We start from the raw sequence: 57,671 nt of genomic DNA on the forward strand, positions 1-57,671 counted from the left end.
GAGCGGGAAACGAGACTCGAACTCGCGACCCCGACCTTGGCAAGGTCGTGCTCTACCAACTGAGCTATTCCCGCATATTTATCTGGATTCAACGTCAATGCCGAAGCCAGTAAATCTGGATGGTGCATTTCAAATTTTGGAGCGGGAAACGAGACTCGAACTCGCGACCCCGACCTTGGCAAGGTCGTGCTCTACCAACTGAGCTATTCCCGCTTATCATCGATTTTTCAGCAATTTGCTTACGCTTTTCACCAAAATTTCGTGATGCCGTGTTGCACATTTCTGTGTCTTCACGGGAGGCGCATTATACGAGAAATCCTTCTTGCTGCAAGCCCCCGAAAGCAAATTTTCGCTTTTTTTGTTCAAGTGCCGATTTAATCGACAAAACGCGCATTTTTCCAGCAAAACCGCATCACTACAGGCCTACAGGGACGACGATAAAATTTTCGCCCCTGCGCCGTTACCGCATTACAGCTTAATAAAATGCTCGCGATAGTAAGCCAGTTCCGCCACCGATTCGCGAATGTCATCCAGCGCCTGATGGGTGTTCTGCTTTTTCAGCCCTTCCAGCACTTCCGGTTTCCAGCGGCGCGCCAGCTCTTTCAGCGTGCTGACATCCAGGTAACGATAGTGGAAATAGGCTTCAAGCTCCGGCATGTACTTAAACAGAAAGCGGCGATCCTGGCCGATACTGTTACCGCAAATCGGCGATTTTCCCGCTGGCACCCACTCTTTCAGAAACGCGATGGTCGCCAGTTCTGCCGCACGGTCATCCAGTTGGCTGGCCTTGACGCGATCCACCAGGCCGCTGCCGGTGTGTGTGCGTACGTTCCAGTCATCCATCAGCGCTAATTGCGCGTCGGATTGGTGAACGGCAATTACCGGGCCTTCCGCCAGAATGTTGAGGTTTGCATCGGTCACCAGCGTCGCTATTTCAATAATGCGATCGCGCTCGGGATCTAACCCCGTCATTTCAAGATCGATCCAAATGAGGTTGTTTTCATTTGCGCTCATGCTATTTTCCACCCTTCTCGCGTAACTATATTCATCTAAAATTGCGTGTATCATAGTCGTTTTGCCCATCCGGGGCGACCAGGAGCCAGCACGATTGAGTAAAAATAAACTCTCCAAAGGGCAGCAGCGCCGCGTCAATGCGAACCACCAGCGCCGACTGAAAACGTCTGCGGAGAAAGCTGACTACGATGACAACCTGTTCGGTGATCCGTCCGAAGGGGTGGTGATCAGCCGCTTTGGCATGCATGCCGATGTGGAATCCGCCGATGGCGAAGTGCATCGCTGCAACATACGCCGAACTATCCGCTCGCTGGTCACTGGCGACCGGGTGGTGTGGCGTCCGGGTAAAGCGGCGGCTGAAGGCGTCACCGTGAAAGGCATCGTAGAAGCGGTCCATGAACGCACCTCGGTGCTGACGCGCCCCGATTTCTACGACGGCGTCAAACCGATCGCGGCAAACATCGACCAGATCGTCGTGGTTTCCGCCATCCTGCCGGAGCTGTCGCTCAATATCATCGACCGCTATCTGGTGGCGTGCGAAGCCTTGCAGGTTGAGCCGTTGATTGTGCTGAACAAAATTGATCTGCTGGATGACGACAGTTTGCGCTTCGTTAACGAGCAGATGGATATCTATCGTGGGATTGGCTACAAGGTGCTGATGGTTTCAAGCCATACGCAAGACGGGCTGGCACCGCTTGTTGAAGCCTTGACCGACCGCATAAGCATCTTTGCGGGTCAATCCGGGGTGGGTAAATCGAGCCTGCTCAATGCGTTGCTCGATTTTCAGGAAGATCAAATCCTCACCAACGACGTTTCCGACGTCTCTGGTCTTGGCCAGCACACCACGACTGCGGCGCGGCTGTATCATTTCCCGCATGGCGGCGATGTGATTGATTCACCGGGTGTTCGCGAGTTTGGCCTCTGGCATCTCGAACCGGAACAAATCACCAACGGTTTTGTCGAATTCCATGACTATCTTGGTCATTGCAAATATCGCGACTGCAAGCACGATACCGATCCAGGTTGCGCCATCCGCGCAGCGGTAGAGAAAGGCGAAATCGCCGAAAGTCGGTTTGAAAACTACCACCGCATTCTTGAGAGCATGTCGCAAGTAAAAACGCGTAAAAGCTTTTCTGAATCTGATGACTGACAACTACGCTTAGCGTCGCTAAAATCGTCCCCTTTTTAAAGGCTTCGGCGCTTACGCGCCGGGTCAGGAACGACAAAAACAATAGCCTGGAGGCTACCTTGTTAAACTCATTTAAACTTTCGCTTCAATACATTCTGCCAAAACTGTGGCTCACTCGCCTGGCGGGCTGGGGCGCGAGCAAACGTGCAGGCTGGCTGACCAAACTGGTTATCGATCTGTTCGTGAAATATTACAAGGTCGATATGAAAGAAGCGCAAAAGCCGGACACCGCCAGCTACCGGACTTTTAACGACTTTTTCATCCGCCCACTGCGTGACGAAGTGCGCCCACTCAACACCGATCCGAACGTACTGGTGATGCCGGCGGACGGTGTCGTCAGCCAGCTTGGCGCAATCGATAATGATAAAATCCTGCAGGCCAAAGGGCATAATTACAGCCTGGAAGCGCTGCTGGCGGGCAACTACCTGATGGCGGATCTGTTCCGTAACGGTAGCTTTGTCACCACCTATCTCTCACCGCGCGATTATCACCGCGTGCATATGCCGTGCAACGGTATCCTGCGCGAGATGATTTACGTGCCGGGCGATCTTTTCTCTGTGAACCATTTGACGGCGCAGAACGTGCCGAACCTGTTTGCCCGTAACGAACGCGTGATCTGCCTGTTTGATACCGAGTTTGGCCCGATGGCGCAAATCCTTGTCGGCGCGACGATTGTCGGCAGCATCGAAACCGTATGGGCGGGCACCATCACTCCGCCGCGTGAAGGAATCATTAAACGCTGGACCTGGCCTGCCGGTGAAAGCGAAGGTGCGGTTGCGCTGCTGAAAGGCCAGGAGATGGGCCGCTTTAAACTCGGTTCCACGGTAATTAACCTGTTTGCACCGGGCAAAGTGAATTTAGTCGAGCAGTTACAGAGCCTGTCAGTGACCAAAATTGGCCAGCCGCTGGCGGTTTCCGCCGAGACCTTCGCACCTGTTGATGCACAACCGGCACCGCTTCCAGAAGCGGAAATCAAAGCCGAGCATGACGCCAGCCCGCTGGTAGACGACAAGCAAGACGAAAGCTAAGCCTTAATCATTCTGGAGACTGATGTGCGCCTGATTATCGTTTTTCTGATGGCCTGGTGCCTCAGCCTAGGGGCTCTCGCCGCAACGGCCCCCGATGCCCGACAAATCGCCCAGGAGCTGGAGCAAGCCAAAGCGGCGAAAAACACGCCGGATCAGGCAGAAACCGTCGAGGTGCTCCAGGCCGCGCTAAACGCGCTCGAAGAACGTAAAGGTTCGCTCGAGCGCGCCAAACAATATCAAGAAGTCATTGATAACTTCCCCAAACTCTCCAGAACGTTGCGTGCGCAGCTGGATAATCTGCGTGATGAACCGAAATCCGCTCCGGCGGGCATGAGCAGCGATGCGCTGAATCAGGAGATCCTGCAAGTCAGCAGCCAGTTGCTGGAGAAAACCCGTTTAGCTCAGCAGGAGCAGGAGCGCGCACGGGAAATTAGCGATTCGCTAAGCCAGCTACCGCAGCAGCAAACCGACGCGCGCCGCCAGGTCACCGAAGTTGAACGCCGCCTCGGCGCGCAAAACAGCAATACCCCGCTGGCACAAGCGCAAAACTTTGGCGCACAGGCAGAATCCGCGAAGCTGAAAGCGCTGGTTGACGAACTGGAACTGGCGCAGCTATCCGCAAATAACCGCCAGGAGCTGGCGCGCATGCGCTCCGAGCTGGCGCAAAAACAGAGTCAGCAATTAGACGCGTATTTACAAGCGTTGCGTAATCAACTCAATAGCCAGCGCCAGCGCGAAGCGGAACAGGCGCTGGAAAGCACCGAATTACTGGCCGAAAATAGCGCCAACTTACCGGCGGGAATTGTCGAGCAGTTCCGCATTAACCGCGAGCTATCGCAGGCACTGAACCAGCAGGCACAGCGTATGGACCTGGTGGCCTCGCAGCAACGCCAGGCTACCGGACAGACATTACAGGTGCGCCAGGCGCTGAATACCCTGCGTGAGCAATCGCAATGGCTTGGCGCCTCCAATATGCTGGGTGAAGCGTTGCGCGCGCAGGTCGCTCGTCTGCCGGAGATGCCAAAACCGCAGCAGCTTGATACCGAAATGGCGCAGTTACGTGTGCACCGCATGCGCTATGAAGATCTGCTGAATAAGCAGCCGCAACTGCGCCAAATCCGCCAGGCGGATGGACAGGCGCTGACGGCTGAGCAAAACCGCATTCTGGAAGCACAGCTGCGCACCCAGCGCGAGCTGCTGAATTCACTATTACAGGGCGGCGATACCCTCATCCTTGAACTCACCAAGCTCAAAGTTTCCAATAGCCAGCTGGAAGACGCGCTAAAAGAAGTGAATGAAGCCACTCACCGCTATCTGTTCTGGACGGCGGACGTCAGCCCTATCTCCTTCGCCTGGCCGATTGAGATTGTGCAGGATCTGCGTCGCTTGCTTTCGCTCGATACCATCAGCCAGTTGGGCAAAGCCAGCGCCATGATGCTCACCAGCAAAGAGACGCTATTCCCGCTGTTTGGTGCGTTGCTGCTGGTGGGTTTTAGCATTTACTCCCGCCGTCACTTTACGCGCTTTCTGGAGCGTTCCAGCGCGCGCGTGGGCAAAGTGACGCAGGATCACTTCTGGCTCACCATGCGCACGGTGTTCTGGTCAATTCTGGTCGCCTCGCCGTTGCCGGTATTATGGAAAACGCTCGGCTACGGCTTGCAGGAAGCCTGGCCCTACCCGCTGGCAGTGGCGATTGGCGACGGCGTAACCGCCACCGTGCCGCTGCTGTGGGTGGTGATGATCTGCGCCACGTTCGCCCGCCCAACCGGCTTGTTTGTCGCCCACTTCGGCTGGCCGCGTAATCGCGTCGCCCGGGGAATGCGTTATTACCTGATGAGCATCGGTTTTATTGTGCCGCTGATCATGGCGCTGATCATGTTTGATAACCTTAACGATCGTGAGTTCTCCGCGTCGCTGGGGCGGCTCTGTTTTATTCTGATTTGCGGGGCGCTGGCGATCGTGACGCTAAGCCTGAAGCGTGCCGGGATCCCGCTGTATGTTGATAAAACTGGCAACAGCGACAATATGCCTAACCATTTGCTGTGGAACCTGCTGCTCAGTGCGCCTCTGGCGGCGATTCTGGCCGCCTGCGTAGGTTATCTGGCTACGGCGCAGGCGCTGCTGGCGCGTCTGGAAACCTCAGTCGCCATCTGGTTCCTGTTGCTGGTGGTGTATCACATCATCCGCCGCTGGATGCTGATCCAGCGCCGCCGTCTGGCCTTTGAACGCGCTCGCCACCGCCGCGCGGAGATCCTTGCCCAGCGCGCCCGTGGCGAAGAAGATGCTCCCCATCACACCAGTACCGAAGGCGTTGCCGAGGTGGATGAACAAGAAGTTGATCTCGATGCCATCAGCGTACAGTCACTGCGCCTGGTGCGTTCGATCCTGATGCTGATCGCCCTGCTGTCGGTGATTGTGCTGTGGTCCGAAATCCATTCCGCCTTTGGCTTTCTGGAAAATATCCCGCTGTGGGATGTCACCTCTACAGTACAAGGCGTGGAGAGCCTGGAGCCCATCACCCTCGGCGCGGTGCTGATCGCCATTCTGGTGTTTATTATCACCACCCAACTGGTGCGTAACCTCCCCGCCTTGCTGGAGCTGGCGCTGTTACAACACCTGGATCTGGCACCCGGCACGGGTTACGCCATTACTACCATCACTAAGTATCTGCTAATGCTGTTTGGCGGGCTGGTAGGCTTCTCGATGATCGGCATTGAGTGGGCCAAGTTACAGTGGCTGGTTGCAGCACTCGGTGTCGGGCTGGGTTTTGGCTTACAGGAGATTTTCGCCAACTTTATCTCTGGCCTGATTATCCTGTTTGAAAAACCGATCCGCATTGGTGATACGGTGACGATCCGCGATCTAACTGGCAGCATCACTAAGATCAATACGCGCGCGACGACTATCAGCGACTGGGATCGCAAAGAGATCATCGTGCCAAACAAAGCGTTTATCACCGAGCAGTTTATTAACTGGTCGTTGTCGGATTCGGTTACGCGCGTTGTGCTGACAGTACCGGCGCCGGCCGATGCCAACAGCGAAGAAGTGACGCAAATTCTTTACACCGCGGCCGAACGTTGTTCGCTGGTGATTGATAACCCGGCGCCGGAAGTGTTCCTCGTCGACTTGCAGCAGGGTTTGCAACTGTTTGAGCTGCGAATTTATGCGGCGGAAATGGGGCATCGCATGCCGCTGCGCCACGAAATCCACCAGTTGATTCTGGCGGGCTTCCGCGAACACGGTATCGATTTGCCGTTCCCGCCGTTCCAGATGCGTCTGGAGAGTCTCGACGGCAAACGCAGCGCAAGAACGCTGACGTCCTCAGGCAAAAGCAGCCGCCCGGCGGGCAGTTTGTAAGCCAACAAAAAAGGCGCCTCAGGCGCCTTTTTTACTGTGTACTCAATGGGTCATCAGGCCCGGTCGACGGTAAACGCAATCACATCCGCCAGGCTTTCAGCCTGCAACGCCAGCATTACCAGACGGTCAACGCCCAGCGCGACGCCGGAGCAATCCGGCAGACCGGCTTTTAGTGCTTCCAGCAGGTTTACATCCACCGGTTGCTGCGGTAAACCGCGCGCGGCACGTTTGCGATTATCCTGCTCGAAACGCTGCTGCTGTTCGCGGGCATCGGTTAGCTCATGGAAACCGTTCGCCAGCTCGATGCCTTTAAAATAAACCTCAAAACGCTCTGCAACGCGGTGATCTTCCGTGCTGATCTGTGCCAGCGCCGCCTGGCTTGCCGGGAAGTGATACACAAAAGCCGGACGATCTTTGCCGATCTGCGGTTCCACGCCCATGGTGAACAGCAGTTGCAGCAGCGTGTCCCGATCTTCTTCTGTATCGGCGATATTACTCAGATCAAGTTTCGCCGCCGCTTCACGCAACTGGGTTTTATCAGCAGAAAGTGGGTCGATTTCCAGATAACGCTGGAAAGCCTGCTGGTAAGAGAGCGACTCTGCCGCCGGGCACTCCAGCACCTGTTGCAGCAAATCATCCACTTCATTCATCAGACGATACATGTCGTAGTGCGGGCGATACCACTCGAGCATGGTGAATTCAGGGTTGTGATGGCGCCCCATCTCTTCGTTACGAAAGCTTCTGCACAGCTGGAAAACCGGGCCACAACCCGCAGCCAGCAGGCGTTTCATGTGGTATTCCGGGCTGGTCATCAGATAGAGATTTAGCCCCTGAGAGTGGCCTGGGCCAACAAAACGGGTTTCGAACGGGAACAGGTGAATATCTGTCACCGTCGCCTGGCTCATACAGGGCGTTTCCACCTCAAGCACACCGCGATCGGCAAAGAAACGGCGAATTTCCGCCATAATTGCCGCGCGTTTCAACAGGTTGGGGATGGATGCGCTCGGCTGCCAGGTTGCCGTCTCGCTCATGGTACTTTCTCCGATTTCAGACAAGGGCACGAAGTCTACCCGCATCGATCCGCAGAGACAAATTTTGCGCAAAATAATTTCATTAATGTCGTCTATAACTAGATGGGTAAACATTTAATGGTGATATCAATCAAGATCGATGACATATCACCGCATAGAACAGCAAAAAAATCGAACGCATCAAATTTCCCCCGAATCTCTACGGTTATACTGCCCGTACCCAAAAAGGAGCAGTGGAACATATCCGCAACTACCTTGAGCGCTTCAGGCTTATCGTTGCGGAACAACAATAATCTGGAGGAATGTCGTGCATACCTTTCAAGCCGATATCGCTGTGATTGGCGCAGGCGGAGCGGGATTACGTACCGCGATCGCTGCGGCGCAAGCCCACCCCAACGCCAAAATCGCACTGATTTCAAAAGTCTATCCCATGCGCAGCCACACCGTTGCTGCGGAAGGCGGCTCTGCCGCCGTCGCCCAGGATCATGACAGCTTCGAGTACCATTTCCACGATACCGTTGCTGGCGGTGACTGGCTCTGCGAACAGGATGTCGTTGACTATTTTGTGCATCATTGCCCGACAGAGATGACCCAGCTTGAACAGTGGGGCTGTCCGTGGAGCCGCCGTCCTGACGGCACGGTCAATGTGCGCCGTTTCGGCGGGATGAAAATCGAACGCACCTGGTTCGCCGCCGATAAAACCGGCTTCCATATGCTGCATACCCTGTTCCAGACATCCCTTCAGTTCCCACAAATCCAACGCTTCGACGAGCATTTCGTACTGGATATCCTGGTCGATGACAACCATGCCCGTGGGCTGGTGGCCATGAATATGATGGAAGGTACGCTGGTGCAAATCCGCGCCAATGCGGTGGTGATGGCAACGGGCGGCGCGGGCCGCGTTTACCGTTACAACACCAACGGCGGCATTGTCACCGGCGACGGCATGGGCATGGCGCTGGCGCACGGCGTGCCGCTGCGCGATATGGAGTTTGTGCAGTATCACCCGACCGGCCTGCCCGGCTCCGGCATTCTGATGACCGAAGGTTGCCGTGGTGAAGGCGGGATCCTCGTCAACAAGAACGGCTACCGCTATTTGCAGGATTACGGTATGGGCCCGGAAACGCCGCTTGGCGAGCCGAAGAACAAATATATGGAGCTTGGCCCGCGCGACAAAGTGTCGCAGGCGTTCTGGCACGAGTGGCGCAAAGGCAACACCATCTCCACACCGCGTGGCGATGTGGTGCACCTCGATTTACGTCATCTCGGCGCGAAGAAAATCAACGAACGTTTGCCGTTTATCTGCGAGCTGGCGAAAGCCTATGTTGGCGTCGATCCCATTAAAGAGCCGATTCCGGTACGCCCAACCGCGCACTACACCATGGGCGGTATCGAAACCGATCAAAACTGCGAATCCCGCATCAAGGGTCTGTTTGCCGTGGGTGAGTGCTCTTCTGTCGGCCTGCACGGCGCAAATCGTCTGGGTTCGAACTCGCTGGCGGAACTGGTGGTGTTTGGCCGTCTTGCTGGTGAACGCGCTATGGAACGCGCCGCAACCGCAACCGAGGCCAATGACAGTGCGCTGAACGCACAAGCCGCCGACGTGGAAAAACGCCTGAAAGCGCTGGTGAATCAGGACGGCACCGAAAGCTGGGCGAAAATCCGCGATGAAATGGGTGAATCCATGGAAGAAGGTTGCGGCATCTACCGTACGCCGGAGCTGATGCAGAAAACCGTGGATAAACTGGCGGAGTTGCAGGAGCGCTTTAAACGTGTGCGCATCACCGACACTTCCAGCGTCTTTAATACCGATGTTCTTTACACCATTGAACTGGGCCACGGTCTGAACGTCGCCGAATGTATGGCGCACTCCGCACTGGCGCGTAAAGAGTCTCGCGGTGCGCATCAGCGTCTGGACGAAGGTTGTACCGAGCGCGATGACGTTAACTTCCTCAAGCACACGCTGGCGTTCCGCGGTGCCGATGGCGCAACCCGTCTGGAGTACAGCGACGTGAAGATCACCACGCTGCCGCCAGCAAAACGCGTCTACGGTGCTGAAGCTGAAGCGACCGAGAAGAAGGAGACGAACAATGGCTGAGATGAAGAATCTGAAAATCGAGATTGTCCGTTACAACCCGGAAGTGGACAACGCGCCGCACAGTGTTTTTTACGATGTGCCCTACGATGAAGCCACTTCGCTGCTCGATGCGCTGAACTATATCAAAGACAACCTCGCACCGGACCTGAGCTATCGCTGGTCGTGCCGTATGGCGATTTGCGGCTCTTGCGGCATGATGATCAACAAAGTGCCAAAACTCGCCTGTAAGACCTTTCTGCGTGATTACGAGAAAGGGCTGAAAGTCGAAGCGCTGGCTAACTTCCCAATCGAGCGCGATTTGGTGGTCGATATGACTCACTTTATCGAAAGCCTCGAAGCGATTAAGCCCTACATTATTGGTAACACGCGCACGCCGGATCAGGGGCCCGGCAAGCAAACTCCGGCGCAAATGGCCAAGTATCATCAGTTCTCCGGCTGTATCAACTGCGGTTTGTGTTATGCCGCTTGCCCGCAATTCGGTCTGAATCCGGAGTTTATCGGCCCGGCAGCGATCACGCTGGCACACCGCTATAACCTCGATAGCCGTGACAACGGTAAGAAAGAGCGCATGGGGCAACTCAACAGCCAGAACGGCGTGTGGAGCTGTACGTTTGTCGGTTACTGCTCGGAAGTCTGTCCAAAGCATGTCGATCCGGCTGCCGCCATCCAGCAGGGCAAGGTAGAAAGCTCGAAAGACTTTCTTATCGCCACCCTGAAACCACGCTAAGGAGTGCATTATGACGACTAAACGCAAAGCCTGGGTTCGTCCCATGCCATCAACCTGGTGGAAAACCCTGCCGTTTTATCGCTTCTATATGCTGCGTGAAGGAACGGCGGTCGCGGCGCTCTGGTTCAGCCTCGAACTGATCTTTGGTCTGTTTTCGCTGAAACATGGGCCGGAAAGCTGGGCAGGGTTTGTGCATTTTCTGCAAAACCCGATTGTGCTGATCCTCAACCTGATCGCGCTGGCGGCGGCGCTGCTGCACACCAAAACCTGGTTTGATCTGGCACCGAAAGCGCAGCTCATTATTGTTAAGGGCGAAAAAATGGGTCCAGAGCCGGTTATTAAAGGGCTTTGGGTGGTAACGGCAGTGGTCACCGTGGTGATCCTGTTTGTCGCACTGTTCTGGTAAGGAGGCCAACGTGATTAACCCAAATCCAAAACGTTCTGACGAACCGGTTTTCTGGGGATTATTTGGCGCTGGCGGTATGTGGGGCGCGATTGTCACACCGGTTATCGTGCTGTTGATTGGCGTGTTGCTGCCGCTGGGATTCTACCCCGGCGACGCACTCGGCTATGATCGCGTGCTGGCGTTTGCGCAAAGCTTTATTGGCCGCGTTTTTATCTTTTTGATGATTGTATTGCCGGTGTGGTGCGGTCTGCATCGTATCCACCACATGATGCATGATTTAAAAATCCATGTTCCCAGCGGTAAATGGGTGTTTTATGGCCTTGCCGCTATTCTCACCGTCGTTACCCTGATTGGTGTGTTATTTCTTTGATATCAGTCGCTCTCCTGCGTAAGCGGGAGAGCAAATTTCCCGCCAGCGTCTATACCCTAAAGAAAAGATCTGGAAGGAAAATCTCATGCGCCTGATGCTTCTCATCGTGACGGTTATCGCTGCGCTGTCCATTTCCGGCTGTAGTTCTCCCACTCCTCCTGACGGCGTGACCGTCGTACAAGACTTCAATACGCAACGCTATCTGGGTAAATGGTACGAGATCGCCCGCTTTGACCACGCATTTGAACGCGGGCTGGAAAGGGTCACCGCCACGTATAGCCTGCGCGACGATGGCGGTTTGACGGTGGTGAATCGCGGCTACAACACACAACGCGGTATGTGGCAGCAAGCCATCGGCACGGCGTATTTCACCGGCGACTCACGCACCGCCGAGCTGAAAGTCTCCTTCTTCGGCCCTTTCTACGGCGGCTATAACATTCTCGCGCTGGACAATGACTATCGCTACGCGCTGGTTTGCGGGCCGGACCGCGACTATCTCTGGATACTGTCACGCACGCCAACCCTTCCGGCGGACGTAAAACAGCAGATGCTCGATATTGCGGCCCGGCAGGGATTTGCCGTGGAAAAACTGCTCTGGATTAACCAGCCCCATTAATGGGCGCTGAGTTTCAACCCGATAATCCCGGCCACAATCAGACAGAGGCTGAGGATACGCGCCAGGCTTGCAGATTCGCCAAGCAGCACAATGCCGGCGACGGCGGCACCGACTGCGCCAATGCCGGTCCAGATGGCATATGCCGTTCCCACCGGCAATGTTTTCATTGCCCATGACAGCAGCACGACGCTTGCGACCATCGCCGTCACGGTAATCAGGCTTGGCATCAACCGGGTAAAACCGTGGGTGTATTTCAGGCCGATAGCCCAAACCACTTCAAGAAGACCTGCAATAAGAAGAATTAACCAGGACATTTTTGGCTCCAGTGCGGGGCCGTCCCCAATGTGAATGAGCACAAACGGGTCGTCCCGTTCGGCGTGTGAAGAGAGGCAAATTTTGCCGATTTAGGCTCGTTATTTCAATATTTTTGTTCTTGCTCAACTTTAGGCGTTTTAAAGCAAGAAATAGCCACTGTTCGCAGCGGAATTCCGGCATTTATTCACCATATCTACCCCCTATGATGAATCCGCTCTCCTGAATTCAGGACGTTGTGCGCCACTCTCTGACTGCGAAGAAAAATATGTTCAAGATTCTCGTGATTGACCGCTGTTACTTCACCCGCTCAGGGATGGAATCCTGGCTCAATCAACCCGATTTGTTCCCCGCTTCCTTCCTGGTAACCGCGTTGCATAACTTAATGCTCGCCAAAGAACATATTGTGCAGTGGCAGCCGGATCTGGTGATTGCCGATCTTCACGGATTCAAGAGCGAAATACATCATATTCAACAACTTGCGTCGTTTTTCTCCGTTTGCAGCGACCCTACGCAGGTGATGTTGTTAGAGTCAGGCGAAGATGCGCAACTGTCAGAATTTTGCGCGCAGTTTGCTATTCAGGCGACACTGTTGAAAACAGAACCGCTGGAAAAACTGGCAAAAATTATCGACGCAATGGTGCTGGCGCGCCCAATCCGGGCGATACCGAAAATCGCTACCCCGCTACTGACAAAGCAGGAAGAGAAAGTACTAACGCTGTGGATGGAAGGGAATAATAACCAGGCGATTGCCAGTAATCTCAGCATTAACGGTAAGACCGTTTACACCTACAAGCGCAATATCAGAATGAAACTGGGGATGGGAAACCGCTTTACACCGTTCTTATCACTGCCGGAAAACTCAAACTAACGGTACGGCAAGCGCCGTACCGACAGTGATTACTGTTGCGCTTTTGACGCCGCGCCAGAAATCGCGTTACCGCCATCGGAGATGTCTTCTCCCACACCACGCGTGGTGTTACAGGCCGTCAGGACTGAGGAAAGAACCAGAACAGAAAAGATCGCAGCAATTGTCTTCTTAACCATAATATCTTCCTTTTGTAGCCAATATTGTTTGTGTATAGCCACTTAAGCATAGACAAAATCCGGGAAGGTTACCGGAATGGAAGCATTTTTAGGAAGAGAGGAAGTTTTAGTTCGCTGCGCGAGAGATGACATGGCCCAGACTTTGAATGTCTTCGCCAACGCCTCGGGCGGTATTGCAACCGGAAAGCAGTGCGCAACTGATAAGAAGTAGAGAGAGGAATTTCGTCAGACGTTTCATATCATCCCTGCCTGCAAAGTTCGACGGCGTAGCACGGCGCTACGCCGACGTCGTGAGGATTATTTCACGCGAGATACGTATTCGCCAGAGCGAGTATCTACTTTAATCACTTCACCAATCTGCACGAACAGCGGAACTTTAACCACTGCGCCAGTGCTCAGGGTAGCCGGTTTGCCGCCAGTACCTGCGGTGTCACCTTTCAGGCCTGGATCGGTTTCAATAATTTCCAGTTCGACGAAGTTCGGCGGGGTAACAGCGATAGGCTGGCCGTTCCACAGCGTTACGATGCACTCAGCCTGATCCAGCAGCCATTTTTCGCTGTCGCCAATGGCTTTTGCGTCAGCAGAGAGCTGTTCGAAGGTTTCGTTGTTCATGAAGTGCCAGAACTCACCGTCGTTGTACAGGTAAGTCAGGTTCATATCGACAACGTCCGCGCCTTCTGCGGAATCAGTAGATTTGAAGGTTTTTTCTACACGCGTACCGGTCAGCAGACGACGCAGTTTAACGCGTGCGAAAGCCTGGCCTTTGCCTGGTTTAACGAATTCGCTGGCTTCAACCGCATAAGGTTCGCCGTCCATCATGATTTTAAGACCGGCACGAAAATCGTTGCTATAGTAAGTCGCCATAAGGCCCTCTGAAATTGTTAACTGGTAGCTAAGCCACAAAATGGCGCATATTGTAACCCTAAAAACCCCATCCAGAGAAGATTGGTTAATACAACTTGCCGATGTAATCACCGATCCGGATGAACTGTTACGTCTTCTAAAGATAGACACTGATGAAAATTTAATCGCTGGCGGTACAGCGAAGCGCCTGTTTCCGCTGCGCGTTCCCCGCGCATTCGCAGCGCGTATGCAGCCGGGAAACCCGCATGATCCTCTTCTGCGTCAGGTACTTACCTCACAGGAAGAGTTCATTGCCGCGCCAGGTTTCAGCACCGATCCGCTGGAAGAACAGAGCAGTGTTGTACCCGGTTTACTGCACAAATATCGCAATCGTGCGCTGCTGCTGGTTAAAGGCGGCTGCGCGGTAAATTGTCGTTATTGCTTCCGTCGCCACTTTCCTTATGCCGATAACCAGGGCAACAAACGCAACTGGCAAGGCGCGCTGGACTATATCGCGGTGCACCCGGAACTGGATGAGATCATTTTTTCCGGCGGCGATCCGCTGATGGCAAAAGATCATGAACTGGACTGGCTGCTTGCCCAACTGGAAGCAATTCCACATATCAAACGCCTGCGCATTCACAGCCGTCTGCCGATTGTGATTCCGGCGCGGATCACCGATACGCTAAGCGCACGTTTTGCCCGCTCATCGCTGCAAATTTTGCTGGTGAACCACATCAACCACGCGCAGGAAATTGGTGATGATTTTCGCCATGCAATGGCGCAACTGCGGCAGGCCAATGTCACGCTGCTGAACCAGAGCGTGCTGCTGCGCGGCGTGAATGACAATGCGCAAACGCTGGCGGATTTAAGTAATGCGTTGTTCGATGCGGGTGTAATGCCTTATTACCTGCATGTGCTGGATAAAGTACAGGGTGCGGCGCACTTTATGGTCAGTGATGAAGAGGCACGCACGATTATGCGCGAACTGCTGACACTGGTATCGGGTTATATGGTGCCGAAACTGGCCCGTGAGATTGGTGGTGAACCCAGTAAAACACCGCTGGATCTGCAGCTTCGTCAGAGCTAAAAAAAACGGCTACGTGATGAGAGCAAACGTAGCCGCGAAAGGGACGAGCCTACAGCGGCTCGTCGCTCAAACTAAAAGGTTTCCCATCCATCATCCCCACCGCCAGCCACTGCCGGGCGAGGCTGTCTGACTGGCAACACGGAAGACCTCACCACAGCCGGTTGCTGGCCCGGCAAACGGAAGACATCAACCAGTTGTTGCAGCTTGGTGGCTTGATCTTCGAGGCTACCGGCCGCCGCAGACGATTCCTGAACTAATGCGGCGTTCTGCTGGGTGGTGGCATCCATCTCGGACATCGCCTGGGCAATCTGCGAAATGCCGCGGTTTTGTTCATCTGAGGCCGCAGCGATTTCCTGCATCAAATCTTTCACCTGCAGCACCGAGTTCACAATGCCGCTCATGGTTTCACCGGCAAGATCAACCTGCCGCGAGCCCTCTTCAACAAACGTGACCGATTCACTGATAAGCGACTCAATCTCTTTCGCCGCCTGAGCACTACGCTGGGCTAGTGAGCGCACCTCACCGGCCACCACGGCGAAACCTCGCCCTTGATCCCCGGCTCTTGCCGCTTCAACGGCCGCATTGAGCGCCAGAATGTTGGTCTGAAAAGCGATGCCGTTAATGACCGACGTGATTTCCGAAATACGTTTGGAACTATCCATAATATCTTTCATGCGGCTGACCGCGGCCCCCACGACGCTCCCACCTTGAGAAGCGGTATCAGAGGCGGTAAGGGCAAGTTGGCTGGCCTGATGCGCGTTCTCTGCGTTCTGTTTTACCGTCGAACTTAGCTCTTCCATACTGGCGGCGGTTTCAACCACAGCGGCGGATTGCTGCTCAGTACGGGCAGAAAGTTCGTTGTTGCCCATCGCTATCTCATTGGCAGCGGTGTTCACAGAACCGGAAGCAGCACGCACCATGGCCAGCGATTCAGCCACTCGCTCAACAAGATTATTAAATGCGCTTACTGCCTGGCCGATTTCGTCCAGACGCCCTGTCGGTAACGCATGGCTGAGATCCAGTTTTTCGCTGATAGTGACCATCCCGTCTTTCATGCCGTTCAGACGACGTTTGATATTAAGAACAGTGAACAACCCAAACAAACCAAGAATGAGGGTTGCGGCGATCGTCGCCGTTAATGAAAGCATCATCGCTCGGGAAATTAAATTGTCGTTTGCTTCAACGGCCTTAGCAACTAATGATGTGTTGTAGGTCACTTGCTCAGAGAAATCATTAATTAACAGAGCAATATTATCGGCAACGAACCCACCTTTCATCATCGATTTAATAATGGCAGCACGGTCATTACTTTCAGATACTTTAAAATACTGGTCCATTACCGAACGGAACTTATCTAAATCACTTAATGTCTTATTGGATAAATCCTGATCATGTTGGTCAGAAGTGAGATCTTTAATGTAACCCTGGTGCATGGCGTAGAGGTCGTCATACAATTTTGTTGCATTCTGTTTTATTTCTGCCATCCCGGCGGGATCATCCGTCAAACCATGTAAAAAGAGTTGTCCACGAACCTTCAGGATTTGCAGCATCTCCTTATTCATTGCGTCGAGACTTGGTAACGTATTTTCCTGGAAGTAATTTTGTGAATCACCAATTTTAGAGAGAGATAATATAGCGATAACATTAGTGCCGATGAGGCTTAAGATCAGTAACGAGAAAGCAAGTAACAATCTCTTTGTAATATTCATTAGTAACTCCCGACACCATCATGCATAAAATATATTGTTAAATTATACAGTCCCTCGTTTTTTGTCCTAAGGGGGGTATCGGCAAGTCGTAATATTACTTTAGTCACGAATGCATTTTTTGGTGAAAAATATATCCAAAGCTGTGAATATAATCACATAAGATAAAGCTTAAGAAAACTTAATATTCAGGATGATAGCGTAGTTAATTAGCAGAGGAATTATATTCACGCTTATTCATACTTAAATAACCAGAAGCAACATATTGAGAATGAAAGAGAGATTATTTTAGAGAGTCGCGCACCCGCCATTACTGGCGGGGCATTATTAAAAATATCAGTTCGGGCATTTATACACTTGCGCATTCATTTCGCTGGCGGTCGGCACGAAGCTGGATAAGAAGCCTTGTGTTGGGCTTGAGACGCTGTACAACACGTTACCGCCCATCGCCGCCGCCTGATTACGCAACGCATTCGCCGCGCCGCGTAACGAGCCGCCTTCCTCACCATGCTGGCCAGAGAGCCAGTTGCTCTGTGAACCCGTGGCGGTGCCTAGGTACTGGCAGGTTGCCGCCGGTTTCTCCTCGACAAAGCGGACGTTCTGCCCGCCGCTTGTCAATTCATTGCTGCTGCTACACCCTGCCAGCAACAGCGAGGCGCCAATAATCCCTGCTAAATGTTTTACGTACATGTTATTCCCCATAATCAATGAGCTGGACGCATGTCGCCCGTGTGTAAACCTTATACTAAAAAGATGACCAAAAGAAAAATGCCGCCATCTCAGGCCGCACAAATTGGGGAAAATAGTGAAAAAGGGCTGGAGCGAGGTGTAAAAATCCAACGTCACTGAAAGCGGCAGCGATTACGCCACGAAAAAGCGTACCAATGGCCTTAAAAGGTGCCTGGCCAGCTCGTTAAAATCCAAAACAATACGGCTGAACCATGAGCTGATGATGAGCGCGTCCGCAGCACGTGGTGTTCACGTTAACAATAAAAAAGAGCGGGCCGAAGCCCGCTCTTTTTCGTTGAACTCGCGCCAGGTTGCCCTGAAAGCGTGTTCGGCAGCGATTACATCATGCCACCCATACCGCCCATGCCGCCCATACCACCAGCAGCACCTAAGTCCGGCGCATCGCCTTTCGGCAGGTCAGTCACCATGCACTCGGTGGTGATCATCAGGCCAGCTACAGATGCCGCGTACTGCAGAGCAGAACGAGTCACTTTCGTCGGATCCAGGATACCCATGTCGATCATATTGCCGTACTCTTCGGTAGCCGCGTTGTAACCGTAGTTGCCGTCGCCAGCTTTAACGGTATTCGCCACAACAGACGGCTCTTCACCGCAGTTCAGCACGATCTGACGCAGCGGAGCTTCCATCGCGCGCAGCGCAACTTTGATACCCACGTTCTGATCTTCGTTCTGACCTTTCAGGTCAGCGATTTTGCTGGCTACGCGAATCAGCGCCACGCCACCACCTGCTACCACGCCTTCTTCAACGGCAGCACGGGTTGCGTGCAGCGCATCTTCAACGCGGGCTTTTTTCTCTTTCATTTCAACTTCGGTCGCCGCACCAACTTTGATTACCGCAACACCGCCAGCCAGTTTCGCTACGCGCTCTTGCAGTTTTTCACGGTCGTAATCGGAAGTGGCTTCTTCGATCTGCTGGCGAATCTGAGTCACACGACCCTGAATTGCCGCTTCTTCACCCACGCCATCGATGATGGTGGTAGTGTCTTTGTTGATCACAACGCGTTTAGCCTGACCCAGATCTTCCAGGGTCGCTTTTTCCAGTTCCATACCGATTTCTTCAGAAATCACGGTACCACCGGTCAGGGTTGCGATGTCCTGCAGCATCGCTTTACGGCGATCGCCGAAGCCCGGCGCTTTAACCGCAGCCACTTTCACAATGCCGCGCATGGTGTTCACCACCAGCGTTGCCAGTGCTTCGCCTTCAACGTCTTCAGCGATGATCAGCAGCGGTTTGCCTGCTTTCGCAACGGCTTCCAGAACCGGCAGCATTTCGCGGATGTTGGAGATTTTTTTATCAGCCAGCAGGATGAACGGGCTTTCCAGTTCTACAGCACCAGTTTCCGGCTTGTTGATGAAGTAAGGAGAGAGGTAACCGCGGTCAAACTGCATACCTTCAACCACGTCCAGTTCGTCCTGCAGACCGGTACCGTCTTCAACGGTGATCACGCCTTCTTTACCGACTTTGTCCATCGCTTCTGCGATCAGTTTACCTACGGTTTCGTCGGAGTTAGCGGAGATAGTACCAACCTGTGCAATGGCTTTAGAGTCAGAGCACGGTACAGACAGGGCTTTCAGCTCATCAACCGCAGCAGCGACAGCTTTGTCGATACCACGTTTCAGATCCATCGGGTTCATGCCCGCAGCAACGGCTTTCAGGCCTTCGGTGATGATGGACTGTGCCAGTACGGTTGCAGTGGTGGTACCGTCGCCCGCAGCGTCGTTCGCTTTGGAAGCCACTTCTTTCACCATCTGCGCACCCATGTTTTCGAACTTATCTTCCAGTTCGATTTCACGTGCTACAGAAACGCCATCTTTGGTGATGGTCGGTGCACCGAAAGATTTATCCAGAACCACATTACGGCCTTTCGGACCGAGGGTAACTTTCACTGCATCTGCCAGAACATTCACGCCGCGCAGCATTTTTACACGAGCGTCATTACCGAATTTTACGTCTTTAGCTGCCATTTTCTTTATTCCTTAAATTCGTTCAGGTTCGTTCGCGCGCGCTGTTACGCTTCCACAATTGCCAGAATGTCGCTTTCGGACATGATCAGCACTTCTTCGTTGTCGATCTTCTCAGCTTTCACACCGTAACCATCGTTGAAAATCACGATATCACCCACTTTCACGTCCAGCGGTTGCACAGTACCGTTTTCCAGGATGCGGCCCTTACCGACAGCGATGATTTCGCCACGAGTTGATTTACCTGCCGCAGAACCGGTCAGCACGATACCGCCAGCAGATTTAGACTCAACTTCTTTACGTTTGACGATCACACGATCATGTAACGGACGAATACTCATTGATAGCTCTCCTTTGAGAAAGTCTTTATCAGTTATGGATGACGCCGGGCCACAAACGGTTATCCGGCTGGTGACCTGAGAGATGGGGTTGGCTGTTTCCCCCTTCAAGGGGGAACAGCAAAAAAAATTTGCGAAAGTTTATCCACACATAAGCCACCATTGCTGACAGGGGCTTGCGCAGCCATCAGCAAAACGGATTGTGCTAACATCGACGCTCCTGACGATAAGCAGACAAAAGACAATGAGCGGATTAAAACAAGAGCTGGGGTTGGCTCAGGGCATTGGGTTACTTTCCACCTCCTTATTGGGCACCGGCGTGTTCGCCGTTCCGGCGCTGGCCGCACTGGCGGCGGGCAACAGCAGCCTGTGGGCATGGCCATTACTGATCCTGCTCGTGTTCCCGGTAGCCATTGTTTTTGCCGCGCTGGGCCGCCACTTCCCCAGCGCGGGCGGTGTGGCGTATTTCGTCGGGATGGCCTTCGGCCCGCGTCTTGAACGCGTAACGGGCTGGTTGTTTCTCTCTGTTATCCCGGTCGGATTGCCCGCCGCGCTGCACATTGCCGCCGGTTTCTGGCAAGGCATGTTTGGCTGGCAAGGGCCGCAATTGTTGATGACGGAGCTGGGTACGCTGGCGCTGATTTGGCTGCTGGGTACACGAGGTGCAGGTTCCAGCGCGAACCTGCAATCGATTATCGCCGGGTTGATCGTGGCGTTAATTGTGGCGATCTGGTGGCGCGGCGGCATTAGCTTCAGCGATATTCCCTTTCCACCGATCTCGCAGGTGCCCGTTTCGGCGATGTCGGCCTCGCTGGCGGTGATGTTCTGGTGTTTCGTCGGGCTTGAAGCTTTCGCCCATCTGGCCTCTGAATTCAAAAACCCCGAGCGGGATTTCCCCCGCGCACTGATGATTGGCCTGCTGCTGGCAGGCTCGGTTTACTGGGCCTGTACCGTTGTGGTGCTGCATTTCGATGTCTGGCACGCACAGGGCGCAGCGGCGTCGTTGCCGGTGATCGTCGTCGAGTTGTTTGGTAAACAGGCGCTATGGATTGCCTGCATTATTGGTTATCTGGCCTGTTTCGCCAGCCTGAATATCTATATCCAGAGTTTTGCCCGGCTGGTGTGGTCGCAGGCGGCATACAAACCGGATAGCGCACTGGCAAAGCTCTCCAGACGCCAGTTGCCCTTGAATGCGCTGAACGCGGTGATTATCTGCTGCATGTTCTGCACCCTCGCGATTTATGCCTTCAGCGTGAATCTTGATACGCTGATCATCTACGCGAACGGCATTTTCATCATGATTTATCTGCTGTGCATGCTGGCGGGCTGCCGCTTGTTGAAAGGGCGGTTTAAAGCACTGGCGATACTCGGAAGTGCGCTATGTTTGCTGCTGTTGATGATCCCCGGCTGGAAGAGCCTTTACGCGGTGTTCATGCTGTTCGCATTGTGGTTGCTGCTGCCAAAGCGCCGCACAACCTCCATTCATTCCGCCCAACCATAAAAAGAAGCCCGGCATTGCCGGGCGTCAGAAATTAGCGATCGTCTTTGTTATCCAGACGATCGCGCGGATTGTCTTTGCGCTGATATTCGCCCTCAAATGTCTGCCCGTCAGCACCGCCCGCGCCAAACCCGCCGCCCGGCATCCGCGAAAAACGAAGATGCGGCATCAGTTTCAGCGTCAGGTGCTTTTGCACCGGCGGCAACAGTAACAGCAGACCCAGGAAGTCGGTAAAGAACCCCGGCAGCACCAGCAACAAGCCAGCGATAATCAGCGAAACGCTTTTGATCATCTCCGCCGCCGGGCTTTCGCCCGCCGCCATCTTCTGCTGCATCAGCAAAAAGTTCTTAAATCCCTGGTTGCGTACCAGCGACATGCCAATCACCGAGGTGAAGATCACCAGAATCAGTGTCATCAATACGCCAAAAACATGTGCGACCTGAATAAAGATTGAGATCTCGATGTAAACGTATAAAAAGACTGCAATAAACGGTATCCAGCGCACTGGCTTCTCCTGTTAATGGACAGCCGCGTCAGAGCGTCTGCCGAAATGGGTTTGCAAATCGCATCCCTACCAAATGGTGGCAAATGCGGAAAATTCAATTTCGCGGCGGTCGTAAATTTTTGCCTGTTACGAAGCGGTGACTTATTTCACATATTATTAATTATGATGCATTGACGGGGATAATAAGTGATCCCGATTACGGCATTTCCTTTCCTTCAGCATATAATTTCAGACATCCGGCCGATTAAGGGGATAATCGTCGGTCGAAAAAGACACATAACCACATTAATATTGTGTGTTTGGTGTATTCATTCGTAGCTTGAAAAAGAAGGTTCACATGTTAAACAACATTCGTATCGAAGAAGACTTGTTAGGTACCAGGGAAGTGCCAGCGGATGCCTACTACGGCGTGCATACTCTGAGAGCGATTGAAAACTTTTATATCAGCAACAGCAAAATTAGCGACATTCCTGAGTTTGTCCGTGGCATGGTGATGGTGAAAAAGGCGGCAGCGCTGGCGAACAAAGAGCTGCAAACCATCCCGAAAAGTATCGCCAACGCTATCGTTGCCGCATGTGATGAGGTCCTCAACAATGGCAAATGCATGGACCAGTTCCCGGTAGACGTCTATCAGGGCGGCGCGGGTACCTCCGTGAACATGAACACCAACGAAGTGTTGGCAAACATCGGTCTTGAGTTGATGGGCCATCAGAAAGGTGAATACCAGTTCCTCAACCCGAACGATCATGTTAACAAATGCCAGTCCACCAACGACGCCTACCCGACCGGGTTCCGCATCGCGGTGTACGCCTCCATCGTTAAACTGGTTGATGCCATCAAACAGCTCGGCGAAGGCTTCGAAAACAAAGCCGTGGAGTTCAAGGACATCCTGAAAATGGGCCGCACCCAGTTGCAGGACGCGGTGCCGATGACCCTCGGTCAGGAGTTCCACGCTTTCAACGTGCTGCTGAATGAAGAAACCAAAAACCTGCTGCGTACCGCCGAACTGCTGCTGGAAGTGAACCTTGGCGCAACGGCAATCGGTACGCGTCTCAACACCCCGGATGGCTACCAGCAACTGGCCGTGCAAAAACTGGCGGAAGTAAGCAACCTGCCGGTGGTTCCGGCGGAAGACCTGATTGAAGCGACCTCCGACTGCGGCGCCTACGTGATGGTGCACAGCTCGCTGAAACGCCTGGCGGTGAAACTCTCCAAAATCTGTAACGACTTGCGCCTGCTCTCCTCCGGGCCGCGCGCGGGGCTGAATGAGATCAACTTGCCGGAGTTGCAGGCGGGTTCCTCCATCATGCCAGCGAAAGTGAACCCGGTGGTGCCGGAAGTGGTGAACCAGGTGTGCTTTAAAGTGATAGGCAACGACACCACCGTCACCATGGCGTCCGAAGCGGGACAGTTGCAGTTGAACGTGATGGAGCCGGTGATTGGCCAGGCCATGTTTGAGTCGGTGCATATTCTGACCAACGCCTGCTACAACCTGCTGGAAAAATGCATCAACGGCATTACCGCCAACAAAGCAGTGTGCGAAGGCTACGTCTACAACTCCATCGGCATCGTCACCTACCTCAACCCGTTTATCGGTCACCACAACGGCGACATCGTTGGCAAGATTTGCGCCGAAACCGGTAAGAGCGTGCGTGAAGTCGTGCTGGAGCGCGGCCTGCTGACGGAAACAGAGCTGGATGACATCTTCTCTGCGCAAAACCTGATGCACCCGGCTTATAAAGCGAAGCGTTATACCGATGAAAGCGAACAGTAATTCCGACGGTTAGAAAGACAAAAGGCACGTCCTGAGCGACGTGCCTTTTTCTTTTGGATGGTTACTAAACTATAACAATTCGATATCACTTAGTTAAACAAGGAAGCCAACTATGTTTGCTGCAGAGCTTGTCCTCGTCCTGATTGCTATCTACCTTGGCGCCAGATTAGGCAGCATCGGCATTGGTTTTGCCGGTGGCCTTGGTGTACTGGTTCTCACCCTGTTCTTTCAAATCAAACCCGGGGCTATTCCCTTCGATGTCATAGAAATTATTATGGCGGTCATCGCCGCTATCGCTGCCATGCAGGTAGCGGGCGGGATGGATTATCTGGTGAGCCTGGCGGAAAAAATGCTGCGCCGCCATCCGAAGTACATCACCTTTCTCGCGCCGCTGGTCACCTGGTTTATGACCATTCTCGCCGGCACCGGGCACACCGCGTTTTCCACGCTGCCGGTGATCACCGAAGTGGCAAAAGAGCAAGGCATTCGCCCGTCGCGTCCGCTGTCGATTGCTGTCGTCGCCTCGCAAATTGCAATTACCGCATCGCCCATCTCCGCGGCGGTGGTCTTTTTTGCGGGCATCCTCGAACCGCTTGGCGTCAGCTATCTGACACTGCTGGCAATCTGTATTCCGGTGACGCTGATTGCCGTCATGTTGACGGCGGTGGTCTGTAACTTCCTCGGCTGTGAGCTGAAAGATGATCCGGTGTACCAGGAGCGCCTGGCAAAAGGCGAAGTGAAGCTGCGCGGCAGCCAGGTTTTTGCCATGAAGCCGCATGCCAAACGCTCGGTGCTGCTGTTCCTGATTGGTATTGTCGCGGTCATGCTCTACGCCACCGCCATCAGCCCGACCGTTGGATTAATCACCAACCCGGTGCTGCCGCGTAACGAAGCGATTGTGGTGTTTATGCTGACTATCGCCACACTGATTTGCCTGACCTGCAAAATCGACACCGGCGAAATCCTTAACGCCAGCACCTTCAAATCCGGTATGAGCGCCTGTATTTGTGTGCTCGGCGTGGCGTGGCTCGGCGATACCTTCGTGAAACACCATATTGAAGATATCCAGATGGTGGCGGGCGATCTGCTGCACAGCTACCCGTGGCTGCTGGCGGTGGTGCTGTTCTTCGCCGCAACGCTGCTCTATTCCCAGGCCGCGACCACCAAAGCGCTGATGCCTGCCGCACTGCTGCTCGGCGTCACCCCGCTGACGGCAATTGCGTCGTTTGCCGCCGTTTCCGCGCTGTTTGTGCTACCAACTTACCCAACCCTGTTAGCAGCGGTCGAAATGGATGACACCGGCTCAACGCGCATCGGCAAGTTTGTTTTTAACCATGCGTTCCTCGTTCCCGGCGTGATCGCCATCGCCCTGTGCGTCATGCTGGGCTTTGTCTTCGGCGGTATCTTGTTGTAAAGGTCTTAAAATCGGGTCGCCCGGCGGCCCGATCCTCTCACTTCGCGTGGTATAGTCGTTGCTTTCGCGCTTACGAGGTTGACGATGAACACGCCTGACGCCGTTGTTGTACTCTGCACCGCCCCGGATGAAGCCACCGCCCAGGATTTGGCGGCCAAAGTGCTGGCAGATAAGCTCGCTGCCTGTGTCACCCTTTTGCCGGGCGCGACCTCGCTCTATTACTGGGAAGGCAAACTCGAACAAGAGTATGAAGTGCAACTGCTGCTTAAAACCGACGTCGCACATCTCGAAGACCTCTTCGCCAGCATCAAATCGCACCATCCTTACAAGACCCCGGAATTACTGGCTTTACCCGTCACCCACGGAGATTACGATTACCTCTCATGGCTCAACGCATCTTTACGCTGATCCTGCTGCTGTGCAGCACCACCGCTTTTGCGGGCTTATTCGACGCGCCCGGTCGCTCCAGTTTTGTACCCGCCGACCAGGCGTTTACCTTTGATTTTCAGCAGCATCAGCACGATTTAACGCTCAACTGGCAGGTTAAAGAGGGTTACTACCTTTATCGCCAGCAAATTCACGTCACCCCGGCGCAAGCAACTATTGGCACGTTAACGCTGCCCAAAGGGGAGATGCATGAAGACGAGTTCTACGGCAAAACGGAAATCTACCGTAAACGCCTGAACCTGCCGCTCGATATCAACGCGGCGGCAAAAGGCGCGACGCTGACCGTCACTTACCAGGGCTGCGCCGATGCCGGGTTCTGTTATCCGCCGGAAACCAAAGTGGTGCCGCTGATGGAAGTCGCGGCGGCTACACCGGTAAATGCGCCACCGGCCGCACCGCAGGAAACCACTGCAAACCAGCTTCCCTTCTCTGCGCTGTGGGCGGTGTTGATCGGCATCGGCATCGCGTTTACGCCGTGTGTGCTGCCAATGTACCCGCTGATTTCCGGCATTGTGCTTGGCGGAAAACAGCGTCTTGCCACACCGCGCGCGCTGCTGCTGGCGTTTATCTACGTGCAAGGCATGGCGCTTACCTATACGGCGCTGGGGCTGGTGGTCGCGGCAGCAGGTTTATCATTCCAGGCAGCACTGCAACACCCGTACGTGCTGATTGGCCTGTCGGTAATGTTCACGCTGTTGGCGCTGTCAATGTTCGGCCTGTTTACCTTACAGCTTCCTTCTGCGCTGCAGACCCGTTTAACCCTGTGGAGTAACCGCCAGCAGGGCGGCTCCGTGGGCGGAGTGTTTGCCATGGGCGCGATAGCCGGGCTGATTTGTTCGCCCTGCACCACCGCACCGTTAAGCGCCATCCTGCTCTATATTGCGCAAAGCGGTAACCTGTGGCTCGGCGGCGGTACGCTCTACCTTTACGCGCTGGGCATGGGCTTGCCGCTGATCCTCGTGACTGTCTTCGGTAACCGGTTACTGCCCAAAAGCGGGCCGTGGATGGAGCAGATCAAAACCGCTTTTGGCTTTGTGATCCTCGCCCTGCCGGTCTTTCTGCTGGAGCGCGTGCTCGGTGAAACGTGGGGGCTGCGGCTGTGGTCGCTGCTCGGCGTGGCGTTTTTCGGCTGGGCATTTATCACCAGTCTGGGTGCGAAGCGTGCGTTTGTCCGCGTGCTGCAAATCGCGCTGCTCGGCGCGGCGCTGGTCTGTGCGCGTCCGTTACAGGATTGGGCGTTTGGTGTCCCCACCGCGCAGACGCACTCGCCGCTGGCGTTCACGCCTGTTTCGACCGTCGACGACCTGAACAAGGCACTGGCGCAGGCCAACGGCCGCCCGGTGATGCTGGATCTCTACGCCGACTGGTGCGTGGCGTGTAAAGAGTTTGAGAAGTACACCTTTAGCGACGCCCACGTACAAGCTGCGCTGAAAGATACCGTGTTATTGCAGGCCAACGTAACGGCCAACAACGCGCAGGACGCCGCGCTGCTGCGCCATCTCAATGTGCTGGGTCTGCCAACGATTCTGTTTTTCGACGCGCAAGGCCATGAGCAACCGGCAGCGCGGGTGACCGGGTTTATGGACGCCGCCGCGTTCGCCGCGCATTTGCGCAATCGCACCCCGTAAACAACACTTTGTGGGGGAATGATCTTCAGATAACGGAGGATATCACCGTGCAACGCGAAGACGTTTTGAGTCAAACTTTGCAATTACTTGAATTAAGAGGGATTGCGGACACCACTCTTGAAATGGTTGCCGAGCGCATCGACTATCCCATCGATGAGTTCCGCCGTTTCTGGCCAGACAAAGAGGCGCTGCTGTATGACGCGCTGCGTTATCTCAGCCAGCAGGTGGATGTCTGGCGCAGGCAACTGCTGTTAGACGAAACGCTCAGCAATGAGCAAAAACTGCTGGCGCGCTACGGCGCGCTCACTGAGTGCGTGAGCAATAACCGCTATCCAGGTTGTTTGTTTATTGCCGCCTGCACCTTCTTCCCGGATCCGGCGCACCCGATCCACCAGCTTGCCGATCAGCAAAAGCGCGACGCCCATGACTTCTCGCATCAGTTGCTGACGCAGTTAGAAGTGGACGATCCGGCGATGGTGGCGAAGCAGATGGAGCTGGTGCTGGAGGGTTGTCTGAGCAGGATGCTGGTTAACCGCAGCCAGGCCGATGTTGATACGGCCCAGCGGCTGGCGGAAGATATTCTGCGCTTTGCCCGCTGCCGCCAGGGCGGCGCGCTGACCTAAGCGCCCAGAAATCCCGCCCACGCGGAGAGTAACAGGCACAGTGCCATCACACGCTGAAACCAGAGCAGCGATGTGGTGGTGCGAAACAGCCGGTTGACCGCCTTGCCGAGCAACGTCCACGCGCTCAGGCATAGCAGTGAGATCAGCAAAAACCACAGCGACAGCAACGACACCTCGCGTAGCGGATGCGCGCCGTGCGGGGCAAACAGGCTGACCACCGCCAGCGCCATCATCCAGGTTTTCGGGTTAATCAATTGCAGCATCGCTGCCGCACGGCCGCTAAACGGTCTCTGCGCTTCGCCCTGCAAATCGGCCGCGGGCGCGGTAAATAATTGCCAGCTCAGCCAGCTTAACCACAACGCCCCCGCCCAGCTCATCGCCTCACGCACCAGTGGATAACTGCGCAGTACTTCACCCGCGCCCGCTCCGGAAATAAACACAATCAGGCTGGCCGCCACGCAGGCGCTCACCACCGCAGGCAACGTCGCTTTGATGCCAAAACGCTGGCTGCTGGTCAGGATCAAAATGTTGGTTGGGCCAGGCGTAATCGATGCCACAAAGGCGAAGAGTAAAAATGGCAGATAGCTATAAAACAGGTTCACAGGCAGGCTCCTTATTAATGAGCCTTAGACTGTCGCGTTATTTGCCGTCGTCGTCTGGAAGATTTGTGCACAGCCTGCGGTAGTGCGCAGGAGAGAGACGGTACGCGCGCTGGAACCAGCGCCCGAGATGGCTTTGATCGGCAAATCCCAGCGCGGCAGCAACCCCTGCTGGCGTCTCCCCTTTCGCCAGTTGCGAACGTGCGGTGGCCAGTCGCAGTTGGATCAGCCAGGCGTGCGGGCTTAAATGGAACTCGCGTTTAAAACAGCGTGTCAGCGTAAAGCGATCGGTTCCCGTTTCCCGCGCCAGATCCGAAAGGCCAACGTTGTCGCCAATGTGCGCATGCAGATAATCACGCGCACGGTGAGCAATGGCTGTACTTTGCAACTGCGACGGCAGCCGTTTGCGCCACTGGCAATGGTGCGTAAGCTGGCTGAGCAGCCCATCCATGGCGCTTTGCTGGACGATGCGCATCTCTTCGCTGTGCAGGGCGTAAAAGGTGTGTGCAATCGCGCGGATCAGTTGCGGTTCCCTGGCGATAGTGTGGGAAAAATGCAGTGAATAGCTGGATGGGACCGATTCATACAGGCCGCGTAACGTGTCGCTGAGCCAGCGATCATCAAGGTAAAAGGTCAGATAGGTAAACCCGCCTTCTACCGGGGCATCACCATCGTGGATCTCGCCCGGCTCCAGCAAAAAGGCATCGCCCGGCGTGCTACGGTGGCGCTCCCGCCGACAGTGAAACTGCTGCGTCCCGGAAAGCGTAATGCCCACCAGATAGCTGTCGTGCCAGTGCGGATCGTAAGCGTGCCCTTCAAAATGGGCGCGGATGGTTTCAATTCCCGTATCCGCGTGTTGCCGCAGTTCCAGCCAGTCTTTCGCCATATCGCCTCCAACGTGCCACCGGTAGTTAGCATTCATCTCCTTAAGGTAAAAGTCTGGAAGATTTGTGCAAGGGTCGTTTTGTGCCGTGCAAATGCGCAGATTGCCGCAAAGTTGAGCAACTGGATAGAATTGAAGGAAATAAAGTTGACGCCTTAATACGATTAAGGTTTAATGCGCCCCGTTGCCCGGATAGCTCAGTCGGTAGAGCAGGGGATTGAAAATCCCCGTGTCCTTGGTTCGATTCCGAGTCCGGGCACCACTTCTTCAGAGAACCCAGCCTATGGCTGGGTTTTTGCTTTTCACTGTTCCAGTCGATTTCTCATCGAGCCGGTTTGTGTAAGCATCCGCATAATAGTGCCATTCACATTTAGAGATCTTCCGGCATACTCAATCTGCCAACGAAGGAGATCGCCATGCGTAAAGCCCGTTTTACTGAGCACCAGATCATCACCGTGATTAAGACAGTCGAAACAGGACGTACTGTTAAGGATGTCTGCCGGGAGTCCGGTATTTCTGAGGCGACTTACTACAACTCGAAATCCAGATAAGGCGGCATGGAAGCATCTGATATTGAAAAGATAAAGGATCCTGAAGATGAGAACCACCGTCTCAAAGAGATGTTTGCCGATCTCAGGCTTGAGAACCGGGCACTGAAAGATGTTATCGAAAAAACTTTAAAGCGTGGGCTGGTAGCTCATCGGATAACGACATTCGGACTCAGTATTCGTCAGGCCTGCCGGAGTCTGAATCTGAGCAGAACGGTTTACCATTACCGCCCAGATACCACCCGTGATGAGCCCGTTATTTTCGCATTACAGGCTGCCGCCGAAAGGTATCCACGATATGGTTTCCCAAAGTTATTTCAGATTCTGCGGCGGCAGGGATACCCGTGGAATCATAAAAGGATCCACCGAATTTATTGTCTGCTGAAGCTGAATTTTCGCCGCAAAGGTAAACAGCGTCTGCCTGTGCGTAATCCGGTACCGTTGGCTACACCGGAAGCGTTAAACCAGAGCTGGTCAGTCATGCACGACTCTCTGATTTGCGGTCGCCGTTTTCGTACGTTCAATGTCGTTGATGATTTTAATCGTGAGGCGTTGTCGATTGAAATCGACCTGAATCTGCCAGCCCAGCGAGTAGTTCGTGTACTCGACAGGATCGCAGCCAGCCGGGGAGATCCCGTCACGCTTCGCATGGATAATGGTCCGGAATTTATCTCTCTAAAGCTTGCCGAATGGGCAGAAAAGCATACCGTAAAGCTGGAATTGATCAGGCCGGGCAAACCAACGCAGAATGCTTTTATAGAACACTTTAACCGAACATATCGAACGGAAATACTCGATTTTTATCTTTCAGAACACTGAATGAAGTACGGGAAGTAACGGAAAAATAGTTGTCGGAATATAACTGCGTACGTCCACATGAATCACTGACCAATCTGACACATGAGGAATACCGACTAAAAAATTATCTGGCCGGGATCTCAAAATATGCATGGAACTAATACGGGTCTATTTACAGTCGATGGCTTAAAATATGCCTATATATGAAATTTATATAAATTATCCGAATTGCAGTAATGCATCTATCTCAACACACATCTCCCATAAAATTAATACACTTATCAATATTTGCACAGCAATTGACTTTGCCCATCCTTCATCCTATAATTTTATGTCTTTAACATAAATAACATCTCCATATGGAATGTTCAAATTAAAAAATAAATTTGGAAACGGGTGAAAATGATTGATGCGCCTATTACAGCAAAAGGATCTGATGATAAGGGTCTGGTCTTTTTAACAATATACTTTTCATCTATAATATGGGCAGGATATTCCTTACTGGCATTTCCATTCTTATCCCCATTGAAACTGGTGACTTACATTATTATTTTCGGTGCCATCATTTGGATATACACATATGTGAATTCAAACAAATCACCTAAAATTAATATTAGTCGCCATAATATTTATTACTCTCTTGCATTAACATTCTTTTCTCTATTTACAACTGCTGGCTTCGAACCAGGCATGCAGGTATATGTCAGATTTTCGCCATGGATTGATGCAGACTTATTGAATACGTGGCATCAGGATACTGCATTTCATACTTCTTTAATTCGAAGCATTATTAATTGGGGCTATCCAAGTGTTGCTTTAGATGGGCACCCATTAACAACCTATCATTTGCTTAGTCATTATATAGATGCAGCTCTTATTTCAATATCCAGATTAGATGCTTATGATGGATATGGATTTATGGTGTATACAAAGGCCTTAATGCTGAATCTAACTTGCATATCTTTTGTTTCATCCCTCTCAAAAAATAAAAATTTCATATTATGGGGTTCCATAATATTTATCCCCTCATTTATAGGTACATGGCACGTCATCGGCTCCCATGCCCTATGGGCTACAAGTTTTCTGCTAATCATGATTTCGCTGAAAGCATATGCGATCTTATTAAAAGAAAAAACCACTTCTTTTGACTATCTATTTTTAAGTTTTGTCGCCATTTTGCTGTGCGCTGGTAAACTATCTACTGGCTTTGCGTTTATTTGCATCTATTACTCTGTCTTGTTTCTTAAGGACTCGAGAAATTTAAAATTCTATGTTTCCTGCATTAGCTTGCTGATTTTTTTATTATTTTATCAGAAATTTTTCAACTACTCTTATGGAGTAAATAGCAATATAAACTTCGGTAATATAAATTTTAAGAGTCTTTCAAACTTTATAGCAGAAGATAATAAATATAAAAATTCATTTATAGTATTTTCAGTTGTATTTTTAGGTATTTATTTATTAAATAAAAAAATAATTGCCGTACAAATGTTATTTGCAACTCTTGCAACTATATTCACGATTTATATCGTGATTAATATTTTCAGTGGTTTTGGCTATAGTGATAAATATTATTTCGTGCAAGGCTATTTCTCTGTAATGATAGTTATCGCATTTATTATGTGTAGCAGTTATTATAATGACTTCGCACTTTATTCACTTGAAAGAAGTATGGAGTTAAGGAAATTATTAGGAACAGTTACAGTACTCGCATCTTTATTCATAACCTCATTCTTTTTCTTACCTATATCATCTCTTCAAAAAGTAACGTTTGGTAATTTGAAGACAGTATTAACTACGGTGATAATTAGGCCATATATGACAGTATCAAATGTTTCAGGAAATAAATACGATTTATTCCATGAACCAAAAAAGCAACAGTATTATGAATTAAGAGAGCGAGGGAGCATTTATACTTTTTATTCTGAAATCAAGAAATATATGGATGATAATAAAATAGAGAAAAAAGATGCTGCTATTTTTATTCCTCGTGATATTGCAGAGAAAGAATTTATTGCAAAACTTAATGCCGCACAGAAAAAATTCTACGCTATGAATCTCTATGCCATGACCGGTATCCAACTGATAGATTCAGTACAGGAAAAAGCGCTGGGTTATGGTTTTAAGAATTATGATAATAATTCAGTCATGACGAACAAGATAGTTTATTCAGACGAGTGCAAACGTCTGAAACTGACCGTAATATTTGAACTCATACAAACCGAAAAGCTGCATGTTGTACCTCATAAATGTGGATAACGCCTTACAGCGTAAAAGGCAGATAAAGTAGAGGCGTATAACCAATTGTGACAAATGATACTCAAAAAAATGCCACTAGGCATCATGTACAGAATGCGCAAATTTATTCGGCATATACACGTTTAACGTCCTGAATTGGCGATCAAATTATTGATTTGAGTTTTTTGGGGGGTATCATATTCGCAAGAATGCAACTTCAGATTTTACATTGTGTTACAAAATTACAGTGCGCGGGTAGCTGAAGAGCCTGGGGCGGTAGCGTGGTTTCTTGACCACATATCTATTTGATTCCTGAAGATACTTTTTTCTATGCAAGCGCAGCGAAAGAGAAATTCATTTCTCTCACACCTTAAGTTAAATCACACCTAAAAAATAACGTCTATTCAGGTAAATCATCATGAATGATAAAACAAATATTAATGTGCCATTTTTCAGTACATCATGTGTCAACTCAAAATTTGATTTATCCAGTATTGCTCAGAAAGTTATAAACTCATATTGGTATATTCTTGGGAATGAAGTCAATGAATTTGAAAAGGAGTTCGCTAATTATTTAAATATTAAGCATTGCATCTCTGTCGCGAATGGAACAGATGCGTTAACTATTGCTCTAAAGTCAGTAGGTGTAAGCAGTGGTGATAAAGTTATAACTACAGCAAATGCAGGCTTTTATAGTAGTACCGCTATATATGCCGTAGACGCAGAACCAATTTATGTAGATATTGATACTGAGTCATTAACAATGAGTTTTTCCGATTTTGTCGCAGCCCTGGACTATCAACCTAAGGCCGTAATTGTTACTCATTTATATGGAAAATTATCACCAGCGATAAAAGAAATTGCGGCATTGGCTAAGGAAAAAGGAATAATGATTATTGAAGATTGTGCTCAAGCCCATGGAGCAAAAAGCAATAAGCGTCATGCCGGCACATTTGGCGATGTAGCTTGCTTTAGCTTTTATCCGACCAAAAATCTCGGCGCACTTGGTGATGGTGGAGCAATTGTAACCTCTAATGACGAATTTGCGGTTAACGCAAGGAATTTACGTCAGTATGGATGGACAGAAAAATATCATGTTACCGTTAAAGATGGTCAAAATAGCCGCCTGGATGAATTGCAAGCTGCTTTCTTAAGAGCAAAGCTACCTTTTCTTGACGAATCCAACGAAGAAAGACGACAAATTGCGCAACGTTATAATAACGCGTTCCAAAAATTACCGATTGTTCTTCCTACTTCAATAGATGAAGGCTATGTCGCGCATTTGTATGTTATCCAATCGGAACAGAGAGATGAGCTAGCTGTTTACTTAAAAAATAATGGCGTAAGTTGCGACATACACTATCCTGTACCAGACCATCTGCAATCAGCCTATAACTATAGTAGCTCAATAAAATTGACTAGGACTGAAAGAGTCTGTGAGAAAATTATATCATTGCCTTGTTATCAGGGAATGGATGAAACACATATTCATAGAGTAATCAGTACAGTCTGTGATTTTTTTAAAAGAGGGTAATTGCCTTGTTATCATTGATTATACCAGTTTATTTAAATGAAGGTTCTCTTCCGGAATTATTAGACTCTATTAGTAACATAAATAATGACCTTGAAGAAGAACTGGAAGTTATTTTTGTTGTCGATGGCAGCCCGGATAATTCATATCAAATATTAAAAAAATCACTTGCCGATAGGCAATTTAAATCACAACTAATACTCCTGTCCCGTAATTTTGGCTCATTTATTGCCACACGAACAGGTCTTCAGTTAAGTACGGGGGAACGTTTCGCAGTCATGGCAGCCGATCTGCAAGAGCCGCCTGAACTTGTATTAGAAATGAATAAAAAACTACTTACTGAAGATCTGGATGTTGTTGTAGGTGTAAGAGAATCACGTGCTGATCCTTTATTATCAAAACTATCTTCCCAAATTTTTTGGTGGATTTATAAAAAGTATGTTATTCCCGAAATGCCAACAGGCGGAGTTGATATGTTTGCCTGTAACAAGCAATTCAGAGATGTTCTACTTACACTGGAAGAAAGACATAGTTCGTTAATTTCACAATTATTCTGGATTGGATTTAATCGGGGGGTTGTTTCGTATAAGAGAAGGAAAAGACAACACGGAAAATCGGCATGGACACTACGGAAAAAAATAACTTATTTAATGGACAGCGTGTTTTCTTTTACTGACCTTCCGATTAGATTACTGGTCAGGGCTGGGGCTATAGGAACTATATTAGCCGGACTGTTTGGCATTTTTGTTTTAATTTCCAGAATACTTGGAATTATTACATTACCTGGTTACTCCATGACAATTTTCACTATATTGTTTTTCTCAAGTCTCAATTTGCTGGGTATTGGGATTATAGGATCGTATGCATGGCGAACTTATGAAAATACCAAGAACCGTCCCATTTCTATTCCTATGAAAATTGATCATTTTAGAGGTAAAAATGTCCAATAAGAAATTTTTTGTTCATGAAAAAGGAATCTGTGAATCACATAATATTGGGGAAAATACTCATGTAGGAGCGTTTACTCATATTTTACCTGGCGCACAAATTGGTAGTGAATGTAATATATGTGATAATGTCTTCATTGAAAGTGACGTTATCATTGCGAATCGGGTAACATTGAAATGCGGTGTTCAGATATGGGATGGTATCACTATCGAAGATGATGCATTTATAGGACCTAATGTTACTTTTACTAGCGATAAATTTCCGAGCAGCAAAATGTATCCCGAGCAATTCGCGCGTACAACGATTAAAAAAGGCGCATCGCTGGGCGCAAACTCCACAATCCTTCATGGAATTACGATAGGTTCAAATGCGATGATAGGTGCTGGTGCCGTAGTGACTCGTTCAGTCCCACCAAACGCCATTGTCATCGGCAACCCGGCCAAAATTGTTGGTTATGTTGACACCGTTTCAACTAATGATACTAAAAAAGAAAATACCGTGGTTAACCAAGAAATCATTGAGACTGCGGTGCGTGGCGTGACGATTCATAATCTTCCTGTCGTAACAGATATGCGAGGTTGTCTTTCCGTTGGTGAATTCTCACGCTCAATCCCTTTCGAGGCCAAACGTTACTTCATTGTTTACGATGTACCGACAAAAGAAACTCGAGGCGAGCATGCTCACCATGAATGCCATCAATTCTTGGTCGCAATAAAGGGTGTTATTCATGTTGTTGCCGATGATGGCATGAACCGCCAGGAGTTTGTTCTTAATGCTCCCAACATAGGTATCTATCTCCCCCCTAAAACTTGGGGCATTCAATATCGTTATTCATCTGATGCCATCCTATTGGCTTTCGCCTCGGATTATTATGATGCGAAAGACTACATTCGTGATTATGATGAATTTATTGCTGTTAAAAGACCAAACTAAATTGATGATCACTTCATGCTTGTGAAAAATAATTCATTTTTTCGATTCATTCTGTCTGGCGGGATAAATACTGCATTTACATATGCCATTTATTTAATCTCACTTCGCTTCCTTAATTATAAGATAAGTTACAGTATTGCTTATATATCAGGCGTGATTTTATCTTTTATTCTTAATCGCTTTTTTGTCTTTGCCACGCATAAGGGAATAAAATCGATTATTCTTTATCCTTTTGTTTATGTATTTCAGTATTTTTTTGGACTATTTATAGTTTGGCTCTGGGTTTCTGAGCTTAAGTTGGCTCCTGAAATTGCCCCTATAGTATCTATCATTTTGACTATTCCTTTAACATTCGTTCTTTCTCGATTTGTTTTTGTCGGAAGACAATAACACTCATTGTTTATATCAATTTAAGCTCAAGGCTCTTTTGACGGGATTATACATCCAAGTTCTCCCCAAGTTTATTCCACATCTAGCATCACTTATTTTATGAACCCGCCTAAAAGGCGGGTTCTTTACTTTTAGAGCAATGAAATACCCATTGAATTGCGATCTATTATTCGACACAAGTAGCCACATTCTGTTGAACTCGAATTGAATCTTATGTTTAGTTCAGTAATATCACATATCAAATACTGAAGATCTGTTTATGCACTCAGCATATATTTCTAATGACCTGACGCCATTATTTCCCCGGCAAGCGAGCACCAGGAAAATTGGTGAACCAACGTAGTGTACGAGGTCGTAAGACAGACTGTAACTAGACCACTTTAGTTCTACGCAGTTTTTGAGTTTTCCGGATTTTCAGCCATCAGCTAGTATCGTACTCTTCCGGCATCAGCTCATTTAGAGATTAATGATGCCATTCGCTGTTATATTCTGTCAGCCAGTGCTTCGTGATTACCCTTACCTTAACGTTATTCTGACCAGTAAAAATCGAGAATTTTCGTCCGGTATGCCTGGTTAAAACTCTTTACAGAAGGATTCTGTGTCGGCTTTCCCGGTCTGATAAATCTGGTATTAAGACATGTTCTTCTGCCCAAAGGGCCTGAGACAGTGATACCTGTTTAAGGTAATTATCCATCCGCATTTTCAGTGGATAAGAGCACTTTGCCACTATTCTGTCCGGAACGTATACACCTCACTGTGCCGGAATCTTCAAATCGAACTCAATCGTCAGGCCTCACGATTAAAGTTATTCATCTCATTAAAGGTCCGGAAGCATCTGCCACACAGCAAATCATCATGCCAACCTCGCTCTGGTTAAGCGCTCCCGGCGTCGGCAGTGAGTACCCAGTTATTCGATTCGCCGCGCCAGATATCCAACTGATAAATACACGGTCTTGCTCAGCGACTCTACCCTACAGGACTGCCATATACTCATTGAAAATCTCTTTCAGATGGCCGACAAGTTCACATTTTATCGTTGGTTCGAAAGCTTTTTCTACAACGTCTTTTAACACTCTATTTTCCAGGTTGAGATCGGCAAACATCTATTTGAGGCGTAGGTTCTCGTCTTCCACATCTTTTATCTTTTTAATATCAGCTGCTTCTATCCCAATATATTCCGCCTTCCAGTTGTAGTACGTGTCTTCAGCGATCCCGACCTCACGACGGATATCTTTGACACGCGTCCGGCCGCAACAGACATCAGAATGGCGATAATCTGACACCAGGTAAACCGAGCTTTACAACATGGCGATCTCTTTAGTGGACACAATCAGTATGTCGGGAGATCTCTGAAAGTGAATGGTCTGGTTAAGCAGTGTGCTTACAGTACGACTTACGCAATTTGTCAGCGAGTTACAGGTGTAAGCCTCTGCATTCTGTCAAAACGAGGCGTGCTGTAGCACACCACATTGTTCTGCGGAAAATCGCAGCGCCTTGTTTTTCCATGCGATCGCGTCAATAGTGTCTTTTTTCCTGAAACGGATATTCCTATGGTTAAGAGCGTAAATCGCGCCTCGCTGTCTGCGGCGGCGCTGGTGCTGTTAGTGATCCTTATCTATACCGGCTGGTTTGCCAAAGACCGGGTAACCTGGCTGATGGAAGTGGTTCCGGTCATGATTGTCGTGCCATTGTTGCTCGTTACCAGGCACCGTTATCCGCTGACATCGCTGCTGTATGTGCTGATCTTTTTCCACACCATTATTCTGATGGTCGGCGGAATGTATACCTACGCGAAAGTCCCTATTGGTTTTGATGTGCAACATCTTTTAGGGCTGAGCCGTAACCCCTATGACAAACTTGGTCACTTCTTTCAGGGGCTTGTGCCGGCGCTTGCTGCCAGAGAAATACTGCTGCGCGGGCAATATGTGCGGGGCGGGAAGATGCTCGACTTTATCGTCTGCTGCATTGCGCTGGCAATTAGCGCCACCTATGAACTCATTGAGTGGTGGGCAGCGCTGGCAATGGGCCAGGGCGCAGACGAGTTTCTCGGCACCCAGGGCGATCCGTGGGATACCCAGTCGGATATGTTCTGCGCTCTACTTGGTGCGCTGACTACGGTGCTGGTTCTGGGACACTGGCACAAACGCCAGCTCAACATGTAAGACAAATCGCGGCGAAGACTGGAGCCAACGGTATTCGCCGCCTATACTCCGGGGATCCCCCCTAACGCCCACACACATATGACCACGCAACTTCTCACCCGTGACTGGCGCTTGTCCGCCGCCGTTGCTCTGCTAGCGGTGGTGCTGGCTGCTGCCTTCGCTTTACATGCGCACTGGGCGGCCTTTTTGCAATGGTGCCTGGCGACACAAATCACCCTGCACCGCTATCTGGTGATGTATTTGCTGCAACTGAATAACCACCAGTACAGCGGCGGCTTATGGCTGCTGACCGGCGCTTTCTTTTATGGCGTGCTGCACGCGATTGGCCCAGGCCACGGCAAGTTTATTGTTACCACCTGGCTTAGCACCAATAACGAAAGCCAGACCGCGGCGCGTGTCATTCCCGTGCTGGGCAGCCTGATGCAAGGCATCAGCGCCATTCTGTTCGTCTTTATTCTGGCAGTCGGTTTCAACCTTGCCGCAGGCGATCTCAGTGAAAGCCGCTGGTACGTTGAGAAAATAAGTGCGGTGATGATTGGCGGTTTTGGTGCTTATGTCGTCTGGAACGCACTGAAAAGCCTGAAGCCGCGCAAGCTGGCAATCCGTTCACTTAGCCCCGTACATCAGCATGACGATCATTGCGGCTGCGGCCACCACGGCGTTGGCGTGAGCACGCAAGGCGACTGGAAAACGCGTCTCGGCGTGATCCTCGCTATCGGCGCACGGCCTTGCAGCGGAGCAATCATGATTTTGCTCTTCGCCAATGCGCTTGGCATCGTGAGTTGGGGCATTGCTGCCGTAATGACCATGGCGGTCGGCACGGCGCTGTCGATCGCCGGATTGTCGCTGGCGGTGCGCTATGCGCGTAACAGCACGGCGGCGTTTTTTGGCGGTGAAGCCAGCACGTTATACAGGTTCGTTCCGGTGCTGAAAATTGCCGGTGGCGTAGCGCTGATCCTGTTCGCACTGGTACTGTTTTTAACGGTTATTCCGGTGAGCGCGAACGGGGATTATATTGCGGCGGGATGTTAAAAAATCCCGGATGACAGCGCCATCCGGGATTGGCATTACTCGTTGATTTTTGGATGTTGCTGCACCAGACGCGTACGTTTTTCCTGCAACTGAGCGATCTCTTCATCAATGTCTTCGATTTTCTGCTCAATGTTATCGTGATGCTCCTGCAAGATTTCCCGCGCTTCCTGCAGATCCGACGCCGCCGGGGTCGCTCCTTTCAGCGGTAAGTTCGCCGTCTCTTTCATCGTCAGGCCGGTAATCAGGCCAATCACCGCAACCACCATCAAGTAATAGGCTGGCATCAGCAGGTTGGCAGAGCTTTCCACCAGCCAGGCTGTCAGCGTCGGCGTCAGACCGGCAATCAGGATAGAGATGTTGAACGCACTCGCCAGCGCGCTGTAGCGAAGGTGCGTCGGGAACATCGCTGGCAACGTTGATGCCATCACGCCGGTAAAGCAGTTCAGCACCACCGCCAGCATCAGCAGGCCCGCGAAGATCAGGCCAATAACGTTGCTGTTAATCATAATGAAGGCCGGGATCGCCAGCACAAACAGCGCAATGCTGCCGAGAATGACAAACGGACGGCGGCCAAAGCGGTCGCTTAACAACCCCATCACCGGCTGCACAAACAACATACCAATCATGATGGCAATGATGATCAGCACACCGTGGTCTTCGGAATAGTGCAGGTTATGCGACAAGTAACTTGGCATGTACGTCAGCAGCATGTAGTAGGTCACGTTGGTGGCAATCACCAGACCAATACAGGTCAGTAGGCTGCGCCAGTGTTTCGTCGCAATCTCTTTAAACGAGACTTTCGGTCCATCCTGCAATCCCTGGCGATCGCCCTGCTCCAGTTTGTCGACGTGCTGCTGGAATGCCGGGGTCTCTTCCAGCGCATGGCGTAGATAGAGACCAATTAACCCCAGCGGCAGCGCCAGGAAGAACGGGATACGCCAGCCCCAGTCGAGGAAGTTCTCTTCACCGACAATGGTAGAAAGCAGAACGACTACGCCCGCGCCGAGCACAAAACCGGCGATGGAACCAAAGTCCAGCCAGCTACCCATAAAGCCGCGTTTTCGGTCCGGCGAGTATTCGGCGACAAAGATGGATGCCCCGGTATATTCGCCGCCCACCGAGAAGCCCTGCGCCATCTTACACAGCAGCAGTAAAATCGGCGCCCAGATACCAATGGTGGCATACGACGGGATCAGACCAATACAGAAGGTACTGACGGACATGATCACTATCGTTATTGCGAGGATTTTTTGTCGGCCGTATTTATCGCCCAACATGCCGAAGAACAGGCCACCTAACGGACGAATCAGGAACGGAACCGAGAAGGTCCCAAGCGCGGCAATCATCTGCACGCTGGGGTTTGCATCGGGGAAGAACACCTTACCAAGGGCGTAGGCCACAAAGCCGTAAACGCCAAAATCAAACCACTCCATGGCGTTACCCAACGATGCGGCGGTAATCGCTTTACGCAATTTGCCATCATCGATAATGGTCACATCACGCAAGGTGATGGGTTTAATTTTTTTCCTTTTTAGCATGCATCTATTCCTCTTTAGACTTTCGCCCTGAACCGCCCGGCGTACTCTCCCTGCCGGGCGTTTTAACTGGCTTTTCAGCCTTCCTGTTCAAGCGTAGCAGGTTTACTTACACGGACTGTTTAAAGCCTGTACAACCGAACCTGTTGACGCCTGCTGGGCAGTGGATGACCTTTTTACCCTAACAGGGTTTAAAAATGTGATCAAATTCACATAGTTTTACTACGCAATAATCCTCCTCACAGTTTTAACGCTTTTTCTCTCCTCTGGAATAAGAAACATCTAATGCGTTACAGGCTAAAAATACGCCGGTAATCACCCTCGTGATTATTACCTTCCTTGTCATCTTCTTCATATATTTCTTCACAACTCATTTACAGCAAAAATAAATAAACAAATATCAGATTATCTTTACGCAAAATATGTGATCAACGTAACTAAAACATTGTTTCATTCTTATTGAATAGATATTCCATTGATCGGATGATAACGACATAAACCCGCAACACAACGCCTTTTGATGCGGAGACCAGCGGCAATCGATAGCGAATGCCCTGCCTGAGAAATTCTTTAATGAATTGAAAATATTAACTATTAATTTTTAGCTTTCCTCGTTCATGGTAATGACGAGCAGTGAGGATTTATTATGAAAATCAAGGCCACGATAGAACGCATCCCTGGCGGGATGATGCTGGTTCCGCTGCTGTTAGGCGCAATTTTGAATACGCTGGCACCGGATACCGGTGCTTATTTTGGGTCATTCACTAAAGGGATGATTACCGGCACGGTACCCATCCTTGCCGTGTGGTTTTTCTGTATTGGCGCATCCATTGATTTACGCGCTACCGGCACCGTTTTACGTAAATCCGGTACGCTGGTACTGACAAAAATTGCCGTCGCCTGGGTAGTGGCAATGATCGCCGCGTCGTTTATTCCGGACACCGGCATCCAGACCGGATTCTTCGCCGGGCTTTCCGTGCTGGCGCTGGTTTCAGCCATGGACATGACCAACGGCGGTCTGTACGCGAGCCTGATGAACCAGTACGGCAGCAAAGAGGAGTCTGGCGCGTTTGTGTTGATGTCGCTGGAATCCGGCCCGCTGATGACCATGGTGATCCTCGGCTCCGCCGGTCTGGCCTCGTTTGAACCGCACCATTTTGTCGGTGCAGTGCTGCCGTTCCTGATTGGTTTCGCGCTGGGTAACCTCGATCACGATTTACGCGCTTTCTTCAGTAAAGCAACGCCGGTGCTGATCCCGTTCTTCGGCTTCGCACTGGGTAACACCATCAACCTGAGCGTTATCATGCAAACCGGCCTGCTGGGCATCTTCCTCGGCGTCGCGGTGATCATCATCACCGGTATTCCGTTGATCATCGCCGACCGTGTGATTGGTGGCGGTAACGGAACAGCAGGTGTCGCGGCCTCATCTGCGGCGGGTGCGGCGGTGGCGAACCCGGTGATTATCGCGCAGATTAACCCGGCGTTCGAACCGGTTGCTGCATCCGCAACCGCGCTGGTCGCCGCGAGTGTAATAGTAACGGCCATACTGGTGCCGATTATCACCGCGCTGTATGCGAGACGCTTCGGGTATGTGCCGCAAGCGAAAGAGGAAGCAGAGGATCCGATCGAGTCGACAGGACACTAAAGGTGCTCGATCAAAAAAGCCCCGTCAGGGCTGACGGTTCCCCATAAATAAAGACAGGCATAGAAGGTTGTGATCTACTTAGTGTTCCACCAAAAAGTAAGGTCACACCTCTATGCCTGCTTCACAAGTTTGCCATAAATTTTTCAGCCAGTCCCTGAACTCTATTCATCAGTACCGTAAAAACGCCCTGCTCGATATGACCGTGGCCCTGACGCGTGGTGCTTCGCTTTCTCTTACCAGCATCGGCAGATACCTGCCAGGTCCCGCACGTGTTAAGCACAAGATTAAGCGTGTTGACCGGCACCTCAACAGCGACCTGATGTTCAGTGATATTCCCTCCGTCTACCAGCAGCTTGTATCCCGCCTCACACACAGCCTTTCAGTTTGTGTCATTGCCGTGGACTGGAGTGGCTATCCTTCATCAGAGCTCAGTGTTTTGCGGGCAAGCTTATTGTGTGATGGCAGAGCTATCCCTCTGATGAGTAAAGTCATTTCCTCCCGCTACCAGAACAACTCTGCCGTGCAAAATGCCTTTCTCGATCAGATGGCCGCCGCCATTGGCAAAGATAAGCAGGTCATTATCGTGACCGATGCGGGCTTTCGCAGCAGCTGGTTTCACCACATCCGCTCTCTGGGCTGGGATTTTGTCGGGCGAGTCAGGGGGAGCCTCTATTTTCAGGTCGTCGGGGACGAAGAGTGGCAGATGGCGCGGGATATTGCGTCATCAACAACGGCGCGCTATCTGGGATTCGGGCGACTGGCACGCAACGCCAGTCGTGACTGTCCGGGACATTTCTACACCGTGCATAAACGGGCGACAGGCAGGAAAGGCAGCCAGCATTACCCCAAAACAGACAGGATGTACCGTAAAAACGCACGTGAACCGTGGCTGCTTTTTACCAGTCTGATGGAATATAAGCCACGCGAGATAGTTAAAATTTATAGTCGCCGTATGCAGATAGAACAGAACTTCAGGGATGAAAAAAGCGAGCGTTATGGGCTGGGACTGCGGGTAAGTAAAAGTCGGGGAGAAAAACGACTTTCCGTGCTTTGCCTGGTTGCAGTTCTCTACAGCATCATCATATGGCTGACGGGTTATTACCTTGAAAGTAAGGGAATAAATCGATGGTTCCAGGCGAACAGCGAGAAATCACGCAGGGTGCTGTCGTATCTGACATTGAGTGAAAATGTCATCCGGCAGTCGCCGGGGCTCCTGTCGGGGATGAACCCCGACAGGGTATACGCCGATATAGCGAGGGTCTATCGAAACATCATCATGGTGTATTAATGATGTTTCTGGGGATCCCTCAGCCCGTCAGGGGCTTTTTTATTGCCAGTAGAAAACCGCATCCGCCGCGCGCGATCAGCAACAGATATTGGCTCTGGCTTGCACTCGCGCATGACGGGAAGATAATGCACGTTACGGGTTTTGATCGACCCTCTCACCACAAACCAATGCCGCCTTTATAGAGAGAAAGCGGATGTTTACGGGTGTGAAAGCGGTCTACTCGCCAAACACTTCATCCACCATCGCCGTCGCGATGCGTGACGCGGAACAGAGCCGCGGCATGCCCAGCGCCACCGTTTGCCAGCTCTGGGTGACAGACCAGCAGATCGGATGGCGTTCAGCATCACACCAGTCGCCAAGCCAGCCGAGTAAATCTTTATAATCCATCAATCCTGGCGTCGAAGGTGTCGCCAGCCATTGGTGATAGAAATGTCGGGTCGCCGGAGAAGCATTAATACCCTGCGCCAGAAAATCGGCAGCCATCGCGCGCAGATTATCTTTCAGCATTTTCGCCACGCCTTCATTCGCCAGGCGACAGGCATCACCAAACGCTCCCCAGCGCAACTCTTCCAGCGCGATATAGCAGCGCCCGGCCATCGACCAGCCGTTGTAATTCCCGGCGCGCCAGTGGGCAAAAACTTGTTCGCTATGATTTCCCGCCTGGACGGCCAGCCCGCGTTGAGTCAGCGCTTTCTCTTTCCACGCCGCGCGTTGGCTAAAATGGTCAACCAGCTCGTCATATTGCTGCAACGCGCCAGGCGTCGCGTTGGCAGGACGGCGCTCCGCTTGTTGCAACGCCGCCAGCCGCTCGGTAATGCGGGTTAATGCCAGATACCCCGGATCAAGCATGCTGGCCAGTTTTTCCGCCAGCCCCAGACGCAGCGCGTCGTTCTCATTTAATACGCCAGACATCGCCCACGGGCGCAGCTGCGTTTGCGCCATGATCTCCTGCGTCAGCCGCTCACGAAACAACTGCTGTTGAGGCACAATCGGCGTCTGGCGCGGCGCATCAACGCCCTGCACCAAATCCACGATAAATTTCGGGTGAATACACTCAAGTACGCGCCCCGGGCCGTCCAGTAGTCGATTTTTCATGGTAGATCTGCCGCGAAGAGGGTTTGTATATCATCGCGTAACAGGCGTGCGTCCTCATGGATCCAATTGGCTGTCCTGATACTCTGCTGCAACTGCTGGCGCAACGCCAACACTGACGACTCGTTCTGCTGTCGTATCGCCAGGCTGTCACGCAAACTTTCCTGTAGTCCCGCGAGACTTAACGAGAACTCGGCAAAAAATGTCGCCATTCCCGCCGTAACAGAAACATCGACCTGCGCGCTCAAAGCTTTACGAATTTGTTCACAAAAATGAGCAACATGGTCGATGAGTTTCTTATTTAACGCCGTAAGATCGATCACATAGCGGGTACGCGTGGCGACATAATCATCCCACCCCCAACTGGGGTTATTGAGCCAGCGCGACACGGTTTCCCGCATGCTGCCAGCGCGCGGCGCCTGACCGGCCGGCAAGTCTTGCGGCGCTATCACATTGGTAAACAGCGAACGGGCGTTAAAGTTGAGCGCGCTCGCCTGGAACGCCGGGAAACTGATACGGGCGCGAAAACCGGCGTGCGTGAGTTCCTCTTTAATGCGTGTTTCGATGGGGCGCATCGCATCGTTTAACGAGCGCGCCAGCGTATTTTCCAGCTCGTCGAAACGCTGTGCCAGCTCACGGCTGATGCGCTCCTGCGCCGCGACTAAAATCGTCTCGCACACCGAACGAATTTTACTGAGTGCGACCTGCGCCTGGCCTTCATTTTCCAGCACCAGTTGCCCCGGCGCGAAATGTTCATCAAAACGCAGGTCGGCATGGCTGTCTCTGACCATGGTCATTAACTGACCATCATGGAACCAGGCATCAATGGCTTCGACAATTTCAAATTGTTGGCCATGAATATAGATTTCGGCTGCGGCGAGCGCCTCTTCCACTTCGTGTTCAATTTCATCGCTAACACCTTCCTGGCTGCTACGCAGCAGCGCCATGTCCTCTTCCAGCCGGGAAATGTTTTGCTCCAGCTTTTCGTAGGCCACGGTTAATCCCTGATAGCGAAAATCAAGGTACTCGCGGGCGCTTTGGGTGTAGTTCAGCAGCTTATGCGACGCCGAACGCAGCGCATAAAGCGAGGCGTTTGCGTGTGCGGCATGCAGCAGTGTGCGAATCGGTTTTTCAAACAGCGAATCTTCCCACAGCAGATCGGCGGCGTGGCGGATATGCTCAATATCCTCTAAATCGGCGTTGCGCCAGCGGCGCCCGAGCGCAGCTTCGGCGAAATCCTGCACCCAACGCTGCTCTTGCGGATCCGGCAAACACCCCTGGTGCTGCAACTCGTGGCGGGCACGGTTCGCCAGATAACCCCACATTGAAGAAACGGGGAAAATCTGTGTCGGGTTAATGTTCCCTTTCATTAACGTACCGGAAATCAGCGCCTTCACCTGATCTTCATCGTCGCTGTTGCGATCTTTTTGATCGAATTTATTCACCAGCGCATACAACGGCACCGAACGGCCGACCGAGGAGATCGCGCGGCGCACTTCCTCATCAGAGATGGATTTAAGCTGTGTGTAGTCCATCACCGCCAGCACCGCCGAAGCGCGCGCCAGCTGCTCGTTGAGCATTTTTTGCAGATGTGGCTGCCCGGCTTCATTCGGCCCGGGGGTATCCAGCAGCGTCAGTTGGCCCAGTTGATTGTCCAGCCCGGCCAGATGCACAAACTCCACCTCAATCACCGGAATGTGTTCAATCGCCGCATACGCGGAAAATGGGAAGTCCACATCAAGCGCTTTGGACAGACGCACCAGATCATTGAGGCTTTTCAGGCAGTGGAAGATCGGCTGAGCACCCAGATAGTGCTTATCAAAAGCATCGCCTTGCGCAATACGATCCAGCAGCGCGGCCATGTCTTTATCGATTTCAATTTTTTGCGCCAGCTTTTCACGGTTGTAATTAAAAAGCCGCGTCTGAAGCTGTTGCGCAAGCGCGTCGATAGGCCCGACGTGAGAAAAGTGCAGCACCGGCTCTTTTTGACCAGGCGTATGGCGAATAAGAGTTGGCAGCGCTGTCATCGGCCGGTTGCGGTTGGGCAGCACTTCCGTGCCAACAATCGCGTTGATGGTGGTCGACTTTCCTGCCTTCATGGTACCGACAATCGCCAGCACCATTTCCAGCCGGGTAATTTTCCGTAATTCGTTATGCAGCGTCGCCTGCTGCGCTTCAACGCCGCGCGCGCTGAAATGCAACGGCAAAACATTGGCGTTTTCCGCCTTACCGGTAGCATTCGTCTCATCAAACGTCGCTGTCGGTATTTTTTTTAAAGCCTGGAGATTGTGCAAGGAAAGTTGCAACAATCTTTCTGCTTCCTGGCTTAATTCAAAAATTGTTTGTGTGTGCATGTTAAAAGTCTTTCCTTAACGCAAATTTTCTTACTTTTATTTAGCCGGAATGTTTTATTAGTGAAGTTTCGGCTTTTATAATTACGTGTGGAAAATATCTTCGAAAAGATAAACACCTGATGATACTCAGGAAAATATATAATTTGTTTCTCAAAAAATGACAGCAGCACAACTCCGGTGATAAAAACCAGAGAGTTTGAGCTTAGCTCATTTCTAAGAACAGCCAGGATATATCATCATTTATTTACCCACCCAATTTGAGAGGTAATAACCACCATTGCTGGTAGCGTAGCAGGCATGACAGTTCGGGTTCGAATTACACCAGATACTACACGCCACCTTATCTGAATTAGTAAATGCTGGCAATTTCCACCAGAAAATAATCTAAATAACTGGCATAAGCATTTACTCATTATGTTTCTGGGATAAGCATCGCTTAAGCGAATGACAGGTTATGTCACTACTATCACTTTTTTATGTTTTTTCTGAAAAAAATAATAACAACGGCAACTGTACGGTTTTGCTGTATAATCGCAGCCTTTCTGGCGCTGAGCCTTTGTGCGGTTTATCCCGCTCTGTATGTACTTTTGAGGAACTCCCTATGCAACTCCCCCACTGCCCTAAATGTAATTCCGAATACACCTATGAAGATAATGGCATGTTCATTTGCCCGGAATGCGCTCACGAGTGGAACGATGCGGAACCTGCTCACAATGCAGATGAATTAATCGTCAAAGATGCTAATGGCAATCTTTTAGCCGATGGTGATAGCGTCACCGTAATTAAAGACTTGAAAGTAAAAGGCAGTTCTTCAATGTTGAAGATCGGCACCAAGGTAAAAAATATTCGTCTGGTCGAAGGCGATCATAATATCGATTGTAAAATCGACGGTTTCGGTCCAATGAAACTCAAATCTGAATTTGTTAAAAAGAATTGATGTTTTGGCGGGGAGTTTTGTCTTCCCGCCTGGTTTACTTTTTCCCGCAACCGCTACACTTAATGGCAGATTTCGTTACCCGAGGTAATGATTATGCCGCTCAGTCCCTACATCTCTTTTTCTGGTCAGTGCCAGCAGGCCATCGAGTTTTACCAACAGGCACTCCATGCTGAATTAACCTATAAGATAACGTTTGGCGAAATGCCTAAATCCCCACAAGAGAGCAATAACGATGAAGGCTGTGCCGCTGGGCAGGCTTTTGCCGATAACGATATTGCCCATGCGAATTTACGCATTGCCGGTAGCGAAATAATGATGAGCGACGGCAGGCAAAACAGCGGGGATTACAGCGGTTTTACCTTAAGCCTCGCCACAGAGGATGTCGATCAGGGCAAAGCCTGGTTCGACGCGCTTGCCGCCGGCGGGCGCGTCACCATGCCGTGGCAGCAGACATTTTGGGCGCACGGCTTTGGCATGGTGACCGATAAATTCGGCATTCCCTGGATGGTGAATGTCGCCAAAGCACCACCCGCCGCGTAATCTCTTCATTTAACTTAATCTCTTCATTGAAAAAGGAGCCGTTGGCTCCTTTTCATTTTCATATCGCCACACGGCTTTACCCTGTTTGCCAAGATTCATCCTCGCGCAATCACCGCATAACCAAAATGCAACATTTGCACTTCACGATAAGACCACTTTTTACCTGGCCCGCGGAGCTACAATGAGCATGCACTTGTCCAGACATCCGACCAGTTACCCCACGCGCTATCAGGAAATTGCCGCAAGGTTAGAGCAGGAACTGCGCAGCAACTATCGCTGCGGCGACTGGCTGCCCGCAGAGCAGCAACTGGCTACGCGTTTTGAGGTTAACCGCCACACGCTGCGCCGCGCGATCGATCAACTGGTGGAAAAAGGCTGGGTACAGCGCCGCCAGGGCGTTGGCGTAATGGTGCTGATGCGCCCGTTCGATTACCCCCTCAATGCGCAGGCGCGTTTTAGTCAAAACCTGCTTGATCAAGGCAGCCACCCCACCAGCGAACGTCTGCTGGCGGTGCTACGCCCGGCGTCTCAACACGTCGCCGATGCGTTAGGTATCCAGGAGGGCGACAATGTGATTCACCTGCGCACTCGCCGCCGGGTGAATGGCGTGGCGCTGTGTCTTATCGATCACTACTTCTCCGACCTGCAGTTATGGCCGCTGCTGCAACAGTTTGATAGCGGTTCGCTGCACGACTTTTTACGTGAACAGGCCGGTGTCAGCCTGAAACGTACCCAGACGCGCATCAGCGCCCGCCGCGCACAAGTTAAAGAGAGCCGCTGGCTGGAAATCCCGAACATGGCGCCGCTGCTCTGCGTGCGCACCCTTAACCATCGTGAAGGCGAGGTCAACGCCACGGAATACTCCGTCAGCCTGACGCGCGCCGACATGATTGAATTCACCATGGAGCACTGAATGCATTTTGATACGCCAACCCGACAGCGCTGGATGGCCGCACTCGCGCACGCCACGCCGGAGATGCTGCGCGGCCGAATGCGCACGCTCGGACTCGCCCCGGAATATGAACAGGTGCGCGCCCCACAGACAGGCCTGGTGCAGATCCAGGCGCGCATGGGCGCGACCGGCGAGCGTTTCTTTCCGGGTGACGCCACATTAACACGCGCCGTTATTCGCCTTGAGTGCGGCACACTCGGTTTTAGCTGGGTGCTCGGGCGCGATAAAGGCCACGCCGAACGCTGCGCCGTCTGTGATGCGCTGTTGCAGGATCCTTCCTATTTCCAGACGTTAATGGAAACCCTTATTACCCCGCTGGAAGCTGACCGCGCCGCGCGACTTACTGCGCGCCAGGCTGAAGTCAACGCCAGCCGGGTCGACTTCTTTACGCTGGTTCGCGGAGATAACGCATGACCTTACAACCCGCTTTCGCGTCGGCGGTTCACGATGCGCAACACTGTTTTCGCCGTCTGTTAAAAGCCATGAGCGAGCCGGGCGTGATTGTCTCGTTGCCGCAGTTAAAACATGGCTGGCCGCCGCTCAACCCGGCCACCACCAGCGTGTTGCTGACGCTTGCCGATAACGACACGCCGATTTGGCTTTCCGCCGCCGTGGACAACGACATTGTGCGCCAGAACCTGCGCTTTCACACCAACGCGCCGCTGGTCGATCAACCGCAACAGTCGCTGTTCGCCATTGCCGACAGCACCCTCAGCGCCGAGCAACTGAGCGCGCTGCCGGGCGGCACGGATATCAGTCCGGAAAGCAGCGCGACCCTGATTTTACAGCTCCCGGCGCTGAGCGGCGGGCGCATGTTGCGCCTGACCGGGCCGGGCATTCTGGAAGAGCGCATGATTGCCCCGCAGTTGCCGGAGTGCATTACCGATGAGTTTACCGACCGTCCGCATTCGTTCCCGACAGGCATCGACGTGATCCTGACCTGTGGCGAACGCGCGCTGGCAATACCGAGAACCACGCTGGTGGAGGTGTACTGATGTACGTTGCTGTCAAGGGGGGCGAAAAGGCCATCGCTGCTGCCCACGCGTTGCAGGAGCATAAACGCCGTGGCGACGCGGAGCTCTCGGAGCTGAGCGTTGCACAAATTGCCGACCAGTTGCATCTGGCGGTCGACCGCGTGATGACCGAAGGAGGCATTGCCGATCGGGAACTGGCGGCGCTGGCGTTAAAACAGGCGAGCGGCGATAACGTCGAAGCCATCTTTCTGCTGCGCGCTTACCGCACCACGCTGCCGCGTCTGGCCGTGAGCGAACCCATCGACAGCGCGAAAATGCGTTTAGAACGCCGTATTTCGGCGGTTTACAAAGATATTCCCGGTGGCCAGTTGCTTGGCCCCACTTACGATTACACCCATCGCCTGCTCGATTTTACCCTGCTCGCCGAAGGCGAAACGCCGACGCTCACCACGCGCGAAGCGCAGCAGGACGCCGCCCCGCACGTGTTCAGTTTGCTGGTCAATGAAGGGCTGGCAAAAGCCGAAGAAGATAGCGGCGCAACCCCGGACGACATTACCCGTAATCCGCCGGTTTACCCCTGTTCGCGCTCCTCACGTTTGCAGCAACTGGCGCGCGGCGATGAGGGTTACTTACTGGCGCTGGCCTACTCCACTCAGCGCGGCTACGGTCGTAACCACCCGTTTGCCGGTGAGATCCGCAGCGGGTATATCGATGTGGAAATTGTGCCGGAAGAGCTGGGTTTTGCGGTCAACGTCGGCGAATTGCTGATAACCGAATGCGAAATGGTCAATGGCTTTGTCGCTCCGCATGATGAGCCGCCACACTTTACCCGCGGCTACGGGCTGGTGTTCGGCATGAGCGAACGCAAAGCGATGGCGATGGCGCTGGTCGACCGCGCTCTGCAAGCCGCCGACTACGGTGAGCCGATAAAAAGCCCGGCGCAGGATGAAGAGTTTGTGCTGGCGCACGCGGATAACGTTGAAGCGGCGGGTTTTGTCTCGCACCTGAAACTCCCCCACTACGTTGATTTCCAGGCCGAACTGGATTTGCTCAGACAGCTGCAACAGGAGAAACACCGTGGCTAACGCGCTGACCGGTTACAACTTTGCTTTTCTTGATGAGCAAACCAAACGCATGATCCGCCGCGCGCTGCTGAAAGCGGTGGCGATCCCCGGTTACCAGGTGCCGTTTGGCGGACGCGAAATGCCGATGCCCTATGGCTGGGGCACCGGCGGTATTCAGCTCACCGCCAGCGTGATCGGCGAAGATGACGTGCTGAAAGTGATCGACCAGGGCGCGGACGATACCACCAACGCCGTCTCTATTCGCCAGTTCTTTACCCGCGTTACCGGCGTGGAAACCACCGAGCGCACCGCTGAAGCCACGCTGATTCAGACACGTCACCGCATTCCCGAAACGCCGCTCAAAGAAGATCAAATTCTGATTTACCAGGTGCCGATCCCGGAACCGCTGCGCTTTATCGAGCCGCGCGAGACAGAAACCCGCACCATGCACGCGCTGGAAGAGTATGGCGTCATGCAGGTGAAGCTGTACGAAGATATTGCCCGTTTCGGCAATTTCACCACCCGTTATGCATGGCCGGTCAAAGTGAACGCCCGCTACGTGATGGACCCGTCACCAATTCCGGCGTTCGATAACCCGAAAATGCACATGATGCCCGCCCTGCAACTATTTGGCGCCGGGCGCGAAAAACGGATCTACGCCGTGCCGCCCTACACGCAGGTGGTGAGCCTCGATTTTGAGGATTACCCCTTCGCGCCGCAAAAGTGGGATCAGCCGTGCGCTATTTGTGGTTCAACCCACAGCTACCTCGATGAAGTGGTGCTGGATGATACCGGCACGCGCATGTTTGTCTGCTCCGACACCGATTTCTGCCGCCAACAGAGCGAGGCTTTACGCAAATGACCCAACCGCTGCTTTCGGTGACTCACCTTTCTCATCTCTATGCGCCAGGCAAGGGTTTTCAGGACGTCTCGTTCGATTTGTGGCCAGGCGAAGTACTGGGCATTGTCGGCGAATCCGGCTCTGGCAAAACCACGCTGCTGAATGCCATTTCGGCGCGTCTGGTGCCGCAACACGGCACCATCACTTACCAGGCGCGCGACCTCTACGCGATGAGCGAAGCCGAACGCCGCCGCTTGCTGCGCACCGAGTGGGGCGTAGTCCATCAGCATCCGCTGGATGGTCTGCGCCGCCAGGTTTCCGCCGGCGGCAATATCGGCGAACGTCTGATGGCGACCGGAGCGCGCCATTACGGCGATATCCGTGACCGTGCTGAGCAGTGGCTCAGCGATGTCGAGATCCCGCCCTCGCGCATTGACGACCTGCCGACCACCTTTTCCGGTGGCATGCAGCAGCGTCTGCAAATCGCCCGTAACCTGGTCACTCGCCCGAAACTGGTGTTTATGGATGAGCCCACCGGCGGGCTGGATGTTTCCGTCCAGGCGCGTTTGCTCGACCTGCTGCGCGGCCTGGTGGTGGAGATGAACCTTGCCGTGGTTATGGTAACCCATGATTTGGGCGTTGCGCGGCTGCTGGCGAACCGCTTGCTGGTGATGAAACAAGGTCAGGTGGTGGAAAGTGGGTTAACCGATCGGGTGCTCGACGATCCACACCACCCTTACACCCAATTGCTGGTCTCCTCGGTATTGCAAAATTAAGGAGTGGATGATGACTGTTTTGCGTGTGGAAAATGTCAGCAAGACCTTTGTCCTGCATCACCAAAACGGCGTGCGCCTGCCGGTGCTGCGCGAAACATCGCTCAGCGTCGGGGCCGGTGAATGTGTGGTGCTGCATGGCCATTCCGGCAGTGGGAAATCGACTCTGCTGCGCTCGCTGTACGCCAACTACCTGCCCGACGCCGGACATATTCATGTCAAACATGGCGATGAATGGGTGGATTTAGTGCAGGCGCCGGCGCGTAAAGTACTGGAAGTACGCCGTCACACTATTGGCTGGGTCAGCCAGTTTTTACGCGTTATTCCCCGCGTTAGCGCGCTGGATGTGGTGATGCAGCCGCTGCTGGAACAGGGCATTGCCCGCGAACAGTGCGCGCAAAAAGCGGGTGAGCTGCTCACCCGGCTGAATGTGCCGGAACGCTTGTGGCATCTCGCTCCCGCGACCTTTTCTGGCGGAGAGCAGCAGCGCGTCAATATCGCGCGCGGGTTTATTGTCGATTACCCGATTCTGCTGCTCGATGAACCTACCGCTTCGCTGGATGAGAAAAACAGCGCCGCTGTCGTTGAATTGATCGCACAAGCAAAAGCGCGCGGCGCAGCGATTGTCGGCATCTTTCACGATGGCGCCGTCCGGGAACATGTCGCCGACCGCCTCTACCCGATGGGGATCTCCGCATGATTATCAACAATGTAAAACTGATCCTCGAAGATGAGGTGATCAGCGGCTCGCTGGAAGTTCGTGACGGCGTGATTCGTGCTTTTGCCGAAACCCAAAGCCGCCAGCCCGGCGCGCATGACGGCGACGGCGGCTGGCTGATGCCGGGGCTTATTGAGCTGCATACGGATAACCTGGATAAGTTCTTCACCCCGCGCCCGAAAGTGGACTGGCCCGCCCATTCCGCAATGAGCAGCCACGACGCGCTGATGGTTGCCAGCGGGATTACGACGGTGCTGGATGCGGTAGCGATTGGCGATGTACGCGACGGCGGCGACCGGCTGGAGAATCTGGAAAAGATGATCAATGCCGTGGAGGATTCGCAAAAACGCGGGCTGAACCGCGCGGAGCACCGCCTGCACCTGCGCTGTGAACTGCCGCACCACACCACTCTGCCGCTGTTTGAAAAACTGGTTGGTCGCGAGCCGGTTGCGCTGGTGTCGCTGATGGACCACTCGCCAGGACAGCGCCAGTACGCCAGCTATGAGAGGTATCGTGAATATTATCAGGGTAAATATCACCTCACCGATGAGCAGATGGATCAGTTCGAGCAGGAGCAACTGGCGCTCGCCGCGCAGTGGTCGCAGCCCAACCGGTTAGCCATCGCCGCTATATGCAATGCGCGTAATCTGCCGCTTGCCAGCCACGATGATGCAACGCGCGAGCATGTTGTCGAATCGCACCAGCTCGGCAGCGTGATTGCGGAATTCCCGACCACTTTCGCGGCGGCGGAAGCCTCGCGTGATCATGGATTAAGCGTGCTGATGGGTGCGCCCAATATCGTGCGCGGCGGTTCCCACTCCGGCAACGTGGCGGCACATAAACTGGCGCAGCTTGGCATGCTGGATATTTTGTCGTCCGATTACTACCCCGCCAGCCTGCTGGATGCAGTGTTTCGCGTAGCCAGCGATGAAGAGAATGATTTCAGCCTCGAGAAAGCGGTTCACCTGGTGACCAAAAACCCGGCGCAGGCGCTGAATCTTAACGATCGCGGCGTGATTGCCGAAGGGAAGCGGGCGGATCTGGTGCTGGCACACCACAAAGGCGACCACGTACGCATTGATCATGTCTGGCGCGAGGGGAAAAGGGTGTTCTGATGGGCAGACTGATCTGGTTAATGGGGCCGTCCGGCGCAGGCAAAGACTCGCTGCTGGCGGCGCTGCGCCAGCGAGAGCATCCGCAATTACTGGTCGCGCACCGCTACATTACTCGCCCGGCCAGCGCCGGGAGCGAAAACCATATCGCATTGAGCGAAAAAGAGTTTTTCACTCGTGCCGAGCAGCATCTGTTTACGCTGAGCTGGCATGCCAACGACTTTTATTACGGCATTGGCGCAGAGATAGACCTCTGGCTCAACGCCGGGTTTGATGTGGTGGTAAACGGTTCGCGCGGGCATCTGCAGCAGGCGCAAACGCAATATGGCGACACGCTGATGCCAGTGTACGTGCAGGTTTCACCAGGTATTTTGCGCCAGCGTCTGGAAAAACGCGGGCGAGAGAGTGCCGCAGAGATTGAAGCGCGGCTGGAACGCGCGGCGCGTTACCAGCCGGGTAATTGCCTGACGCTGAATAACGACGGCAGTTTGCTACAGTCAGTAGAAGGACTGGTCATGCTGATTCGTGCGCAACAAGGGAAAAGCGCGTAATGATGTCGGCGTAGCGTTGCTGCGCCGGTTACGTTGACTCAACCGTTAAAGCGAGGCGCTATGAGCCTGACAATTACCCTTACCGGCACCGGCGGCGCACAACTGGTGCCGGTTTTTGGTTGCGACTGCGCCGCCTGCAGCCGCGCCCGTCAGAATGAAACCCATCGCCGTAAACCCTGTAGCGCCGTCGTGAAGTTTAACGACGCAGTGACCTTACTCGACGCCGGTATCCCCGATCTGATGGATACCTTTCCCGCCGGTCACTTTCAACAGTTCCTGCTTACCCACTATCACATGGATCATGTGCAAGGGCTGTTTCCGTTGCGCTGGGGCGTGGGCGAGAAAATTCCGGTCTATGGCCCGCCGGATGAACAAGGTTGCGACGATCTGTTTAAGCACCCCGGCCTGCTCGATTTCAGCCATACCGTTGAACCGTTTGTGGTGTTTGATTTGCAAGGTTTACAGGTGACGCCGCTGCCGCTGAACCATTCGAAACTCACCTTTGGCTATTTGTTCGAATCGGCGCACAGCCGGGTGGCGTGGCTGTCGGATACTGCGGGGTTACCGGATAAAACGCTAAAGTTTTTGCTCAATAATCATCCGCAAGTGGTGGTGATAGATTGTTCTTATGAACCGCGTACGCAAACACCGAAAAATCACTGCGATTTGAACACGGTTATCGCCCTGAATGAGGTGATTGGCTGTCCAAGAGTTATCCTAACGCATATCAGTCATGTCTTTGATCAATGGATGATGAAAAACCCGCTGCCGGCGGGGGTTGAAGCAGGGTATGATGGCATGCGGATTGTGCTGGATTAGACCGCGTAATACCGATATATTCGTCGCATCTTTTCCGGTGGAAGCGGAATAAGCAGACGCAGCCTGTAAAGAGGTCGTTTGAGGGATTAAGCGTACAGACTCGAAGCAAAAAAAGTTGTTGCGCATAACGCAACGGGGTCTTACTTACCCGCGTGTGACCAGGCAGTTATTAGCACATCGCGGCTTTGACAGAGTATTGAGCTTGCCATGAATGTGCTTTTTATTTGTAGCCGAAACCAGTGGCGCAGCCCCACGGCTGAGCAGGTTTTTCGCCGCTACCCGGGGCTAAATGCCCGTTCCGCTGGCACGCAGCGCCAGGCGAGAAAAACCGTTTCCCCCGCCATTCTCTCCTGGGCGGATGTTATCTGCGTCATGGAAGAACATCACAAAAGCCGGATTCTGGAAGACTTCAGCCGCCTGGTGCAGCATAAACCGGTTTACGTGCTGGATATTCCTGACCATTACCATTTTATGGATCCGCAACTGGTCGCGTTGCTGGAAGATGTTGTTCCGGCGCGTTTAGGTTTGCGCATCCCTGCGTAGCCGCGTTAACGATAATCATCGTCTTCCAGCCTGCGCTGTTCATCTTCCAGCTGGCGCCGCTCGCGATCGAGCTGGCGCTGGCGGTCATCCAGTTGACGA

55 protein-coding genes, 3 tRNA genes and 2 pseudogenes (1 of these 60 running past the window's edge) are annotated in these 57,671 nt (G+C 52.2%); 40 read left to right on the forward strand and 20 right to left on the reverse strand.

The features are described 5' to 3' along the window. Window position 1: 1 nt before the first annotated feature. The 3 genes from ACFX4U_RS16700 to orn all read right to left on the reverse strand — a co-directional run bounded on the left by ACFX4U_RS16700 (window position 2) and on the right by orn (window position 1,014). Window positions 2-74 (reverse strand) — tRNA-Gly (locus ACFX4U_RS16700). 63 nt (window positions 75-137) lie between these two features. Further along, window positions 138-213 (reverse strand) — tRNA-Gly (locus ACFX4U_RS16705). Between the two features lie 255 nt (window positions 214-468). Further along, window positions 469-1,014, reverse strand: a complete 546-nt coding sequence (orn, locus tag ACFX4U_RS16710) for an oligoribonuclease (protein ID WP_020456224.1) — start codon at window positions 1,012-1,014, stop codon at window positions 469-471. A 94-nt stretch (window positions 1,015-1,108) separates the two neighbouring features. Here orn and rsgA point away from each other — a divergent pair, with 94 nt between their 5' ends. From rsgA to mscM, 3 genes are all read left to right on the forward strand, one after another. Continuing rightward, window positions 1,109-2,164: a small ribosomal subunit biogenesis GTPase RsgA gene (rsgA, locus tag ACFX4U_RS16715; protein WP_305737299.1), complete on the forward strand. Its 1,056-nt coding sequence runs from the start codon at window positions 1,109-1,111 to the stop codon at window positions 2,162-2,164. A gap of 98 nt (window positions 2,165-2,262) precedes the next feature. Continuing rightward, complete coding sequence (asd, locus tag ACFX4U_RS16720) at window positions 2,263-3,231, forward strand: archaetidylserine decarboxylase (RefSeq protein WP_305737300.1); 969 nt, start codon at window positions 2,263-2,265, stop codon at window positions 3,229-3,231. Between the two features lie 24 nt (window positions 3,232-3,255). Then, a complete protein-coding gene (gene mscM, locus ACFX4U_RS16725) occupies window positions 3,256-6,588 on the forward strand; it encodes a miniconductance mechanosensitive channel MscM (protein WP_313507870.1) in 3,333 nt (1,110 codons plus the stop codon). Window positions 6,589-6,641: 53 nt separating this feature from the next. On the opposite strand, the gene epmA is transcribed toward mscM, so the two are convergent. Next, the gene (gene epmA, locus ACFX4U_RS16730; RefSeq protein WP_200552105.1) at window positions 6,642-7,619 is read right to left on the reverse strand and encodes an elongation factor P--(R)-beta-lysine ligase; all 978 of its coding nucleotides are present in this window, start codon (window positions 7,617-7,619) and stop codon (window positions 6,642-6,644) included. A gap of 307 nt (window positions 7,620-7,926) precedes the next feature. Here epmA and frdA point away from each other — a divergent pair, with 307 nt between their 5' ends. From frdA to blc, 5 genes are all read left to right on the forward strand, one after another. Continuing rightward, complete coding sequence (gene frdA / locus ACFX4U_RS16735) at window positions 7,927-9,717, forward strand: fumarate reductase (quinol) flavoprotein subunit (protein WP_200552104.1); 1,791 nt, start codon at window positions 7,927-7,929, stop codon at window positions 9,715-9,717. Next, the gene (locus ACFX4U_RS16740) at window positions 9,710-10,444 is read left to right on the forward strand and encodes a succinate dehydrogenase/fumarate reductase iron-sulfur subunit (RefSeq protein WP_200552103.1); all 735 of its coding nucleotides are present in this window, start codon (window positions 9,710-9,712) and stop codon (window positions 10,442-10,444) included. The genes frdA and ACFX4U_RS16740 overlap by 8 nt, the downstream gene beginning before the upstream one ends. Window positions 10,445-10,454: 10 nt before the next feature. Beyond that, the gene (frdC, locus tag ACFX4U_RS16745) at window positions 10,455-10,850 is read left to right on the forward strand and encodes a fumarate reductase subunit FrdC (protein ID WP_313507871.1); all 396 of its coding nucleotides are present in this window, start codon (window positions 10,455-10,457) and stop codon (window positions 10,848-10,850) included. Between the two features lie 10 nt (window positions 10,851-10,860). Continuing rightward, entirely contained in the window at window positions 10,861-11,220 is a 360-nt protein-coding gene (frdD, locus tag ACFX4U_RS16750) for a fumarate reductase subunit FrdD (RefSeq protein ID WP_017459187.1), read from the forward strand. An 85-nt stretch (window positions 11,221-11,305) separates the two neighbouring features. Further along, on the forward strand, window positions 11,306-11,836 hold the full coding sequence (gene blc, locus ACFX4U_RS16755) for an outer membrane lipoprotein Blc (RefSeq protein ID WP_313507872.1): 531 nt from the start codon (window positions 11,306-11,308) through the stop codon (window positions 11,834-11,836). On the opposite strand, the gene sugE is transcribed toward blc, so the two are convergent. Next, complete coding sequence (gene sugE, locus ACFX4U_RS16760; RefSeq protein WP_017459189.1) at window positions 11,833-12,150, reverse strand: quaternary ammonium compound efflux SMR transporter SugE; 318 nt, start codon at window positions 12,148-12,150, stop codon at window positions 11,833-11,835. The two genes, blc and sugE, sit on opposite strands and share 4 nt — an antisense overlap. A 266-nt stretch (window positions 12,151-12,416) precedes the next feature. Here sugE and ACFX4U_RS16765 point away from each other — a divergent pair, with 266 nt between their 5' ends. Then, window positions 12,417-13,019, forward strand: a complete 603-nt coding sequence (locus ACFX4U_RS16765; RefSeq protein WP_305737305.1) for a LuxR C-terminal-related transcriptional regulator — start codon at window positions 12,417-12,419, stop codon at window positions 13,017-13,019. 29 nt (window positions 13,020-13,048) lie between these two features. Here the strand turns inward: ACFX4U_RS16765 and ecnB are convergent, their stop codons facing one another. The 3 genes from ecnB to efp all read right to left on the reverse strand — a co-directional run bounded on the left by ecnB (window position 13,049) and on the right by efp (window position 14,059). Beyond that, window positions 13,049-13,195, reverse strand: coding sequence for a lipoprotein toxin entericidin B (ecnB, locus tag ACFX4U_RS16770; RefSeq protein ID WP_020456213.1), 147 nt, complete (start codon window positions 13,193-13,195; stop codon window positions 13,049-13,051). Window positions 13,196-13,301: 106 nt separating this feature from the next. After that, window positions 13,302-13,433 (reverse strand): entericidin A/B family lipoprotein, encoded by a 132-nt coding sequence (locus tag ACFX4U_RS16775; protein ID WP_017459192.1) that lies wholly within the window; start codon window positions 13,431-13,433, stop codon window positions 13,302-13,304. A gap of 59 nt (window positions 13,434-13,492) precedes the next feature. Beyond that, window positions 13,493-14,059, reverse strand: coding sequence for an elongation factor P (efp, locus tag ACFX4U_RS16780; RefSeq protein ID WP_305737307.1), 567 nt, complete (start codon window positions 14,057-14,059; stop codon window positions 13,493-13,495). A gap of 40 nt (window positions 14,060-14,099) precedes the next feature. On the opposite strand from efp, the gene epmB reads away from it, so the two are divergent. Then, window positions 14,100-15,128 (forward strand): EF-P beta-lysylation protein EpmB, encoded by a 1,029-nt coding sequence (gene epmB / locus ACFX4U_RS16785; RefSeq protein WP_305737308.1) that lies wholly within the window; start codon window positions 14,100-14,102, stop codon window positions 15,126-15,128. A gap of 71 nt (window positions 15,129-15,199) precedes the next feature. Here epmB and ACFX4U_RS16790 read toward each other — a convergent pair whose 3' ends face one another. The 4 genes from ACFX4U_RS16790 to ACFX4U_RS16805 all read right to left on the reverse strand — a co-directional run bounded on the left by ACFX4U_RS16790 (window position 15,200) and on the right by ACFX4U_RS16805 (window position 19,886). Next, complete coding sequence (locus tag ACFX4U_RS16790) at window positions 15,200-16,837, reverse strand: methyl-accepting chemotaxis protein (RefSeq protein WP_305737309.1); 1,638 nt, start codon at window positions 16,835-16,837, stop codon at window positions 15,200-15,202. A gap of 333 nt (window positions 16,838-17,170) precedes the next feature. After that, window positions 17,171-17,524 (reverse strand): DUF4156 domain-containing protein, encoded by a 354-nt coding sequence (locus tag ACFX4U_RS16795; protein ID WP_065369904.1) that lies wholly within the window; start codon window positions 17,522-17,524, stop codon window positions 17,171-17,173. Between the two features lie 377 nt (window positions 17,525-17,901). Next, a complete protein-coding gene (gene groL / locus ACFX4U_RS16800) occupies window positions 17,902-19,548 on the reverse strand; it encodes a chaperonin GroEL (protein ID WP_200552097.1) in 1,647 nt (548 codons plus the stop codon). A gap of 44 nt (window positions 19,549-19,592) precedes the next feature. Continuing rightward, window positions 19,593-19,886, reverse strand: coding sequence for a co-chaperone GroES (locus ACFX4U_RS16805; protein WP_007372708.1), 294 nt, complete (start codon window positions 19,884-19,886; stop codon window positions 19,593-19,595). A 241-nt stretch (window positions 19,887-20,127) separates the two neighbouring features. On the opposite strand from ACFX4U_RS16805, the gene yjeH reads away from it, so the two are divergent. Next, on the forward strand, window positions 20,128-21,384 hold the full coding sequence (gene yjeH, locus ACFX4U_RS16810; RefSeq protein ID WP_313507874.1) for an L-methionine/branched-chain amino acid transporter: 1,257 nt from the start codon (window positions 20,128-20,130) through the stop codon (window positions 21,382-21,384). A 31-nt stretch (window positions 21,385-21,415) separates the two neighbouring features. Here the strand turns inward: yjeH and ACFX4U_RS16815 are convergent, their stop codons facing one another. Then, window positions 21,416-21,886, reverse strand: a complete 471-nt coding sequence (locus ACFX4U_RS16815) for an FxsA family protein (RefSeq protein ID WP_020456207.1) — start codon at window positions 21,884-21,886, stop codon at window positions 21,416-21,418. A gap of 337 nt (window positions 21,887-22,223) precedes the next feature. Between ACFX4U_RS16815 and aspA the strand changes: the two genes are divergently transcribed. The 5 genes from aspA (at window position 22,224) to ACFX4U_RS16840 (ending at window position 27,772) form a co-directional block, all read left to right on the forward strand. Continuing rightward, a complete protein-coding gene (gene aspA, locus ACFX4U_RS16820) occupies window positions 22,224-23,660 on the forward strand; it encodes an aspartate ammonia-lyase (protein WP_017459200.1) in 1,437 nt (478 codons plus the stop codon). 112 nt (window positions 23,661-23,772) lie between these two features. Further along, on the forward strand, window positions 23,773-25,074 hold the full coding sequence (locus ACFX4U_RS16825) for an anaerobic C4-dicarboxylate transporter (RefSeq protein WP_305737312.1): 1,302 nt from the start codon (window positions 23,773-23,775) through the stop codon (window positions 25,072-25,074). Window positions 25,075-25,158: 84 nt separating this feature from the next. After that, a complete protein-coding gene (gene cutA / locus ACFX4U_RS16830; protein ID WP_305737313.1) occupies window positions 25,159-25,482 on the forward strand; it encodes a divalent cation tolerance protein CutA in 324 nt (107 codons plus the stop codon). Beyond that, on the forward strand, window positions 25,458-27,149 hold the full coding sequence (locus tag ACFX4U_RS16835; RefSeq protein ID WP_380218645.1) for a protein-disulfide reductase DsbD: 1,692 nt from the start codon (window positions 25,458-25,460) through the stop codon (window positions 27,147-27,149). Before cutA ends, ACFX4U_RS16835 begins: the two co-directional genes overlap by 25 nt. Before the next feature lie 47 nt (window positions 27,150-27,196). Beyond that, window positions 27,197-27,772, forward strand: coding sequence for a transcriptional regulator (locus tag ACFX4U_RS16840; RefSeq protein ID WP_200552090.1), 576 nt, complete (start codon window positions 27,197-27,199; stop codon window positions 27,770-27,772). Here ACFX4U_RS16840 and ACFX4U_RS16845 read toward each other — a convergent pair. Beyond that, the gene (locus ACFX4U_RS16845) at window positions 27,769-28,374 is read right to left on the reverse strand and encodes a LysE family translocator (protein WP_313507877.1); all 606 of its coding nucleotides are present in this window, start codon (window positions 28,372-28,374) and stop codon (window positions 27,769-27,771) included. The genes ACFX4U_RS16840 and ACFX4U_RS16845 overlap by 4 nt on opposite strands. 37 nt (window positions 28,375-28,411) lie before the next feature. Continuing rightward, window positions 28,412-29,257, reverse strand: a complete 846-nt coding sequence (locus tag ACFX4U_RS16850; RefSeq protein ID WP_131407159.1) for an AraC family transcriptional regulator — start codon at window positions 29,255-29,257, stop codon at window positions 28,412-28,414. Window positions 29,258-29,440: 183 nt separating this feature from the next. On the opposite strand from ACFX4U_RS16850, the gene ACFX4U_RS16855 reads away from it, so the two are divergent. The 7 genes and pseudogenes from ACFX4U_RS16855 to ACFX4U_RS16885 all read left to right on the forward strand — a co-directional run bounded on the left by ACFX4U_RS16855 (window position 29,441) and on the right by ACFX4U_RS16885 (window position 36,640). Further along, window positions 29,441-29,516, forward strand: a tRNA-Phe gene (locus tag ACFX4U_RS16855). A gap of 154 nt (window positions 29,517-29,670) precedes the next feature. Beyond that, window positions 29,671-30,761, forward strand: a pseudogene (locus ACFX4U_RS16860) (IS3 family transposase). 235 nt (window positions 30,762-30,996) lie between these two features. Next, complete coding sequence (locus ACFX4U_RS16865; protein WP_313507878.1) at window positions 30,997-32,859, forward strand: hypothetical protein; 1,863 nt, start codon at window positions 30,997-30,999, stop codon at window positions 32,857-32,859. Between the two features lie 397 nt (window positions 32,860-33,256). Further along, window positions 33,257-34,372: a DegT/DnrJ/EryC1/StrS family aminotransferase gene (locus ACFX4U_RS16870; RefSeq protein WP_313507879.1), complete on the forward strand. Its 1,116-nt coding sequence runs from the start codon at window positions 33,257-33,259 to the stop codon at window positions 34,370-34,372. 5 nt (window positions 34,373-34,377) lie between these two features. Beyond that, entirely contained in the window at window positions 34,378-35,319 is a 942-nt protein-coding gene (locus ACFX4U_RS16875; protein WP_313507880.1) for a glycosyltransferase family 2 protein, read from the forward strand. After that, the gene (locus tag ACFX4U_RS16880; protein WP_313507881.1) at window positions 35,309-36,250 is read left to right on the forward strand and encodes a WxcM-like domain-containing protein; all 942 of its coding nucleotides are present in this window, start codon (window positions 35,309-35,311) and stop codon (window positions 36,248-36,250) included. Before ACFX4U_RS16875 ends, ACFX4U_RS16880 begins: the two co-directional genes overlap by 11 nt. Window positions 36,251-36,265: 15 nt before the next feature. Continuing rightward, window positions 36,266-36,640, forward strand: coding sequence for a GtrA family protein (locus tag ACFX4U_RS16885; RefSeq protein WP_380218646.1), 375 nt, complete (start codon window positions 36,266-36,268; stop codon window positions 36,638-36,640). 466 nt (window positions 36,641-37,106) lie between these two features. Here ACFX4U_RS16885 and ACFX4U_RS16890 read toward each other — a convergent pair. Then, window positions 37,107-37,901: pseudogene (locus tag ACFX4U_RS16890) on the reverse strand (integrase core domain-containing protein); the annotation flags it as partial. Window positions 37,902-38,190: 289 nt separating this feature from the next. On the opposite strand from ACFX4U_RS16890, the gene ACFX4U_RS16895 reads away from it, so the two are divergent. Together ACFX4U_RS16895 and ACFX4U_RS16900 are read left to right on the forward strand one after the other, a co-directional pair. Next, on the forward strand, window positions 38,191-38,802 hold the full coding sequence (locus ACFX4U_RS16895) for a DUF2238 domain-containing protein (protein WP_313507882.1): 612 nt from the start codon (window positions 38,191-38,193) through the stop codon (window positions 38,800-38,802). Window positions 38,803-38,880: 78 nt separating this feature from the next. Beyond that, window positions 38,881-39,834 (forward strand): nickel/cobalt transporter, encoded by a 954-nt coding sequence (locus ACFX4U_RS16900; RefSeq protein ID WP_313507883.1) that lies wholly within the window; start codon window positions 38,881-38,883, stop codon window positions 39,832-39,834. A gap of 35 nt (window positions 39,835-39,869) precedes the next feature. Here ACFX4U_RS16900 and proP read toward each other — a convergent pair whose 3' ends face one another. Further along, entirely contained in the window at window positions 39,870-41,372 is a 1,503-nt protein-coding gene (gene proP / locus ACFX4U_RS16905; RefSeq protein ID WP_313507884.1) for a glycine betaine/L-proline transporter ProP, read from the reverse strand. A 643-nt stretch (window positions 41,373-42,015) separates the two neighbouring features. Between proP and kdgT the strand changes: the two genes are divergently transcribed. Beyond that, window positions 42,016-43,014, forward strand: coding sequence for a 2-keto-3-deoxygluconate transporter (kdgT, locus tag ACFX4U_RS16910; RefSeq protein ID WP_313507885.1), 999 nt, complete (start codon window positions 42,016-42,018; stop codon window positions 43,012-43,014). 112 nt (window positions 43,015-43,126) lie between these two features. Continuing rightward, entirely contained in the window at window positions 43,127-44,302 is a 1,176-nt protein-coding gene (locus ACFX4U_RS16915) for an IS4 family transposase (protein ID WP_086872639.1), read from the forward strand. 216 nt (window positions 44,303-44,518) lie between these two features. Here ACFX4U_RS16915 and ACFX4U_RS16920 read toward each other — a convergent pair whose 3' ends face one another. Next, window positions 44,519-45,397, reverse strand: coding sequence for a diguanylate cyclase regulator RdcB family protein (locus ACFX4U_RS16920; RefSeq protein ID WP_305737321.1), 879 nt, complete (start codon window positions 45,395-45,397; stop codon window positions 44,519-44,521). After that, on the reverse strand, window positions 45,394-47,748 hold the full coding sequence (gene crfC / locus ACFX4U_RS16925) for a clamp-binding protein CrfC (RefSeq protein ID WP_305737322.1): 2,355 nt from the start codon (window positions 47,746-47,748) through the stop codon (window positions 45,394-45,396). The genes ACFX4U_RS16920 and crfC overlap by 4 nt, the downstream gene beginning before the upstream one ends. Before the next feature lie 601 nt (window positions 47,749-48,349). Here crfC and ACFX4U_RS16930 point away from each other — a divergent pair. From ACFX4U_RS16930 to ACFX4U_RS16990, 13 genes are all read left to right on the forward strand, one after another. Continuing rightward, window positions 48,350-48,685 (forward strand): zinc ribbon domain-containing protein YjdM, encoded by a 336-nt coding sequence (locus tag ACFX4U_RS16930; protein WP_313507946.1) that lies wholly within the window; start codon window positions 48,350-48,352, stop codon window positions 48,683-48,685. Between the two features lie 93 nt (window positions 48,686-48,778). After that, the gene (gene yjdN, locus ACFX4U_RS16935) at window positions 48,779-49,225 is read left to right on the forward strand and encodes a VOC family metalloprotein YjdN (RefSeq protein WP_313507886.1); all 447 of its coding nucleotides are present in this window, start codon (window positions 48,779-48,781) and stop codon (window positions 49,223-49,225) included. Window positions 49,226-49,412: 187 nt separating this feature from the next. Further along, window positions 49,413-50,138, forward strand: a complete 726-nt coding sequence (gene phnF / locus ACFX4U_RS16940; RefSeq protein WP_044489777.1) for a phosphonate metabolism transcriptional regulator PhnF — start codon at window positions 49,413-49,415, stop codon at window positions 50,136-50,138. Continuing rightward, window positions 50,139-50,591, forward strand: coding sequence for a phosphonate C-P lyase system protein PhnG (phnG, locus tag ACFX4U_RS16945; protein ID WP_313507888.1), 453 nt, complete (start codon window positions 50,139-50,141; stop codon window positions 50,589-50,591). Then, window positions 50,588-51,172 carry a phosphonate C-P lyase system protein PhnH gene (gene phnH / locus ACFX4U_RS16950; RefSeq protein WP_313507889.1) on the forward strand — a complete coding sequence of 195 codons (585 nt, stop codon included), beginning with the start codon at window positions 50,588-50,590 and terminating at the stop codon, window positions 51,170-51,172. The genes phnG and phnH overlap by 4 nt, the downstream gene beginning before the upstream one ends. Next, a complete protein-coding gene (locus tag ACFX4U_RS16955; RefSeq protein WP_313507890.1) occupies window positions 51,172-52,236 on the forward strand; it encodes a carbon-phosphorus lyase complex subunit PhnI in 1,065 nt (354 codons plus the stop codon). The genes phnH and ACFX4U_RS16955 overlap by 1 nt, the downstream gene beginning before the upstream one ends. Beyond that, entirely contained in the window at window positions 52,229-53,077 is an 849-nt protein-coding gene (locus ACFX4U_RS16960; RefSeq protein ID WP_200552076.1) for an alpha-D-ribose 1-methylphosphonate 5-phosphate C-P-lyase PhnJ, read from the forward strand. The genes ACFX4U_RS16955 and ACFX4U_RS16960 overlap by 8 nt, the downstream gene beginning before the upstream one ends. Further along, entirely contained in the window at window positions 53,074-53,832 is a 759-nt protein-coding gene (phnK, locus tag ACFX4U_RS16965; RefSeq protein ID WP_045511855.1) for a phosphonate C-P lyase system protein PhnK, read from the forward strand. The genes ACFX4U_RS16960 and phnK overlap by 4 nt, the downstream gene beginning before the upstream one ends. 10 nt (window positions 53,833-53,842) lie before the next feature. Next, window positions 53,843-54,529: a phosphonate C-P lyase system protein PhnL gene (phnL, locus tag ACFX4U_RS16970; protein WP_020456185.1), complete on the forward strand. Its 687-nt coding sequence runs from the start codon at window positions 53,843-53,845 to the stop codon at window positions 54,527-54,529. Beyond that, a complete protein-coding gene (phnM, locus tag ACFX4U_RS16975) occupies window positions 54,526-55,662 on the forward strand; it encodes an alpha-D-ribose 1-methylphosphonate 5-triphosphate diphosphatase (RefSeq protein ID WP_313507891.1) in 1,137 nt (378 codons plus the stop codon). Before phnL ends, phnM begins: the two co-directional genes overlap by 4 nt. Further along, entirely contained in the window at window positions 55,659-56,210 is a 552-nt protein-coding gene (gene phnN / locus ACFX4U_RS16980) for a ribose 1,5-bisphosphokinase (protein ID WP_305737659.1), read from the forward strand. The genes phnM and phnN overlap by 4 nt, the downstream gene beginning before the upstream one ends. Window positions 56,211-56,270: 60 nt before the next feature. After that, on the forward strand, window positions 56,271-57,029 hold the full coding sequence (gene phnP / locus ACFX4U_RS16985) for a phosphonate metabolism protein PhnP (RefSeq protein WP_313507892.1): 759 nt from the start codon (window positions 56,271-56,273) through the stop codon (window positions 57,027-57,029). A gap of 207 nt (window positions 57,030-57,236) precedes the next feature. Further along, window positions 57,237-57,572, forward strand: coding sequence for a low molecular weight protein tyrosine phosphatase family protein (locus ACFX4U_RS16990; RefSeq protein ID WP_017459508.1), 336 nt, complete (start codon window positions 57,237-57,239; stop codon window positions 57,570-57,572). A 5-nt stretch (window positions 57,573-57,577) separates the two neighbouring features. Here ACFX4U_RS16990 and yjdP read toward each other — a convergent pair whose 3' ends face one another. Next, window positions 57,578-57,671, reverse strand: partial view of a DDRRRQL repeat protein YjdP gene (gene yjdP / locus ACFX4U_RS16995; RefSeq protein WP_313507893.1) — the final stretch only. 218 nt of this gene lie beyond the right edge of the window; only the last 94 of its 312 coding nucleotides appear in the window; its start codon lies off the right edge, out of view; it ends in the stop codon at window positions 57,578-57,580.

The organism is Kosakonia sp. YIM B13588, assembly GCF_042788165.1.
GTDB classification, from domain to species: domain Bacteria; phylum Pseudomonadota; class Gammaproteobacteria; order Enterobacterales; family Enterobacteriaceae; genus Kosakonia; species Kosakonia sacchari.

Coding starts and splice junctions, on each gene's coding strand:
- orn (WP_020456224.1), bottom strand. CDS start 1,014: ATGAGCGCAAATGAAAACAACCTCATTTGGATCGATCTTGAAATGACG.
- epmA (WP_200552105.1), bottom strand. CDS start 7,619: ATGAGCGAGACGGCAACCTGGCAGCCGAGCGCATCCATCCCCAACCTG.
- ACFX4U_RS16740 (WP_200552103.1), top strand. CDS start 9,710: ATGGCTGAGATGAAGAATCTGAAAATCGAGATTGTCCGTTACAACCCG.
- frdC (WP_313507871.1), top strand. CDS start 10,455: ATGACGACTAAACGCAAAGCCTGGGTTCGTCCCATGCCATCAACCTGG.
- blc (WP_313507872.1), top strand. CDS start 11,306: ATGCGCCTGATGCTTCTCATCGTGACGGTTATCGCTGCGCTGTCCATT.
- sugE (WP_017459189.1), bottom strand. CDS start 12,150: ATGTCCTGGTTAATTCTTCTTATTGCAGGTCTTCTTGAAGTGGTTTGG.
- ACFX4U_RS16765 (WP_305737305.1), top strand. CDS start 12,417: ATGTTCAAGATTCTCGTGATTGACCGCTGTTACTTCACCCGCTCAGGG.
- ecnB (WP_020456213.1), bottom strand. CDS start 13,195: ATGGTTAAGAAGACAATTGCTGCGATCTTTTCTGTTCTGGTTCTTTCC.
- ACFX4U_RS16775 (WP_017459192.1), bottom strand. CDS start 13,433: ATGAAACGTCTGACGAAATTCCTCTCTCTACTTCTTATCAGTTGCGCA.
- efp (WP_305737307.1), bottom strand. CDS start 14,059: ATGGCGACTTACTATAGCAACGATTTTCGTGCCGGTCTTAAAATCATG.
- epmB (WP_305737308.1), top strand. CDS start 14,100: ATGGCGCATATTGTAACCCTAAAAACCCCATCCAGAGAAGATTGGTTA.
- ACFX4U_RS16790 (WP_305737309.1), bottom strand. CDS start 16,837: ATGAATATTACAAAGAGATTGTTACTTGCTTTCTCGTTACTGATCTTA.
- ACFX4U_RS16795 (WP_065369904.1), bottom strand. CDS start 17,524: ATGTACGTAAAACATTTAGCAGGGATTATTGGCGCCTCGCTGTTGCTG.
- groL (WP_200552097.1), bottom strand. CDS start 19,548: ATGGCAGCTAAAGACGTAAAATTCGGTAATGACGCTCGTGTAAAAATG.
- ACFX4U_RS16805 (WP_007372708.1), bottom strand. CDS start 19,886: ATGAGTATTCGTCCGTTACATGATCGTGTGATCGTCAAACGTAAAGAA.
- yjeH (WP_313507874.1), top strand. CDS start 20,128: ATGAGCGGATTAAAACAAGAGCTGGGGTTGGCTCAGGGCATTGGGTTA.
- aspA (WP_017459200.1), top strand. CDS start 22,224: ATGTTAAACAACATTCGTATCGAAGAAGACTTGTTAGGTACCAGGGAA.
- ACFX4U_RS16825 (WP_305737312.1), top strand. CDS start 23,773: ATGTTTGCTGCAGAGCTTGTCCTCGTCCTGATTGCTATCTACCTTGGC.
- cutA (WP_305737313.1), top strand. CDS start 25,159: ATGAACACGCCTGACGCCGTTGTTGTACTCTGCACCGCCCCGGATGAA.
- ACFX4U_RS16835 (WP_380218645.1), top strand. CDS start 25,458: ATGGCTCAACGCATCTTTACGCTGATCCTGCTGCTGTGCAGCACCACC.
- ACFX4U_RS16850 (WP_131407159.1), bottom strand. CDS start 29,257: ATGGCGAAAGACTGGCTGGAACTGCGGCAACACGCGGATACGGGAATT.
- ACFX4U_RS16870 (WP_313507879.1), top strand. CDS start 33,257: ATGAATGATAAAACAAATATTAATGTGCCATTTTTCAGTACATCATGT.
- ACFX4U_RS16880 (WP_313507881.1), top strand. CDS start 35,309: ATGTCCAATAAGAAATTTTTTGTTCATGAAAAAGGAATCTGTGAATCA.
- ACFX4U_RS16885 (WP_380218646.1), top strand. CDS start 36,266: ATGCTTGTGAAAAATAATTCATTTTTTCGATTCATTCTGTCTGGCGGG.
- ACFX4U_RS16895 (WP_313507882.1), top strand. CDS start 38,191: ATGGTTAAGAGCGTAAATCGCGCCTCGCTGTCTGCGGCGGCGCTGGTG.
- ACFX4U_RS16900 (WP_313507883.1), top strand. CDS start 38,881: ATGACCACGCAACTTCTCACCCGTGACTGGCGCTTGTCCGCCGCCGTT.
- proP (WP_313507884.1), bottom strand. CDS start 41,372: ATGCTAAAAAGGAAAAAAATTAAACCCATCACCTTGCGTGATGTGACC.
- kdgT (WP_313507885.1), top strand. CDS start 42,016: ATGAAAATCAAGGCCACGATAGAACGCATCCCTGGCGGGATGATGCTG.
- ACFX4U_RS16915 (WP_086872639.1), top strand. CDS start 43,127: ATGCCTGCTTCACAAGTTTGCCATAAATTTTTCAGCCAGTCCCTGAAC.
- ACFX4U_RS16920 (WP_305737321.1), bottom strand. CDS start 45,397: ATGAAAAATCGACTACTGGACGGCCCGGGGCGCGTACTTGAGTGTATT.
- crfC (WP_305737322.1), bottom strand. CDS start 47,748: ATGCACACACAAACAATTTTTGAATTAAGCCAGGAAGCAGAAAGATTG.
- ACFX4U_RS16930 (WP_313507946.1), top strand. CDS start 48,350: ATGCAACTCCCCCACTGCCCTAAATGTAATTCCGAATACACCTATGAA.
- yjdN (WP_313507886.1), top strand. CDS start 48,779: ATGCCGCTCAGTCCCTACATCTCTTTTTCTGGTCAGTGCCAGCAGGCC.
- phnF (WP_044489777.1), top strand. CDS start 49,413: ATGCACTTGTCCAGACATCCGACCAGTTACCCCACGCGCTATCAGGAA.
- phnG (WP_313507888.1), top strand. CDS start 50,139: ATGCATTTTGATACGCCAACCCGACAGCGCTGGATGGCCGCACTCGCG.
- phnH (WP_313507889.1), top strand. CDS start 50,588: ATGACCTTACAACCCGCTTTCGCGTCGGCGGTTCACGATGCGCAACAC.
- ACFX4U_RS16955 (WP_313507890.1), top strand. CDS start 51,172: ATGTACGTTGCTGTCAAGGGGGGCGAAAAGGCCATCGCTGCTGCCCAC.
- phnK (WP_045511855.1), top strand. CDS start 53,074: ATGACCCAACCGCTGCTTTCGGTGACTCACCTTTCTCATCTCTATGCG.
- phnL (WP_020456185.1), top strand. CDS start 53,843: ATGACTGTTTTGCGTGTGGAAAATGTCAGCAAGACCTTTGTCCTGCAT.
- phnM (WP_313507891.1), top strand. CDS start 54,526: ATGATTATCAACAATGTAAAACTGATCCTCGAAGATGAGGTGATCAGC.
- phnP (WP_313507892.1), top strand. CDS start 56,271: ATGAGCCTGACAATTACCCTTACCGGCACCGGCGGCGCACAACTGGTG.
- ACFX4U_RS16990 (WP_017459508.1), top strand. CDS start 57,237: ATGAATGTGCTTTTTATTTGTAGCCGAAACCAGTGGCGCAGCCCCACG.